Here is a 57,671-nt window from a genome sequence, read left to right as displayed (position 1 = left end):
TTTCAAACATAAATAATATATATCAATTAACTATTATTACATATTTTTGCTAATTCTGTCTACTATTTTTCTTGTTAAGACATTCTTGCTGGCAAGCTCCCCTTTTTCATTAACGCATACTCTGCCTCTGTTTCCGGTAACATCCGCATATATCTCAAGTCTGTCGCCATTAATCTTTGCATATACATCACATGTCTTCACATACACATTCTGCATTACTTTATTAATTATATCGTCTTCTATCTCAAAACATACCACTGTGCTTTTATGTGATATATCTCTTGCTGTACGTACTGCTTCCTTTCTTTCTTTAGTCAGCATAGCGTATATTCCCTGCCCATGGACAGGAACACATTCTCCATAATCCATGATTGTATATCTGTACAACAGCCTGTTATGAAGCTTTGATGCCTTGATATTCTCCAACGTTGTAAATACTGCATCGCATTCTTCTGAATCAAGTTTCTCAAAACATTTTCTTATATCAGGTTCAACTATGCAGCTTATACCGTCATACATATGCACTATCTTTTCTATACACTTTTCTGAATCAATAACAACAACTGCATTCTCTACTATGTCTTTAGTTCTTCTCTTTCTAACCATAACAAGTCTTGGATCTTCTCTTTTTAAGACTCCTGATATTACCACTCCATCCGGCAGGTCATCATCATTCTTTTCCATACGGATAAGCTCTGTCATGCTGACAACAGCCATATCAACCGAGCCAAGCTCAAGTGCTTCACATGCCGCCTCAAAACCTTCATGTCCGATATCTACAATCTTAGCCTGCGAACCTGGCATTCTTGCTATCGTCTGTATTGCTTTTTTTAATTTGATTCTTTCTATTCCGCTTCCATACAGTCCAAGCCTGTACATTGCATCTGTATCTTTTCTCATCTATATTCTGTAACCTTTTAAGTTTTTTGTTTTTTATTATAACATATCCGTCTGAATTGTTGAAAGTATATGTGCATTATGTTTATAATAGTAAGGAAAAAAATTAATATTAAGGAATGGTATGAATCAATGACCTATACTAAATCAAAAAGTATCTTTCTAAAGCTCGCTGCTTTAGTTTTCATCGCATTGTTCTGCATTATGGTTTTCTCTTCACCTGTCAGGGCAGAAGAAACATCAGCTGCAGAGCTCACTCCTGACATAACACTTTCCAACCAGGGAAGCGTAAGCAGGATGACTGATGGCTCTTACAACACCAAGACCTCATTTTCAGCTGGAGATACAATTCATGTGACTTCTTCTGAAAAAATGTATTCTCTGTACATCAAATGGGATTTAATACCTGATGAGTGGACACTGACATACAATGGAAAAACTGAAACTTTCGGAACTAACGATTTCCTCCACGAATATATAGATATTCCTGAAGGAACATCCGAGATGACCATAACATTTGCATCAAGCGAAGCTATCTGTGATATGCATGTATACTCACAGGGGCAGGCTCCCGCAGACGTACAGACATGGAAAACCCCATGCGATAAGGCAGACATTCTTGTATTTGCCACACACGCAGATGACGAAATCCTTTTCCTTGGTGGTGTACTTGCAACATATGGTGGAGAACAGAACCTGGCTGTACAGGTAGCATATATGTGTGAATTCACTTCATCAGCCAAGATAAGAGAACACGAAAAGCTTGACGGTTTGTGGGAATCAGGCATAAAGCATTATCCGGTATGTGGAGATTTTCCTGACCTTTACAGTCAGACATTAGAAGCTGCAAAGAAGCAGTATGTATATGATGATGTTAAAGCTTATACTACATCATGCATAAGACGATTTAAACCTCTTGTTGTAGTAACACAGGATCTTAATGGTGAATATGGTCACGGCGGTCATATGCTATTCTCTCATGCTGTTGCAGAATCAGTAGAGACAAGCAATGATTCCTCTGTATTTCCAGACTCTGCAGCCACTTATGGTACATGGGATGTTCCTAAAACTTATCTTCATCTGTACACAGAGAATAAGATTACCATGAACTTAAGGCTTCCTCTTTCCCGTATGGGAAACCGCACTTCAATTGAAGTACAGACAGCAGCTTATAAAAAGCATGTATCACAGCAGTGGTGCTGGTTCTATGTATCAGATGATTATGAATACAGCTGTGCTGATTTTGGATTATACAGGACTACCGTTGGTAATGATACCGGCAATGATATGTTAGAAAATATTACTACATATGAAGAGCAGGAAAGACTCGCTAAAGAAGCTGCCGAAAAGGAATCCATAGAAAGTTCCAAAGCTGCTGAAGAAGCAAGCATTGCTAAAGAACAGCAGGAAATAAAAGCAGCACACAAAGAAACTTCTAAAAGAAAAGTATCAGTGGCAGTGATTGTTATAATTGTTGTAATTATTATTGGTGCTGCCGCATTCGGATATGTCAGATTACAGCAGTCAAGAAGAAAGCATTCCCGTAGGAGAAGATAAATAAGGAGGTTTTGCCATGAAACTGCTTATTAACATAATAGCAATTATTGTAGTTGCTGTTGTAATTGGATTTCAGTTCAACAGAACAAAGAATCTTTATAATAAAAAATACGATGAGAACAAAGACGAATTCAAAAAAGATCAGGAACAATAAAACAAAATCAATCTTATCAAAAAGGGCTGCCATAATGGCAGCCCTTAAATATTATCAATTACTGATTATTAGTTATTGATAAGCATATCGCTTTCATTGTTCCAGCTGTAAAGCTTTCTGATTTCTGCTCCAACCTTCTCTGATGGATGCTCAGAAGCAAGCTTTCTCATAGCCTTGAAGTGAACCTGTCCACCAGCATCGCTCATGTCAAGTAAGAATTCCTTAGCAAATGAACCATCCTGAATATCAGAAAGGATCTTCTTCATAGCCTTCTTAGTATCCTCTGTGATAATCTTAGGACCTGTTATGTAATCACCATACTCAGCTGTATTAGAGATTGAGTATCTCATTCCAGCGAATCCTGACTGGTAAATAAGGTCAACGATAAGCTTCATCTCATGAATACACTCGAAGTAAGCATTACGTGGATCATATCCAGCTTCGCAAAGAGTTTCGAAACCAGCCTGCATAAGTGCACAAACACCACCACAAAGAACTGCCTGCTCACCAAAGAGGTCTGTCTCTGTTTCTGTTCTGAATGTTGTCTCAAGAAGACCAGCTCTTGCTCCACCGATACCAAGACCATAAGCAAGTGCCATGTCAAGAGCCTTTCCTGTCTCATCCTGCTCTACAGCTACAAGACAAGGAGTTCCCTTACCTGCCTGATATTCTGAACGTACTGTATGTCCAGGAGCCTTAGGGGCAATCATTGTTACATCAACGCCCTTAGGTGCCTTAATTAAACCAAAATGAATGTTGAAACCATGGGCGAACATAAGCATGTTACCTGGCTCAAGATTTGGCTCGATATCTTCCTTATAAAGCTTAGCCTGCTTCTCATCATTGATAAGAATCATGATGATGTCCGCTCTCTTAGCAGCTTCTGCAGCAGTAAATACTTCAAATCCCTGCTCCTCAGCTCTCTTCCATGACTTAGAACCCTCATAAAGTCCGATAATAACATGACAACCTGAATCCTTAAGATTTAATGCATGTGCATGTCCCTGGCTACCATAACCGATAATAGCGATTGTCTTACCGTCAAGTAATGATAAATTACAATCTGACTGATAATAGATCTTAGCTTCTGCCATTTTAAACTACCTCCATATAAATGTGTTATATATTGTAAAAGTTCTCCGGATACACCAAAGAATTATTACATCTTATTCAAATCTGCACTTCCTCTTGCGAGACCTGTAATTCCTGTTCTTGCAATCTCCGTAATGTTGAAATCTTCCAGAAGTTCCACAAACGCATTCATCTTACTTAAACTTCCTGTAAGTGCAATTATCATGGACTCCTTAGATACATCTACAATATTAGCTCTGAATATATCTGCAATAGAAGATACCTGCTGTCTCTTCTCTGGTCCACATTCAACTTTAATCATAACAAGTTCTCTGCATACTGATTCATGTGCAGGTAGCTCCACAATTTCCTTAACATCTATAAGCTTATTAAGCTGTTTCTCAATCTGTTCAAGTACATCATCTTCACCTGTTACAGCTATTGTCATACGTGACAATTCAGGATTGAGAGTTTCACCAACCGTAAGGCTGTCTATATTATATCCTCTACGGCTGAACATTCCAGCGACACGGCTAAGTACACCAGATGAATTACCCACGAGAATAGAAAAAACTGCTCGTCTCATAACCTAATCTCCTAAATTCTGATATTAAAATGCATAAAAATGCATTTATTGTCAATTATTATAACACAGAACATCAATCTGTCAATTGCCCACTTATAGCATTTACTACTCCAAGAACTACCATTCTGAGCACGGTTACATCTGTATCACTCCACTTTCTTCTGTTAATGCCAAATATATCGAATTCCACCATATATTCTTTGCCATCAACACCTTCAGCCTTCATCTGAAGAAACGAGCAAATATTGTTGTCTCTGAGTTTTCTAAAAACTTCCGGGAATTCTATAGTAAGTGACGCTATATTATTCACCATGTTAACGCCATATTCATCAAAATGATTCAAAAATTTATCATCATTAACATATGCTGCCTCAATGACATTATTCTTATAATGACCTGTACTGTATATGCATTCCATATCATTACCACAGAAAATACTTATTCCATGAATATTAAGCTTATCTGTAAGCTCTGAAAGTACTTCCTTTACTGTCATCTTTCCAAGTGATACTTTCATTACAATATTGGTTGCAAGTTCGTATTTTGCCATAGGCTTCATAAAACCGCTTCCAAATGCAATTTCATGCTTCATATCAGCCAGAATATCTCCATGCTTATTATAATCATATATAATATATCTGTCCTTGCCTTTTTCCTTGGCTATATAAAGAGCTGCATCAGCTATCTTAAACAATGTCTCAAAATCACTGCCATCCTTGCCAAACTGTGCAATACCAATTGATGTTGAGAACATATACTCTGGCTGCTTCTGGGCAAGCGATACCTTAAGTCCCTTTCTCATAGCCTTAAGCATAATGCGAAGTTCTTCAACTGTAACATCTTTTATAAGTACTATAAATTCATCTCCGCCTATGCGTCCAACTATTCCACGTCCGCCAACTGATAATTTTAATGAATCTGCAAATGCTTTAATAACCTCATCACCAAAATAATGTCCATAACTGTCATTAACACTCTTGAAGTTATCAATATCAAGAATCATCAGGAACATCTGGCGGTTTCTGTCTGAAACCGCTGTTTTATTGATATCATCAGTTATCATATCTGTTACAGTCTTCTTGTTATATATGCCCGTCGCTAAATCAAGTTTTGCCTCATCTACTCCGACATACTCCTGAACAGTTCTGGTTCTTCTATCTGGTTCAGATATTACGCCTACTGTAATTCTGTTTTCTCCATCAGCCAGAAGTGACTGTCCTCTGAAGATAAGATTGTCAACTCTTTCTCCTTTAGACATAACAGATGACGACAGCTTAACAATAAAGTTATTCATTCCACTTGCAATTGCTGTACATAATGCTTCAAACTGAACAACATCATCACCTGTTACAAAGCCCTTAGTGTACATGCTTCTTTCCATTCATTAAGACTGGTTCTCTCAAATATCTCAGATTTATTATTACGATAACAATATATTGTAATCATTCCAGAAACAGGATCATATTCAAATAGCTTCTCATCAATAGTATTGATTATTGCCCTGTATTTTCTTACACGGTGATAATACATGTCAAAATCATTCGAAATAACAATTATATCCTGTGCCACAAGCTCAACCATACGGTCTGTACCAACTTCATATATGCGCTTCTTTACAAGAAGCATCCATCTATATGAACCATTCTTAATAAGACACCGCACTATACAATATCTGACAGACATATCCGAATTAATAAACTGCTCAAAACTCATGACATCATCCGGATGCACCAGTCCGTTAAATGCAGAAAGCATAGTCTCGCCCATGAGATTGTAAAATCTTTCATCACCTATTTTAACTACATATCTGTTATCAAGTGTAAATTCCACTTCATTAGGCATATTGCCTTGATATGAAGTATCTAATTCGTATCTTCGCATAAAAAGACACCCCCCCATTCTAAGGAGCAGGACCATTATTCTCTAAGCATGCTGTCCCTGACTGGTTTTCTCAACCTTAACTTTGAGTATCATTCTTCCTCGTACATCAAGAGTTCTGAATATATAACCTTTGTATTCCACCTCAAAGTTCTCCCCGTCATCAGGTATCTTTCCAAGCTTATAAATCATAAAGCCGCTCAAAGTATCAATATCTTCGCATTCAAACTCTATTCCTAACTTGGCTTCTACATCCTCAAGATCTGCCTGACCTTCTATTATATATGAACCGTCTGCGTCGGTTACAATCTGTTCTTCTTCTTCATCATATTCGTCAAGGATATTACCTACGATTTCTTCAAGTATATCCTCCATAGTGACAATTCCTGCTGTCTGTCCATATTCATCAACAACAATAGCCATATGAATCTTTTCTGACTGCATCTGTCTGAATAACGGACTTATATTTCTTGTTTCAGGTATACAGTATGGCTTAAAAAGCATTGTATCTTCTACATCTTTAAGCTTCCTTCCCTGATTATCTTTATCAACATATATCTTAAGAAGATCGCGGATATGTAAAATACCTGTAATATTATCAATGTCTCCATTATAAACAGGATATCTTGAATAATTCTCTTCCATTACCCTGTCAAATGCTTCTCTTACAGTGATATCATCATCAAGTGCCACGATATTGTTTCTGTGCGTCATTACATCAGATGCCTGTTTCTCGCCGAATTCAAAGATATTACCTATCATCTCTGCTTCATTTTCTTCAAGAACACCCTGTTCATGGCTCTCATTAACCATATCCATTATCTCTTCTGTTACATCTTCATCTCGTTTTCCCCTGCCAAATAATTTAAGCAGAGATGAAAACCTCTTTTCTTTCCCATCCGCGGGATGGCCGTCATTCATAGTTTTCCTCCATATTTATAAGTCGTTCTTTAATAAATAATTATCATTTTAATAATAACACATTATTGTGCTGATAGTCAATTCATCTCAAGACTTACAGATAATGCTTTATTGACCTGACCTATAATATCATTGTCAAGATGACACACCTTATCCTTAAGTCTTCTTTTATCTATAGTTCTAAGCTGTTCCAACAATATAACAGAATCTTTCACCATGTCATAACGTGCAGAATCAAGTTCAACATGCGTTGGCAGCTTGCTCTTATGCATCTGGCTTGTTATCGCTGCACATATAACTGTCGGGCTATGTTTATTACCTGTATCATTCTGAATTATAAGTACTGGTCTTATTCCTCCCTGTTCTGAACCTACAACTGGTCTTAGATCTGCATAAAAAATATCTCCTCTTTTTATTACCACAACTGTCACACTCCTAAAGCTATATTTAATCCCCTTGGCTTTAGTATTGCCCGCTTTTAAGTGTGTATTCAGTTATCTTTTATCTTTTCAGGACATATGCAATTGCTTCTGATATATCTGCTGCCGTCATTCCGGCCCTGCCTTTGCCTGCCGCCGCATAATCTCCCGCTTTGCCATGAACATATACTGACAGACATGCTGCTTCAAATGCATCTAACCCCATAGCTGTCATTCCGGCAATAAGTCCCGTAAGCACATCTCCGCAGCCACCTGTGGACATTCCATCATTTCCGGTACAGTTAATATATACTTTCTGTCCGTCAGTAACTACTGTTCTTGCATCCTTTAATATGCATATACATGAATGTTGTATTGCATATTCTTTAGCAGACTCGATCATATGCTCTTTAATATCAGCAGCTGTCTTTCCTGTAAGCCTTGACATTTCCATAATATGGGGCGTAATTATAATCTTCCCTTCACTGCTGCCTTTATAATCAATATGTTCAGCAGCAATAATATTAAGTGCATCTGCATCAAGTATTCTTACTTTATCTTCTCTTTCAAGAACACATCTGGTAAGTTCTGCTGCTACCCCGTTCATAGATAATCCCGGACCCACAGCTATACTTTTTGCCCATTCAAAATCTGCTTTAAGTTCTGCTGCCAGCGGCATATTATCAAGATATGTTGATATCAGACATTCTGGCATTCTGCACAGCAGTGCTGTCTTATTAACCTCATGTGTAAGTACTTTAACAAGTCCTGTTCCACTTCTGTATGCGGCTGATGCACTAAGAATTGCAGCTCCTCCCATATTCTTAGAGCCTGCTATAATAAGTGTCCTGCCATATGTTCCTTTATTAGAATCTGGTTTTCTTACAAGAAGTCTGCCTGCATCTTTATCGTCATATGTAAAAATACTGCCGAAACCTTCGACTTTACTATGTAAAATATCATCTGTTACAAAACCTGCATTAATGACTTCTACACTACCACTGTATGAAGCTCCCGGGTAAAACATGATACCTGTCTTATTATATCCAAATGTAACTGTATAATCAGCACGTACTGCCACACCCTGAATCTGACCATTATCAGCGCTTATTCCAGATGCTATATCGACTGCAACCACTTTGGATGTACCTTTATCTCTGGCATTATTAACAGCCTGTATTATCTGTGCATATCTTCCTTCAATCTTTCTTGAAAGACCTATACCAAATATTGCGTCTACAATATAATCATATTCACCAAAATCAGTATTGCTATCATATTCATCACAATGTATTCCAAGTTTTTCAGCTATACTTTTCTGTAATCTGTATTCATCTGTCCCTGCAGATGTTCCTACAAGCACAATATCTGCATATATTCCATTCTCATTAAGCTGTCTTGAGACAGCAATTCCATCTGCGCCATTATTACCACTGCCACAGACACAGACAACTTTAATGCTGCTTTCTTGTCTTGTATTCTCAGCAATAATCTTTCTTAAAAACGCTGAAACCCCCAGTGCTGCTCTTTCCATGAGCACCACTGAGGGAATTCCGAACTCCTGTATTGAACAGGCATCAACTGATTTCATTGTATGTGAGTCTGTTAAATATCTCATATCTTTACTTCCTGTTAGCAATAGTATATGAAAGTCTCATAAGGCTTTCTGACAAATGTACATTCTCAACAATAACATCATCCGGAAGATTAAGGTCGGTATGGGCAAAATTCCATATTGCCTTAACTCCGGCATCAACAACAACTTTAGCAATCTGTCTAGCAGCTTCCTTAGGTATTGTAAGTGCTACTATCTCAATATCATTATTCTTAATGAAATCTGTAAGTTCATTCATCATCCTTACTTCAATTCCACGAATCTTAGTTCCTTTAATCTTAGGATTATTATCAAATATTCCCTTAATAACGAAACCTCTCTTCTCGAAATCACTATAGTTAACAATAGCCTTTCCTAAATTACCGGCTCCGATAATAACCATATTGTGATTACGGTCTATGCCAAGAATCTTTCCAATCTCTTCATACAGATACTGAACATTATAGCCATATCCCTGCTGTCCAAATCCTCCAAAGTTATTAAGATCCTGTCTTATCTGTGAGGCTGTTACCTTCATTCTGGCACTCAGCTCTTTAGATGATATTCTCTGTACACCAGACTCTATCAGCTCTCCCAGATATCTGTAATATCTTGGCAGTCTTCTTATTACCGCCGACGAAATCTTTTTCTCTTCCATTACACCAAACCTCCAGACTACGATTGCTCATTTTACCAAGATATAAACGAGTATATAAATAAACTATAACAAGCTATACATAGTATAACCATTTTTCTTTAATATGTCAAAATTTTAACCAAGAACTCTTTTAGCAATATCAACAGATTCTTTTGCATCTTTTGCATAGAAATCTGCATCTATCTCTTTAGCGTATTCCGGAGTAAGTACTGCACCTCCAACCATAACCTTACAATCAAGATTATTTTCTCTTATAAGTGCAATTGTTTCTTTCATAGATACAAGTGTTGTTGTCATAAGTGCAGAAAGTCCACACAGTTTAACATCATTATCTCTTATTGCATCAACAACTGCCTGGTACTCAACATCCTTTCCAAGATCAATAACATCATATCCATAATTCTCAAGAAGAACTTTGACAATATTCTTTCCTATATCATGAACATCACCCTTGACTGTAGCTATAACTATCTTTCCTTTGCTTACAGGGGCATTATCAGACATAACCATATGCTTTCTTATAACTTCAAATGCTGCCTGTGCAACACCTGCTGACATAATAAGCTGTGGAAGGAACAATGTACCCTTCTCGAATTCAGCACCTATCTTATCAAGTGCAGGAATAAGCACCTGATTAACAATCTCCATTGAATCCATAATCTTAAGAAGAGCCTCTGTTATCTCAGCGCCTTCATTCTTAAGTCCTTTTTCAACAGCATAGAAAAGATCATCTCCTGTATAGTTTCCATCTTTCTTTTCCTTCTTGACAGGATCAATCTTAGAAACATTTGGCATAGCACCATAGTTTTTTATGTAATCAACTGAATTCTTATCAATATTGGCAAGAAGCTTATACGCCCTTACCGCACCTGTCATCTCTGGGATATTAGGATTGATAATTGCAAGGTCAAGTCCGTTAGTAAGTGCCATTGTAAGGAAAATGTGGTTTACAAGCACTCTGTTTGGAAGTCCGAATGAAATATTAGAAACGCCAAGAACTGTCTTTAAACCAAGCTCATGCTTAACTGTATGAAGTGCATTAAGAGTTTCCATTACGCCCTCCTGCTCAGCAGAAGCTGTAAGTGTAAGACAATCAATATAAATGTCTTCTTTAGGGATTCCCATTGCAACAGCCCGGTCCATAATCTTCTTTGCTATCGCAACTCTGTCCTCTGCCTTCTTAGGAATGCCATCTTTATCAAGTGCAAGTCCGATAACTCCTGCACCATATTTCTTAACAAGAGGAAGAACATTGTTAAGAGACTCCTCCTCACCATTAACTGAGTTAACAAGCGGCTTACCATTGTATACACGGAGTGCTGCCTCAAGTACTTCAGGTATTGTAGAATCAATCTGAAGTGGGACATCTACAACTGCCTGTAATGACTTTATTGTATCAATCATCATTTCACGCTCATCAATCCCCGGAAGGCCTACATTGACATCAAGAATATCTGCGCCACCTGATATCTGCTCTAAAGCCTGTCCAAGAATATAATCCATATCGTGTCTTAACAAAGCTTCCTTAAAAAGCTTCTTACCTGTAGGATTGATTCTTTCACCTATAATTCTTGGTTCATCAACAACAACAGTGCTTGTAGCTGAACACACTGCACCTGGAATATATTTGTGTGGTGCTGCCGGATTGCCTTCTCTTTTTAACATCTCTGATAATTCTTTAATGAACTCAGGATTAGTTCCACAGCAGCCGCCGAATATCTTGATGCCATATTTTCTTAAATCCTTCATGAAATCTGCAAACTGGGCTGCAGTAACATTGTAAAGGTTAGTTTCAGGGTCAGGAAGTCCTGCATTAGGCTTTACTACTATTGGAAGATTAGTCCATTTTACAAGTTCTTCAATAACCGGTTCTAATTCCTTAGGTCCTAAAGAACAGTTTACACCGAGTGCATCAACGCCAAGTCCTGTAAGTGTAAGAGCCATTGCCGATATAGAGCAGCCTGTGAAGGTTCTCATATTCTGTTCAAATGTCATCGTGGCAACAATAGGAAGGTCGCTGTTTTCCTTAGCTGCAAGTACAGCAGCCTTAACATCTAAAAGGTCAGTCATTGTCTCAAATACAACAAGGTCTGCTCCCGCAGCCGCTCCTGCCTTTACTATCTCGGCATACATATCATATGCTTCTTCAAAGCTTAATACACCTGTTGGCTCGAGAAGCTGTCCGATTGGTCCTACATCAAGTGCAACAAGTCCGTCAGGCTTTACTGCATCTCTTGCCTTCTTTGCATTGACAATTCCGGCAGTTACAAGCTCCTCAACACTTTTTCCGCATTCTTCAAGCTTATATCTGTTTGCGCCAAATGTATTGGCATATACCACATCTGAACCCGCATTGTAATACTGCTCTGCAATTGATACAAGAAGATCCGGTCTTGTAATATTAAGTACTTCCGGCGTCTCTCCCATCTTCATTCCAGCTGCCTGAAGCATTGTACCCATAGCACCATCAAATATTATATAATCTCTTGTCTTTAAGAGTTCTCTGAATCTGTCATCCACTGCAATGTCCTCCCATTCCTCTGTATGCGCAGGTTTTATTAAGATTGCAGGTTGCGCAACCTCTGTTACCGGTACTTACCTGTTCCTTAGTAAGTCCGATAACCGCAGTTACCGACTTTACTGGAGCCAGCATATATGATTTATTAAGATTAAGTCCAATCTTTTTACTGGCGTCTAACACCTTTAAGAAAGGCTCCTGCATGCTTATTGGCAGGTCGCCATAACCAATCCCAAACCTGAATGTCTGGTAATAATCAGGGTATTCCTCTCTTAAAAGTTCTTCCACCTTATCGCATGCCTGTTCAACAGCTACACTTGCAAGGCTATCAAACACCAGTGCCTTTGCCATATCTGTAAGCTGCAACACTCTTAATTGTCTGTCAATACCTTCCGATATCGTTACAGCCATACATATTGCACTGTCACATTTATACAGATGCTTCTTAATGGACTCGCCCGGAAGCACCATGCTTGTATTCTTAAATGCCACACCGTCTTCATTAACTGTAAAATCAAGCTTCTTATAAATAAATCTTGGAACTGCGGTCTTTAATACAAGCTCCTCACATTCATCCATAAGCTCTTCCACCCGTTCATCAGGTGCATTTTTCTTATAACCCAGATATCTTAACGCTTCTTTTCTGTTAAGACTGGTAAGCCTAATACTTTTCTCCATTTCTTCTTACCTTGCCGCTTTTACTTCTGCGTTCTTTAAGTTTGTCATGTTTTCCACGGGACTCGTCTTTTCTTCTTCTTGTATCTGGCTTTGACTTGGATTTTCTTGCCGGCTTGGCAGATACATTTGCTTTCTCTACATTAACCTTTCTGCCCTTGATAAGTACATTGTCATTCATTGCTGCAAGTACTGCTTCCGCATGCTTTGCAGGTACATCAACAAATGTATAATTATCCATCATATCAATTGCACCGACAAGTCTTCCCGGCATTCCTGATTCTCCTGCAATAGCACCAAGAATATTGGCTGGTGTAATCTTGTCCTTCTTACCAACATTAATAAAGAGTCTTACCATTCTTGATGTATAAGCATTTTCATCAAAATGGAAATTCTCAACCTCATCAACTCTGTCTAATGTATCTCCGACTATCATCTTAAGAAGTGCTGCTGCCATATCCATTGATGTGTAATCTTCCTGGTTAACATGCTCCTCAACCATATCGAGCATAGCTCTGTGCTCATCAGCCTCAATCATCTCTTTAATTTTGTCAAATATACCGTCCATCTTAGTATTCTTGACATCATCAAGTGATGGGATTGGCTTTGCAAGAATCTTAGTCTTACAATATCTCTCGATATCCTTTAACTTGTATACCTCTCTTCCTGAGATAAATGAAAGTGCAAGTCCTGACTTTCCAGCTCTTCCTGTTCTTCCAATTCTGTGTACATAATACTCTTCATCCTGTGGAAGGTCATAGTTAAATACAATATCAACTCCGTCAACATCAATTCCTCTTGCCGCAACATCAGTTGCAATAAGAATTTCTGTCTTTCCACTTCTGAAATCATCCATTACACGGTCTCTCTGCTGCTGCTTCATATCTCCATGGATTCCATCAGCAAAATATCCTCTTCCCTTAAGCTCTGATATAAGCTCGTCCACCTGTCTCTTAGTGTTACAGAACACAACTGACAGCTTAGGATTGTATATATCAATAAGACGGCTTAAGATTTCTGTTTTATTCTTAGGCCTTACTTCATAATAGAACTGATCAATATTGGAAACTGTAAGTTCTTTTCTTACAACCTTGATAATCTTGGCGTCTTTCTGGAATTTTCTTGCAATCTCCATAATAGGCTTAGGCATTGTAGCTGAAAAAAGAACTGTCTGTCTTTCCTCTGGTGTCTCTGTAAGAATTGTTTCCATATCCTCACGGAATCCCATATCAAGCATCTCATCAGCTTCATCTAATATAACCATAGATACCGAATCAAACTTAACAGTCTTTCTTCTCATATGGTCCATAACTCGTCCCGGAGTTCCAACAATAATCTGTACGCCGGATTTTAAAGACTTAATCTGTCTTACAATCTCCTGTCCGCCATACACCGGTAACACCTTAATGTCACTCATGTACTTGGCAAGCTTTCTTATCTCTTCTGCAACCTGTACTGCAAGCTCTCTTGTAGGGCAGAGTACAATTGCCTGTGGTTTCTTAACATCTGGATTAATCTTCTGTAACATAGGGATAGAGTACGCAGCAGTCTTACCTGTTCCGGTCTGTGCCTGTCCGATAACATCAATTCCTTCCAATACTGCAGGAATGGCCTGTGTCTGTATAGGAGATGTCTCCTCAAAGCCCATATCCTCTACCGCTCTTAAAATTCTTTCATCAATATTTAATTCATCAAATTTCATTCTTTAATCTCCATTTCTATAACTTGTTAATTTTACATTACAGAAGTCCATAAGTCAAAGTAATAATTGCATTTTATTTCTTGTACATATATAATCGTTTTAAATATCAATTCAGCCTTCACCAGAGGAGTGAATTGTATATCGTCTGTCATTGTGCAGGGCATGCTTCGTAAAACCCGCCAGGATTGCTAATTTGCTGCACCCAGTCTGGGGCTTCTTTGATTGTTTATGTTCATTCGACATCTGGACACTGCCGCGATACTGTCCGTATAGGGCATACGCCCGATATATTGCGAACTGTGTGGGAGTTAATGCCGCTATATACATAAGAGCGGTGTGCTAAAGCTCGTTCAAGCGAAGCGCGTTTGCTGATGCACACCGCAATAAACTTTGTAGATAGCGGCATTTACTCCCACTAAGTGCAGCAATCCTTGAGGGCGTATGCCCTATACGGACAGTATCGCGGCAGTGTTCATCTGGCGAATGTACACAAACTTTAAGCCCCAGACTGGATGCAGCAAATTCACACAATCCTGACGAAGGTTTTACGAAGCATGCCTGCACAATGACAGACTAAGTACACATATCCCCCTCTGGTGAAGGCTGGATACATATAATAAAGGAGTATCTATGATTTTATCTTGTAATAATATTAGTAAATCTTTTGGAACGGACATTATTATTAAGTCCTGTTCTTTTAATATAGAAGATCATGAGAAGGCTGCCATTGTTGGAATCAATGGTGCCGGTAAATCTACTCTGTTAAAGATTATTACCGGTGAAGAGCCTGCTGATACAGGCATTGTCACTCTTGCTAAGGATAAGACTCTTGGTTATCTTGCTCAGCAGCAGGACCTTCAGTCTGACAGAAGCATTTATGATGAACTTCTTTCTGTAAAGCAGTATATCCTTGATATAGAGAGTGAATTAAGAAGAATTGAGGCTGCCATGAACAGTGCTTCAGGTGATGAGCTTGAAGCTCTTATGAACAGATACACTAATCTTAATCATGAATTTGAAATGAATAATGGTTACGCATATAAAAGCGAGATTACAGGCGTACTTAAAGGTCTTGGTTTTACTGAAGAGGATTTCTCTTTACATGTAAATACCTTATCCGGTGGCCAGAAAACCCGTGTATCTCTAGGTAAGCTATTACTTTCCAAGCCTGATATTATTATGCTTGATGAGCCTACCAACCACCTTGATATGGAATCTATAAGCTGGTTAGAGAATTACCTTCTTAATTACAATGGTGCGGTTCTTATCGTTGCGCACGACAGATATTTCCTTGATAAGATTGTAAGCAAGATTATCGAGATTGATAACGGTGACTGTACTGTATTTTCCGGGAATTACACAGACTATGCTTCCAAGAAAGCAATTCTTCGTAATATGAAGTTAAAGGAATACTTAAATCAGCAGCGTGATATCAAGCATCAGGAAGAGGTTATTGCCAAGTTAAAGCAGTTTAACCGTGAAAAATCTATCAAACGTGCAGAAAGCCGTGAAAAAATGCTTGATAAGATGGAGGTTGTTGACAAACCTGTTGAACTTAATGCCAGGATGAACATTCAGCTTGAACCATCTGTTGTAAGTGGTAATGATGTCCTTACTGTTACTGACCTTACCAAATCGTTTGACGGCAATACTCTTTTTAATAATATTAATTTCGATATTAAGCGTGGTGAGCGTGTCGCTTTAATAGGTAACAACGGAACCGGTAAGACAACTATATTAAAGCTTATTAACGGCATTATCCAGCCGGACAGTGGAAGCATTTATCTTGGTGCTAAGGTTGCTATTGGTTATTATGATCAGGAACATCATGTGCTTGATCCTGACAAGACTCTTTTTCAGGAGATTCAGGATGCATATCCTGACCTTAACAATACACAGATAAGAAATACTCTCGCAGCATTTCTTTTTACTGATGATGATGTATTCAAATACATCCGCGACTTAAGTGGTGGTGAACGTGGACGAGTTTCTCTGGCAAAGCTTATGCTTTCTAATGCCAACCTGCTTATTCTCGATGAGCCTACTAACCACCTTGATATTGTATCCAAGGAAATTCTTGAGAACGCCCTTAACAACTACACAGGCACTGTTCTTTATGTCTCCCACGACAGATACTTTATCAACGCTACTGCAACCAGAATTATTGAGCTCACTAACAAGAATATTGTTAATTATATTGGTAATTATGATTATTATCTTGAAAAAAGGGATATACTGACAACAAAGACTTTCCCTGCTACAACAGGCAGTTCTTCCGCTGATACTACAGTCAAAGACTCTAAAATTTCATGGCAGCAGTCACGAGAAGAACAGAACAGACTTAAGAAAAGAAAGAATGAAATCAAACGCACCGAAGAAAGAATATCCGTGGTTGAAGAAAGGCTTGCCGCTATTGATGCTGAATATTCTGACCCTTCAATAGGAAGCAATACCGCCCGTTTAATGGAACTGCATACTGAGTCTGCCGGACTGCAGAAAGAATTAGACGAGTTGTATGAACACTGGGATTCACTCATGGAAGAAGAATAGTACCATGATTCGTCAAAAAGTGCTAAAAATCCCCATTTTAAGCCACTTTTTATTGACAAATTACTTGGTATGGAGTATAAATATTTTAGACTTTTATTACTTAATTTTTTAAGGAGGACAATTAAATCATGAATAAGACAGAATTAGTTGCTGCTATCGCAGAAAAGACTGGACTTACTAAAAAAGACGCTGAAGGTGCTGTTAAGGCTTTCACAGATACTGTTGCTGAACAGTTAAAGGCTGGTGACAAGATTCAGTTAGTTGGTTTCGGTACATTTGAAGTTGCTGAAAGAGCTGCTAGAACAGGAAAGAATCCTCAGACAGGTGAAGCTATTAATATCCCTGCTTCTAAGGCGCCTAAGTTCAAGGCTGGTAAGGCTTTAAAGGATGTTGTTAACACACCTGCAGCGCCAGCTAAGAAGTCTAAGAAGAAGTAATTAATTATGACTTTTAAAGGCTGTCACTTATGTGGCAGCCTTTTTTCTCTTTATTTAATTAAATTCACGGAATTGAGGTTTATTAATTATGGAAATCGAACGCAAATATCTGGTATCAGGCATCCCTGACAATTTAGATTTTTATCCTTGCCGCTTAATTGAACAGGGGTATCTTAACACTGCTCCTGTTGTCCGTGTAAGACGCGACAATGATAATTACTATCTCACTTATAAGGGTGGCGGAATGATGGCTAGGGAAGAATACAATCTTCCGCTTAACAAGGAAGCCTATGAACATCTGATCAAGAAAGCTGATGGCAATATCATCACCAAGAAGCGTTATGAAATTCCTGATGGCAATGGCTATACTATTGAACTTGACATATTTGAAGGACTCTTTGCTGGCACTATCCTTGCAGAAGTTGAATTTCCAACTATCGAAGCTGCCAATTCATACATTGCCCCTTCATGGTTTATTAAAGATGTTACTAATGATTCTGCTTATCATAACAGTAATATGAGCAGAAAAGTTTTCTAATATATGAGGTCTGGGATATGGATAAAGAAACTTTGTTTGAATACATTCAGCGGCTTAAGCTGGCAGTAATAACTCTTTTCAAATGGTTGTTCTGCTCGGTTGTATGTGGCTGTTTTATTGGTTCAGTCGGTGCTATATTTCACCTGATGCTTGGCTATGTAGGCAGCCTGCGGGTTGAATACCCATTTTTACTATTCGGTCTGCCAGTTGCCGGTATCATCATTGTATTCATGTACAATATAGTACACGAAGCGGGAAACCGTGGGACCAACCTTGTAATAACTGCGATACAGTCTAATGATGAAGTACCAGGAAGAGTTGCTCCTCTTATAATTGTATCAACTCTCCTTACCCATCTGTGCGGTGGTTCCGCCGGACGAGAAGGTGCTGCACTTCAGGTCGGAGGTGCATTAGGTAATACATTTGCAAAGCTGTTTAAGTTCGATGAGAAGGATACACGAATTATGATTATGTGCGGCATGAGTGCCTGCTTCTCAGCACTATTTGGAACACCTATTGCAGCAGCCGTTTTCTCTATGGAAGTAATAAGCGTCGGTGTTATGTATTATGCTGCTTTAGTACCATGCGTACTCGCTGCATTTATAGCACAGGGAATAGCCTCTGCACTGGGCCTTGAATCTACGCATTTTGTAGTTGATGAAATCGCTTCTTTCTCTTTTATTAATGGCGGCAAATTCATCATCATGTCCGTGCTTTTTGCTCTTGCTAGCATTCTGCTGTGTGTTGTTTTACATGGTACTTCAAAGCTCTACACTAATTACATAAACAATCCATATATAAGAATAATTATTGCAGGAGTCCTTGTTATTGTCATGCGATATATCTTTGGCACAACTGATTATCTCGGTGCAGGCTCAGATATTATTGCAAGAAGCTTTGTAACAAGTTGTGCATGGTATGTATTCCTTTTAAAAATGCTGTTTACAGCCGTAACTTTGGGCGGTGGATTCAAAGGTGGCGAAATTGTTCCTACTCTTTTCGTGGGTGCAACGCTTGGAAGCTTCTTAGCACCTATATTCGGACTCCCTGTCGGATTATGTGCAGCATGTGGTATGGTAAGTGTGTTCTGCGGAGTAACTAACTGCCCCCTCACATCATTTATTCTATCTATTGAGATGTTTGGTGCATCAACTATGAAATTCACGATTCTGTGTATTGCATTAAGTTATCTGTTATCCGGATATTACAGCCTGTATAACAGCCAGAAAATCGTCTATTCCAAGTATAAGACAGAATATATAAACCGCCGGTCCCATTGACCTGATTAAATTCAGGTCAAAAGAACCGACGGTTCTTTTTATGTATGTCTATGCATATCTCCAGTCCTCAATTCTGAACTGGACTGAAACAATTCCATTGTATTCATTGATATCAGGATAATAAACCATTGAAATCTTTCTTCCAGCCTCAGGTATTTCCTGACCATCCAGCTTGAATTTAATCGCAGTTACAAGTTTTCCATGTTCACTTTCCAGCTGGCATCTTAATACATTTTTATTCTTTCCAATTACAGCTGACTGTCTTACTGTAAGATTCCGGTCTGCAAATACCGGCTTTTCATTGCCCTTTCCGAAAGGCTGTAATTTGTCAAATTGTTTTATCAATTTGATATCTACATAATCAACCGGCATAGGAACATCTATCCACACAGTAGGTGTAAGGTCTTTTTCTGTCATTGTCTGATTATCATTAAGAGCTTTTCTGAACTCATCAATCTTATCAATATCAAGCGATATTCCGGCAGCCATTGGATGTCCGCCATATTTGTTAAGGAGTTTACCACATTTGCTTATCTCCTCAAACATGTTATAGCCTTCTATTGAACGCCCTGAGCCCTTTGCACCATCTTCTGCCTTAGTGATTACTATTGAAGGCCTGTAGAATTTTTCTCTTACCCTTCCTGCAATTATCCCTGCAACACTTTCATGGCAGTCAGGAAGATACACAACTAACACCTTGTCGTCTTTTAGTTCAGTGTTCTCAACCTGTTCAATTGCAATAGCGGCATATTCTTCTGTTATATCTTTTCTTTCAACATTAAGTGTGCGAAGCTCTAAAGCCTTATTTCTCGCGTCCTCCATATCTGTAGTAAGAAGCAGTTCAATGGCTCTTCTTGCTGAATCAAGTCTTCCTGTTGCATTAAGACATGGACCTATAACAAATCCTATGTGATATGAGCTTATCTTGTCTATCTCAAGCTCACACGCCTCTACAAGTGCTCTTATACCAATATTAGTAGTTACTGCCAGATGCTTTAAACCATATTTAACAATTACCCTATTCTCATCTGATAAATCAACTACATCCCCTATTGTTGCAATTGCCATAAGCTCTGCATATTCTTCAAGCCCTGTAGGATTAAGCCCGCATTTTTCATAAAGTATCTTAATTACTTTAAATGCAACTCCTGCTCCACACAGCTTATCAAATGGATATGGGCAGTCCTCCTGTTTAGGATTAACGATTGCATCTGCCTGCGGTACTTTATGTATCTTTTCACCATCAACATAGTCAAACGGAATATCATGATGGTCAGTAACAATTACTGTCATGCCCTTTTCTTTAGCATATTTAATCTGCTCAATCGCAGCAATCCCATTATCACATGTAATAATCGTATCAGTTCCATTATTATATGCTTCATCTATTAAGTGCTCATTAATACCGTATCCGTCAATAATTCTGTCTGGTACTGCAAATGTAACATCTGCTCCCGCTGCCTTTAGCCCTTTGTAAAGAATTGTTGTTGAACATATCCCATCTATATCATAATCACCGATAATATGTATTTTCTTTCCAGCATGTATCTTGTCTGTCAGAATATCAACACATTTGTCTGCATCCTTTAATAAATGTGGTGAATGCATGTCATCCACCGTTCCATTAAGATACATATTTATCTGCTCATACGTTTCTAACCCTCTGTTACGGATAATTCTCGCCATAACCTGGTCAATGCCAAATCTTTCCCCAATTGCTTTGAAATCAGCTTTCTTGGTGTATACTCTCCAGTTGCTTTTCACGCTCTTCTCCCTGTTTCATTATTAAACCAATTATGGCGGGAACTGATATACAATCCCCGCCATGTCATAAACTTATTGTATCTGTTAATTAAACCTGAGAACCGTCTTCAAAAACCTCTTTCTTAGAAGCTGCTTTTTTATTATTCTCTTCTACAACGCCTCTCTTCTTACCGCCCATTATATACCACATAGCACTTGTTAAGCATACTGATGAGTAAGCACCAACAACAATACCTACGATAAGTGGAAGTGTGAACTCCTTAACAGAAGTTACACCCATAATGAAAAGAACTATAAGCATTATAAGTGTTGTTATAGATGTATATACTGTTCTTGACATTGTACTTGTAATTGATGAGTTAACAAGCTCTGTAATGTTAGTCTTTGAATTGGCTGTCTTTAACTGCTCTCTTATTCTGTCAAAGATAATAATTGTACCGTTGATAGAGTAACCTACTATTGTAAGCATACATGCAATAAATGTTGTTCCAACCGGAATTCTTGCAAATGCATAGAATGCAATAACAACAAGTACATCATGAAGAAGTGCTAATACAGCAGCTAATGCAAATCTGATATCACGGAATCTTACAAAGATGTATATAAGCATACAGATTGTAGCAAGTATAACCGAAAGAATAGCATCTCTCTTAACTGTTGCAGAAACCGATGAACTGATTGTATCTGTCTCAACGATTGTTCCATCCTTGATTGGGTACTTAGCAGTAACCGCATTTTCAATAGCTTCTCTCTGGTCAAGTGAAAGATCAGATGTCTTGAAAGAAACCTGTGTTGAATCTGCAACCTTCTGCTGCTGAACCTCTGTAATACCTGCAGCATCTCTGATTACAGGAATGATGTTATCCTCAATCTCTTCTGCTGTATACTCTTTATCAAATGTAAATGTTGTTGTTGAACCACCAACGAACTCAAGGCTGAAGTTTAATGCTCTGTTTCCAAGACCAGCCTGAACTGCCATAGTTATGATTCCAGCAGCAATAACTACTGCTGAACCAATTGCAGCCCATTTCTTAATACTAAGAACATTAAGAGTCTTTCTGTATACATTCTTACCATACCACTTGGCATCCCTTATACCAAAGTTATATAACAGCTTCATAATAACCTTAGTAATAACAAGTGATGTAAAGATTGATACGATATTACCAACTGCAAGAGTTGTAGCAAAGCCCTTAACTGGACCTGTACCGAATATGTACAATACTAAAGCTGCGATAAGTGTTGTTACGTTACCATCAACGATAGATGATGTTGCCTTGTTATAACCTGAAAGGATAGCATTCTCTACAGACTTTCCGGCACCAATCTCTTCTCTTATTCTTGTGTAGATAATAACATTACCATCTACCGCCATACCAATACCAAGAATAATACCTGCAATACCTGGAAGTGTAAGAGTAAGATCATATACACTTACAAGGAATAAAACAAGTGATGTATAGATAATAAGTGATAATGTTGCAACAAGTCCAGGAATTCTGAACATTACAATCATGAATAAGCAGAGTAATGCAAGACCAATAGCTGCAGCAATTAAACTTGATTTGATAGCAGCATGTCCAAGCTGTGCACCAACTATGTTAGAGCTTACTTCTTCAAGTGTAAGAGGAATTGAACCAACTCTTATATATGTTGCAAGGTTATCTGCCTCATCAAATGATTCCATACCTGTGATAGTTGCTGTACCACCTGATATAGCTGTCTTAACGTTAGGTGCACTTACAACTTCTCCATCATATACAATATATATTCTTTTACCGATATTAGCTGATGTTGCATCATAGAACTTAGTTGATCCCTCATCTGTAAATGTAAGCTGCACTCCATAAGGAGTATCTTCCTGACTATTAGTATCTGTGTAAGCCTGTGCAGCTTTTACATCAGAACCTGTAAGTAGTGGTGTGTAGTCATTCCCCTGTGAAAATGCTGTATATCCTGTGGAATCAAGGAATTCCAATGAACCTGGTGTACCAAGTTCCTTAAGAATCTCATTAGCATCTGTTACTCCAGGAATCTCAACTGTGATTCTGTTGTCACCTTCCTTATAAACCTGTGACTCTGTACTCTTTCCTTCTACTCGCTTCTGAAGCTTATAGATAGTATCCTCTACATCCTGTGATGTAAAGTTATCTTCCTTAATCTGGTATGTGATACTTACACCACCGGCAAGATCAAGACCAAGATCTATGTCGTATGTGCTTCCGTATCCCTTTCCATTAAGTCCGAAAAATGCTGTTAATACAAGTCCAACAAGTAAAACAGCAACGATTATTGAATAAATAATCTTCTTAGGTAAACTGTACTTCATGTTAAAAACTCTCCCTTTTACTTATTCTTCCTCAGCCATGGCTGCACGAATCATTATTGCACATTCTATGCGCTTTTTCTGAAGTTCACATCCAACATCATACGCATCATTGATATTACCATGGAAGTTATATGAGTTAGCTGCACAACCACCACTACAATAGAATTTTGCAAAACAATTCTTACATTTTTCCTTTGAATAGACGTTACTATTCTTAAACATGTCTCTGATGTCTGGTCTTACTATTCCATCATCAACATTACCCATAAGGAAATCTTCATTACCAACAAACTGATGACATGGGTAGAAATCTCCCCACGGTGTAACTGCAAGATACTCACAGCCTGAACCACATCCTGACAATCTCTTGGCAACACATGGACCACCATTAATATCTATCATAAAGTGGAAGAAATTAAAGCCTTTACCAGCTTTCTTTCGCTTAATGATCTCTTTTGCAAGGATATCATACTGTTCACAAAGAACCGGGATATCCTCTTCTCTTATCGCATATGAATCTGTTGGCTGTGCAACAACAGGCTCAACAGATATCTGCTCAAATCCCTCATCAGCAAGATGAAGAACATCCTTAGAAAAGTCCAGATTATTATGTGTAAATGTTCCTCTGACATAATAATTCATCTGGTTTCTGCTCTCTGCCACCTTCTTAAACTTAGGCATTATAATGTCATATGAGCTTCCGTGGTTATTCCTTGTAGGACGCATAAGGTCATTAATCTCCTTACGTCCATCAATACTAAGAACAATATTGCCCATCTCCTTATTGGCAAAATCAAGAATCTCGTCATTAAGAAGTATGCCATTAGTTGTAAGTGTAAATCTGAATTTCTTGTTATTAGCCTCTTCTATACTTCTTCCGTATTCTACAAGCTGCTTGACAACCTCGAAATTCATTGTTGGCTCACCGCCAAAGAAATCAACCTCAAGATTCTTTCTTGAACCTGAATTGGCAACAAGAAAATCAAGAGCTTTCTTTCCGACCTCAAAGCTCATAAGAGCACGTCTTCCATGATATTCGCCTTCTTCTGCGAAGCAGTACTTACATGCAAGATTACAGTCATGTGCTATATGAAGACATAAAGCCTTAACAACTGTAGGTCTGTCTTTAAAATTGTCTATATATGGTTCATATATATCTTCTGTAAAGAGCTGGCCTGCTTCCTTAAGCTCGCCAATCTCTTCATATGCTTCTTTAATATCCTGAACAGAATACTTATCTTTAAGTTCTTCTGTAATCTGCTCAAGCGTATTATTCTCGTAAAGTCCTATAATATCGTATACCATGTCATCAACAACATGTACTGAGCCGCTGTTGACATCCAATACGATGTTATAGCCGTTATTCTTATACTGATGTATCATTTAAAAATAGCCTCCAAACCGCAAGCATCTTATATACGCTTACGAAAAATAAGAGAGTGCAGAATAGTTCGACACTCTCTTACTAAAAATACTAGTTATTCTTATTCTCACAGCTCTGGTTACCAACTGTGCAAGATGTCTTACATGCTGACTGGCATGATGTCTGGCACTCGCCACATCCGCCGTGCTTCATTGTATCCTTTAATACGCGGTTGCTGATTGTCTTAATATGTTTCACGACAATACCTCCTTCATATATTCAAATTATATCGTATTATATCATGTACAAGTGTTATTTTCAATCATTTATTCTAAAGATTTGTTCAAATAATCATTCTTCTTTAAATGTCTTTTTGCAATTTTTATGTATTTTGCATTAAATGCAGCTACTTTTCTTATATTTTTACATAAATTATTGTTTTATATTATTAGGATATGCTATGTATTAATATAGGAGATTATTATGTTTACATCTAAAGATTTAAAGAAACTTATTATTCCATTGATATTTGAGCAGTTACTTGCTGTCAGTGTCGGCTTTGTTGATACATTTATGGTATCTATTGCAGGTGAAGCTGCAGTTTCCGGTGTCGCTCTTGTTGATAACATAAGCAACCTGCTTATCCAGATATTATCAGCCCTTGCCACTGGCGGTGCTGTTGTATGCAGTCAGTATCTTGGAAGTAAGAATATAGATATGTCAAAGAAATCTGCCGGACAGCTTATATTTATCATGAGTACACTGTCGGCTTTGCTGATGGTCATATCGCTTATTGGAAATCATGGGATTATTAATTTTATATTTGGTAAGATTGAAAGAGATGTTTTTGAAAGTGCAAGTATTTATTTTTACATAACAGCAGTTTCTTACCCATTCTTAGGCGTATATAATGCTGGTGCTGCTCTTTTCAGAAGCATAGGAAACAGCAAGATAAGCATGAACACAAGTCTTATTATGAACATAATTAATATATGTGGAAATGCTTTATTTATATTTGTGTTCAATATGGGCGTTGCAGGTGTAGCTTTAGCAACTCTTATATCCAGAATTATATCTGCAATAATTATTATTTCTCTTATGTTTAAAGCTGAATCTGCAATAAGAATAAAGTCTGGCAGGGATTTCCTGCCATGCCCTTCTATTATCAGGAAGATTCTTTCAATTGGTCTTCCGAGCGGATTGGAAAACGGCATGTTCCAGATAGGAAAGCTCTCTGTTTCAAGCCTTGTTTCAACATTTGGTACTGCTGCCATCGCTGCCAACTCTGTTGCCAATTCTGTTACAATGTTTGCCAATATTCCGGGTAACGCAATTGGCATGGCAATGATTACTGTTATTGGCCAGTGCATTGGTGCCAAGAAACCTGATGAAGCCAAAAGATATGGCAAGAAGCTTATGTTTATTGCATACGCAGGTATTCTTGCAACCAACATTATAATGACAATAGTTGCCGTTCCTGTGGTAGGACTTTTCCATCTGTCACCGGAAGCAACTAAAACAGGATTAAGTCTTATCCATTGCTTCTCTCTCGTTGCAATATTTATATGGCCACTAAGCTTTACTATGCCTAACGCACTCCGTGCAGCCGGTGATGCCAAGTACACAATGATGGTAAGCATCTTCTCCATGTGGGCGTTCCGCGTAGGAAGCAGTTATCTCCTCGGTGGCACACTTGGTCTTGGCGTGCTTGGTGTATGGTTCGGTATGTTTATCGACTGGGGATTCCGCTCACTTGCATTCCTGATAAGGTTTCTTCGTGGAAAATGGACTCAGAAGGCGGTTATATGATAGTTAGGATGTCTATAACGCTCTGACTTGCTTGTTTTGGACTTTTTCGTGGATTTTTTCCACTTTAAAGTCCAATCCGGCACGCGTTGGCTTCTCTTTTGGACTTTTTCTTGCCTTCCCGTAACTCTAACGTCCAATTCACCTCGCTTCGGCTTCCTTTTTGGACTTCCTCCGTGCCTCGCACTACTCTAGCGTCCAATTCACCTCGCGTTGGCTTCTCTTTTGGACTTCCTATGTGCCTCACACTACTCTAGCGTCCAATCTGCCTTGCTCCGGCTTCCTTTTTGGACTTTTTCTTGCTTCCCACAGTTCTAACGTCCAATCTGACTCACTTCGACTTTCCTTTTGGACTTTCTCCTTGCCTCACACTACTCTAACGTCCAATCCACCTCGCGTTGACTTCTCTTTTGGACTTCTTCTTGCCTCCCGCAGCTCTAACGTCCAGCCCGATGTGTCCCCGACACAAGGGCGCACCTCTGTCCGACACGAACGCACCCCTAAGGGCACCACGACAATAAAATAAGTTCCTGCCAATCAGGTGCTTTGAGCCCGCCGGTACTTAATGAGCGTGTAACGCGAATTTAGTACCGCTGCGAGGCGAGAGCAGCGAAAGCGTGCCTGATTGGCAGGAACTTATTTTATTCTTTACCAGCTTATTACTTCATGTCCGTCCTCTGTTACAAGAACCTGAATTTCCCACTGTGCTGAAGGAAGTCCGTCTGCTGTAGATACTTCCCAGCCGTTCTTTTCATCTGTAACAACATTTACCTTACCCATATTAACCATAGGCTCTATTGTAAACATCATTCCCGGAGCCATAACCATGTCTGTTCCTTTTCTGGTGTTGTACCCAACCCATGGATCTTCGTGGAACTCAAGTCCTACTCCGTGACCACCGATTTCTCTTACAACAGTATATCCATTAGCATATGCATGGTCATGTACTGCCTGTCCCATATCACCTAAGAAGCCCCAAGGCTTAACCTGCTCCAGTCCTAATTCAACACATTCCTTAGTAACATCAACAAGCTTCTTAACCTCTGGTTTAACATCTCCTATACAGAACATTCTTGATGAGTCTGAGAAATATCCGTGAAGAATTGTGGAACAGTCAACATTTATTATATCGCCTGACTTAAGGATAACGTCTTTAGACGGAAATCCATGGCATACCTGTTCATTAACAGAAGTACACACACTGAAAGGATATCCTTCATAATTAAGTGGTGCAGGAATTCCTCCCATATCAGTAGTTACATCATATACAATCTTATCAATCTCAGCAGTATTCATGCCCTCATGAATTGCCGCTGCAACCGCATCAAGGCATGCAACATTTATCCTGGCACTCTCTTTAATCTTCTCAATCTGTTCAGGTGTCTTGATTAACTTGTGTGATGGTACAATATGTCCCATATCCTCAAGATATCTTAACTTATCGTCAAATGCTTCATGACACGCTTTGTATTTCTTACCACTGCCGCACCAGCAATGGTCGTTTCTTCCTAATTTCTTAATCATTGTTCTGCCTTCCTGTTACATATATTATAATCATACACAACTATAAGGCTTTCTTAATATTTTTTCAACATCTGTTTCAAATGATTAATTATTATTAACATTAAAAGCCTTAATTCCCGGATATAATGCGCTGGCACCAAGCTGTTCCTCAATTCTTAAGAGCTGGTTATACTTAGCAACTCGCTCTGACCTTGAAGGAGCACCCGTCTTAATCTGGCAAGTGTTAAGAGCTACAGCAAGGTCCGCAATTGTTGTATCTACTGTCTCACCTGATCTGTGTGAGCTGATTGCTGTATATCCTGCTTTATGAGCCATCTTGATAGCTTCAAGTGTCTCTGAAACAGAGCCAATCTGATTAAGTTTGATAAGGATTGCATTACCTGCTCCAAGTTCAATTCCCTTTGAAAGTCTCTCCGTATTAGTAACAAAAAGATCATCACCTACAAGCTGAACCTTGTCTCCAAGTCTGTCCGTAAGCTTCTTCCAGCCTTCCCAGTCCTCTTCATCAAGACCATCCTCAATTGATATGATAGGGTATTTCTCACACAACGCAGCCCAGTGTTCAATAAGTTCCTCTGCTGTATACTCTGTTCCTGCCTTAGGAAGTCTGTAATAACCCTTTCCTTTTTCGCTCTTCCACTCAGATGATGCTGCATCCATGGCAATCCTGAAATCCTTACCCGGCTTATATCCTGCCTTTTCTACTGCCTGCAATATAGTTTCAATCGCTTCTTCATCAGACTTAAGTGCCGGAGCAAATCCACCCTCATCGCCTACAGAAGTTGCAAGACCTCTCTCTTTAAGTATAGCTGCAAGTGCATGGAATACTTCTGCACACCATCTTAAGCACTCCTTAAAGCTTGGTGCACCAACAGGCATAATCATGAATTCCTGGACATCAAGCCCGCTTGATAATGCATGGCAGCCTCCATTAATAATATTCATCATAGGAACAGGAAGTCTGTTTCCTGATACTCCGCCTAAGAATCTGTAAAGAGGAATATCAAGCGATATTGATGCTGCTCTTGCTGCTGCTATAGATACCGCAAGGATAGCATTTGCACCAAGTTTAGACTTATCCTTAGTTCCATCAGCTTTAATCATTGCCGCATCAACTGCATATATATCAGATGCATCTATCCCAAATAGACAGTCATTAATAACTGTATTAATATTCTCTACTGCTTTAGTAACGCCCTTTCCCAAATATCTTGACTTATCCTTATCTCTTAACTCAAGTGCCTCAAATTCACCTGTAGAAGCTCCTGAAGGTGCTGCACCTCTTCCAACAGTTCCATCTGCAAGATAAACCTCTGCCTCAACTGTAGGATTGCCTCTTGAATCAAGAATCTCTCTGCCTATAACCTTTTCAATCTCTAAATACGCTGCCATATAATCCTCCTTTTTTATGCTTTGCAATTTCAAGTTAGTGTTTTCTAACTTAAGCAATGCAATTTTAACACCATGCAGGCAAATCCACAATGCAAGAAAATGGGAAGTTTTCTCATTAAAAAACTTCCCATTCATAATTATATCCAGCTATTCAGTTAGTATACACAAGATAAATCCTACTTTTCCATCTTCTGTAAAAATGCTTTGGTTCTTTCATTACTTGGATTGTCAATAACATCTTCCGGCTTACCCTGCTCAACAATAACTCCGCCATCCATGAATATTACCCTGTCTGCAACTTTTCTTGCAAACTCAATCTCATGTGTAACAATAATCATTGTCATCTTTTCATCAGCAAGCTGTCTTAAAACCTTAAGAATTCCTGCAGTAATCTCAGGATCAAGCGCTGATGTAGGCTCATCGAAGAAAAGCATTTCAGGATTCATTGCAAGTGCCCTTGCTATTGCAACCCTCTGCTGCTGTCCTCCTGACAACTGGCATGGATAACTGTCCTCCTTGCCGTCAAGTCCTACTTTCTTTAAAAGCTCTTTGGCTTCTTTCTCTACTTCATTCTTGTCCCTTTTCTGAACAGAAACAGGTGCATCAGTAACATTTTTCATAACTGTATAATGTGGAAAAAGATTAAAATTCTGGAATACAAGTCCATATGTATTCTTGATTTCTCTTAACTCTTTCTTTCCAACATACACTGAGGCTCCATCCTTGTCCTCACATGCAGTTTCGCCACCTAACTTAAGAGTTCCAGAATCCATTGTCTCAAGAAGTGTTGCACAGCGAAGCAGTGTTGATTTACCTGAACCGGAAGGTCCAAGAATTGCAACAACCTCGCCCTCATTAACTTCCATTGATATATCCTTAAGCACCTCAGTATCGCCGAAGGATTTTTTCAAATGTGTTATCTCTAATAATTTCTTCATTATAAAATCCTCCTTAATCAAAATACTGCATACGCTTTTCTAATTTTTCCATAACCATAGCAACAAGGAAATTGAAAATGTAATAGAACAATCCTGCTATGAATAATGGCATGATACTTGCTGTTGAAGCCGCTACCTGCTTGGCAAGAGTAAACATTTCTGTATAAGCAAGTGCAAATGCAAGTGATGTATCCTTAACAAGTGTTATAACCTCGTTAGTAACCGGAGGAAGCACTCTCTTTACCATCTGAGGAAATATAATCTTCCAGAAGGTCTGTACCTTGGAATATCCAAGCACCTCTGCTGCTTCATACTGTCCCTTAGGTATGCTCTCAATTCCACCTCTGTATATTTCCGCAAAATATGCTGCATAATTAAGCGCAAATCCGATAATTACAGCATAGAATCTGTATGTTGCCGTAACCTTCATTCCAAACAGATAATATGGTCCGAAGAACACAACAAGAAGCTGTAACATAAGAGGAGTTCCTCTCATTATAGATATGTATATTCTTGCAATCCATCTTACAATACCTATTCTTGACTTTCTTATTTCACATACAAGAAGTCCTAAAGGCATCGAGAATATAAGTGTTAAGAAGAATATTGCAAGAGTTGCTAACATTCCTGATGAAAGCTGCTTAACTATATCCACAAGTCTTTCACCAAATGAAGCCTTAGTTGTACTGGTGCTGTCAAGAAGATATGCACTGTCTGTTCCTTCTTCTCCAAGACATACGCTGTCTGTAAGTCCCCATTTCTCAGCAATCTTGTCAAATGTGCCATCAGCAAGCATATCATTAAGGCTTGTCTGAACCTCATCTCTTAATGCTGTATTACCTAACTTAAAACCAATACCATACTGTTCTGATGAAACAGTCTCATCAAGCATTGTGAACTTATTACCTCTCTGTTCAAGCTGGTACTTTGCAACGCCCATATCCATACATACAGCATCTGCTGAACCTGATTCAAGATTCATAAATGCTGAGTTATAATCAGACACCTGCTGAAGTGTTTTAAACTGTGCCGCAAGTGCAAGATTCTCTTCTGTCGCATCCTCTCCGGTAAATGCTGCAAGAGCTGATGAATCAGCCTGTACAATGACAACCTTACCCTTAAGGTCTTCTAACTTCTTTATTCCTGAACCGGATTTAACTATAACAACCTGTGAATTATCAATATATGCCTTAGACCATGTATACTCACGTTCTCTTCCATTAAGCGTGAATCCGTTCCATATACAGTCAATAGAACCTGAACTAAGCTCCATATCTTTAGAATCCCAGTCAATAGGCTGCTTAACCAGATTCCAGCCATTTCTTTCACATACCTCCTGTGCAAGATCCAGGTCAAAACCTACATACTCTCCACTATCATCCTTGTAACCATAAGGTGGGAATTCCGCATCAAATCCTACTGTAAATGTAGTTCGTCCATCATCACTTTTTTTATTACCACACGCTGTGAACATTCCCACAATCACAGACAACATTGCCAGTAACAGGACGGCTTTTCTGATATTCTTAGCCATATAAAAATCCATGCCTTTCTCGCTTTAATATGCTTTCACTTTACCACAGTAAATCAAGCTTGTCTATTATAACATGAATTACCAGATAAAAACACTATAAATATTCTAAATCAACCCAAAATTTCTTAATATAAATATCCATGCTGTAAGAGTCACACTTGAAAGTAATGTTGTAAGTACAACTATGCTTGATGACAGCACCTCATCATTATCCATCCCTTTAGCCATAACAAAGCAGGTAACTGTAGATGGTGAAGCAAGCATAATAAGAATTGCCATAAGTTCCTGATTACGAAATCCCATTTTTACTGCTATAGGAAGAAATATTGCTGCTAGACCCACGAGTTTTAAAAATGTAGCAATAACCGTAGGTTTAATCTTCTTAATTACCTTTTTCCCTTCAAATGACGCACCAATACATATAAGTGCAACAGGTGTAGCTGTCTGCGCAATATTATTAATTGTCTTATTGATAATTACCGGATATCTTAATCCTGCAAGCGAAGATAACAACCCCAGCACAATTCCTATAATTATCGGATTAGTTACAATATTAAAGCACGCTTTTTTAATGTTTTCTTTCTTATCCGTAGATTGTTCTTCTGTGCTGCCATGACACTCAGGATGTGCCTTAAAGGTAAGCACTATTACCGAAAATATATTAAACAACGGAACTGCAGCAACTATCATAAGTGGTGCCATTCCAGTGCTCTGGTACATATTCTGTATGAATGCCATTCCAAGTATCGCTGCACTGCTTCTGAATGATGCCTGCACAAATGCACCCTTCTGCGTATCATCCTTCATGAATATCTCTGTACATATCCATATTCCGCTAAACATTATAGTAGTAACAATCATGCAGTACAGTACAAACTTAACATCAAACTGCGATTTAAAATCTGCTGCTGCTAAATCCCTGAATAACAGTACTGGAAGTGCCACCTTAAATACATATTTATTAGCCACATTTGCAAAATGGTCATCTATAACGCCAATCTGCTTTATTACCCAGCCAACTATCATAACTAAAAATATTGGTACCGTTGCATTTATACTATATAAGAAGCTGTCCATCTCTCTCTCCTTCTACTACTTATTAATATCAAGCCAGTATGTATGGTCAAGCGGGCCGCTCCCGCTTCCGAGATTAAGTCCTGCTTTCAATGCACTTGTAAGGTACTCTTTAGCCGCCTTCACACTTTCTTCTATTGATAATCCCTGTGCAAGATTAGCTGCAATAGCTGATGACAATGTACAGCCAGTTCCATGTGTGTTAGGGTTATCAATCCTTTCTCCATTAAGCCACACTATACTGCCATCTACGCACAGACAGTCATTAGCTGTATGAACTGCATGTCCACCTTTTACTAAGACAGCCGCATTACCGCCTTTTGTCTTCAGATGTTCATATATCTTTATCGCTGCTTTCTCCATTGAATCTGCACTCTCCACTGTCATTCCTGTAAGAACCTCTGTCTCCGGAATATTAGGTGTAATAACATCTGCAAGCACCATCAGGCGTTCTTTAAGAACCTCTGCTGCATCTTCCTTAATAAGTCTGCTTCCACTCGTTGATACCATAACCGGGTCAAGAACGATATTTTTTGCCTTATATGTAATTAACGCATCTGCTATTGTTTCTATAAGTTCCTTTGACGCAACCATTCCTATCTTAACTGCATCAGGATATATATCTGTAAATATTGCATCAAGCTGTGCCTTAAGAAATTCAGGTGAAGATTCCGATATTCCTGTAACCCCTAAAGTATTCTGTGCTGTAAGTGCAGTGATTGCTGACATTCCATACACCTTATGTGCTGCAAATGTTTTTAAATCTGCCTGTATTCCTGCTCCTCCGCTGCAATCACTTCCTGCTATTGTTAATGCTGTATTCATGTGCACCTCCTGTTGTTGCGGTATCTGTATATTCTTTGCTGCCTGTGTGCCACTATATGAGCGGTTCTCATACGCCATAACGAAGTTTGGCGTTGTCGCACAAAAAAAGCACCGAGGTTACCTCGGTGCTTTTAGTGCAGTCGGCGGGACTTGAACCCGCACCCAAGCAATATGGACTAGATCCTTAGTCTAGCGCGTATGCCAATTCCGCCACGACTGCTTGTTTTGTTTTCTTGTCGCTTGCTGTTCGCTGACGACTTGATTATAATATCACTACATCAATATAATGTCAACAGCTTTTTTTAACTTTTTTCAACTTTTTTTGAATTTTCTGTTTTTTCATGCTTCAACTTCCTTTTTGGACTTCATCGTGCCTTCCCTCCGCTTCAACGTCCAATCCAACAAGCCTCGGCTCCCTTTCAGATAAGAATTTTTCAAAAATAGCATCTATTCATATTGACACTTTTTCAAATCTCCTATAAAATATCAATGTTATGTAACTTATCAAGTTCGTTATACATCATATATGCAGAAGTGTCGGAATGGCAGACGAGCAAGATTCAGATTCTTGTGCGGGTTACCGCGTGTGGGTTCAAGTCCCATCTTCTGCACTCATTAAAAGAACCGTGTGATTTTATGTCACACGGTTCTTTTTGGGTTCAATTATATAACTTTCCTTTTCAATATCTCCTGCATAACAAAAGCCTTGCGCATCTCATTCTTATCAAACTTCAGGTCATTAAGAATACCCTTACTTGCTGTCTGACTCTGTGGAACAATCTCATCATTATATTCATGTCCGCAGTCATACTGTGTAAATGTATGTCCGCCTGTCATATCAGAATATGTTCCAGTGCTTCCTGCCTGCATAACCGGTGAATGAAACTCTGCTTTATCAAGTGTCTTCATTGCAGGTGCTGCATTATCCGCTGCTGGCGGTGGAGTAACATATTGCGGAACTGGTGCCTCTGCTCTATGCGAAGTAACATTCTTGCCATTAAAATTATTTCTCTCACGAATCTCCTGCTTGAGTCTTTCAGCTTCTGCACTTGTCATCTTCTGAGTACCTGAATATGTCTGTTGTTCCCTGTTAAGATTAGCTCCATGGCTTAATGCGCCCTGTTTTAACGGGCCATTAACAGAATAAACATCCTGTGCCTGCTGCGCATTCTGGTTATGATCCTGCATATTACGCTGGTGTTCCTGCATGCGCTCATTCTGCATTTTCTTAGCTTTCTTAATATTCGATATAATTATCAAAGCAAACACTGCCCAAACAATTAATATTTCCATAAAACCCGCTTTCCCTTTTAATTCACAAGTCCATTATATAGTTGCCGGCTTCTCTGTTTCTCCTGCTATCGACTGTCTCATCTTAGTATCAGCCTTCAGATTCTGAAGATCATAATAATCCTTAAAGCCCATTCTGCCTGTTCTTAAAGCTTCAGCCAAAGCCTTAGGTACTTCTGCCTCAGCAGCTACAACGCTTGCTTTCATCTCCTGTTCAAGAGCAACAGCGGCTGCTCTTCTCTCCTCTGCCTTAGCCTGTGCAATATTCTTATCAGCCTCAGCCTGAAGACTCTGTAGATGAGCACCTATATTTCTTCCGATATCAACATCCGCAATATCAATAGAAAGAATCTGGAATGCTGTTCCAATATCAAGACCTTTCTGTAATATAGCCTTAGAGATAGAATCAGGATTCTCAAGCACGCTCTTGTGCGAATCTGCTGAACCTACTGTTGTTACAATACCCTCACCAACTCTGGCAATTACGGTAGCCTCACCTGCACCACCAACTAACTGGTTAATATTAGTTCTTACAGTAACTCTTGCCTTAACCAACAGTTCAATACCATCCTTGGCAACTGCTGAAATATTAGGTGTCTCAATAACCTTAGGGTTAACACTCATTCTGACAGCCTCTAAAACATCACGGCCTGCAAGGTCGATAGCTGCAGCCATCTCAAATGGTATGTTCATACCAGCTCTGCTTGATGCAATAAGTGCATTTACAACAGCGTCTACATGACCACCTGCCATATAATGTGACTCAAGCTGATTAGTGTTAAGCTGTAATCCGGCTTTTCTTGCCTGAATATGTGGAAGCACGATTCTTGCTGGCGGAACCTTCCTCAGTCTCATACCGATAAGAGTTCCTATACCGACATGGCTTCCTGATGCTAATGCTGTAATCCATAATCTCATTGGTACAAATGCGAATAACAATATAAGCAGTACCACAATGATAATTGGAATAATTGGAATGTAAGGCATAATTAATCCCCCTTTATATATTTTGATTTCCAAAAATATTATTACATATAATGATAAAAAATGCCACATTTATATAGAATCATTTTAAAAAATCTGCTATAGTAATTAGTAATCGATAATTTTTTGTCAATCATTACAAAGGAGGTTTCATTATGTTATCTAATGATGCTACTATTCAGAATATCAAGCATGAAATCCTGTATGAAGTTGCCAAGCTCGCATATGCAGGAAGATTTGAAGAAGAAAAGGACGAACTTGTGTACAAGATGTTCCCCGGTCCTAAAGCAAGATTCCGCTGTTGTGTATATAAAGAAAGAGAAATTGCAAGACAACGAATCCGCCTTGCAGAAGGCAAATGTCCAACAGAAAGTGACCATCCGGGTGCCAACAACATAATTCAGGTAATTGAAGCCGCCTGTGCCGACTGTCCGCTTTCTCACTATATCGTAACTGATAATTGCAGAAAATGTATGATGAAAGCCTGCCAGCAGGCATGTAAGTTTGGTGCTGTAAGTATGACAAGAGACAGAGCCTACATAGACCCTGACAAATGCAAGGAATGCGGCATGTGTGCCAAAGCCTGTCCATACAATGCAATCGCAGACCTCATAAGACCATGTAAGAAAATCTGTCCAGCCAATGCCATTACAATGGACGAGAACGGCATCTGTGAAATAGATGAAAACAAATGTATCCAGTGTGGACAATGCATCCATGCCTGTCCATTCGGTGCTATCGGTTCTAAAACTGATATAGTTGACGTAATAAAAGCAATCGTAGACGGAAAGAAAGTCGTTGCCATGGTAGCACCTGCTGTTGAAGGACAGTTTGGAGACACAATAACAATGAGCAGCATCCGCACAGCATGCAAAAAGCTGGGCTTTAATGATATGTATGAGGTAGGTCTTGGCGGAGACCTTACTGCACAGGCAGAAGCTGAAGAATGGCTTGAAGCAGCTAAAGAAGGAAAGAAGCTTACAACCTCATGCTGTCCTGCATTTGTTAATCTGATTAAGAAACAGTATCCTGAGCTTGCTGAACATATATCAACAACTATATCCCCTATGTTTGCGCTTTCAAGACTTCTTAAATCAGAAGAGCCTGATACAATAACAGTATTCATTGGACCATGTATTGCCAAGAAGAATGAAAAGCAGGAATATAAGGGTCAGGGAAATGCTGATTTCGTACTTACAATTGGTGAATTCAGAGCAATGATGCGGGCTAAAGAGGTAGTTCTTGAACCTGAGGAAAACAGCGACCAGCAGGCAAGTATATATGGTAAAAGATTCGGTAACGGAGGCGGTGTTTCCGCTGCTGTTGCGCAGTGTATGCGTGAAGCAGGTGCTGACCCTGATAAATTCAATATAGAAAAATGTTCAGGTGCTGCTGAATGCAAGAAAGCTCTTACTCTTCTTAAGGTAGGAAAGCTCCCTGCAGATTTCATTGAGGGAATGGTATGTGAAGGTGGCTGTGTTGGCGGACCAAGCCGTCACAGAAGCGGAAAGAATCCTGTTCTTGCTGCCAAAGACCGTGACAAGCTGCTTGCCGAGGCAGATAACCGTAATGTTTCAGACAATTTAAGCAAATATGACTTAACAGCATTTTCAATGCACAAATAGAATTAACGTAAAAATAGCGTTGGCAATATTCACATTGTCAACGCTATTTTTTTAGTACTGCTTTTAAAGCGAATACAACAAATTTTTCAAATATCACACTCAATACAACAATTATAACCGTCCACGCCAGCAAATCATCCGTATCAAGATATATTTTCGACATATAAAGCATCTGCCCTACAGAACCTTTTGGCATTCCGATAATCTCTGCTGCCACCCCTGCTTTCCAAGCCATACCAGCAGTAACTCTTCCTGCTGATATAAGATAAGGTGAAAGCTGTGGCATGATAATATAGCGTATCCTGCGAATCCAAGGAATATTAAATACATCTGCCATTTCCCTGATGCCTTTATCAGCGCTTCTAAGACCTGTCAGCGTATTCTGGTATATAACAGGTACAACTATTAAAAATGCAATGAACACCGACAGGTTCTTTGCCGTAAACCATATAAGACATATAACCACAAAAGATGCAACCGGCACTGCCTTGATTGTAACCATCCACGGCCACAGGATATATTCAACAGGCTTACATATATATGCAAGTACTGCACATATAATTCCGCACAATGCCCCTGCCAGAAATCCCACGACGATATGATACATTGTAAACCACACAGTTCCTGCAAAATCCGGCTCTTTCCATATTGTAAGTAATCTGCCAAGCACCTGTACCGGTGTCACTAATAATATCGGTGAATCAATCTTTAACGCAGCTATTTCCCATAAAATAAGTGCCAGCATCACCGCCAGCACTTTATATATTACATTCAGTATCTTCTTATTAATATTCATAATAGAAATCATCTTTCGGCATACTGCCACCAACTGACTTAGGATTCTGGTCGTATAACACCTGTAAGAATCCCTTAAGCGCATTCTTCATGTTGCCATTAACATAACATACAATATGACACTTAGGAAGCGCTTTCTTAGCTATTGCTGCTGATGCAACAACACCATACTCAGCAATAAGCTGTGCTGTCTCATCAACATTTCTTGAAGTATAGGCAACACTTTCGTTGTATTCATCAATAAACTTCTTCAGCTGTTCAGGATATTTTTCAGCAAATTCTTTTCTTACAACGATTACACCTGTAACAATCTTAGAATTATCATTAATCTTTTCCCATGCTTCATTAAGATCCATAACAACTCTTAAATCACTTATCTGTGCGCTTGCTGCTGTAACAAAAGGCTGTGGCAGAACAGCAATTGCACCATCTTCTGACTTTAACTTAGAAAGTGCTTCTGTTGTATCTGAACACCACACAATATTAACATCTTTGTCGGCATCAAGTCCGTTACCTGAAAGAATATATCTTATGGTATATTCCGGCACAGCCCCCATTCCTGTAGCATATATAGTCTTACCCTTAAGGTCGCTGATACTGTTAACAGTGTTGCCTCTTTCTACAAGATTAAGGACGCCCAGTGTATTAACAGCAACAACCTGGACCCCGCCTTCTGTCTTGTTGTATATATTTGCTGCAAGATTAGATGGTACAGCCGCAATATCAATCTCTCCGGTTGCAAGTGGTGTTACAAATGCAGATGCATCTGTAGCAAAATCTTCAAATGCATATGTGTTCTTAGTATTGCCATTCTCTGAATCTTTACGCAGCTTAACCATTCCCATTGCTGTAGGTCCTGCCATAGCTCCGATTCTTATTGTTGTTGTATCTTCTGTCTGACTCTCGCCTTCGTTATTGACTGATTTCCCTGCACATGCCGCAAATGAAAATACCATAATAACCGAAAGTGTAACTGCTAGTAATTTCTTCAACTTATTATTCTCCTGATATATTTAATTAGTATTCCATGAACTCCTGTATATCCCTTAATACATCCTCAATCTCGCCTTCTCCGTCATTAATTGTAAGCTGTAATGGTTTACTGATATCCAGACTGAACAAACCAACTAATGATTTGCCATCAACACAGCTATATCCTGATTCAACATCAAACCCACATGAATACTTACTAATTGTACTTACAAACCTTTGAACCTTCTCCACAGAATCCAAAAGAATCATCACTGTCAGCATATTATCTCCTCCGCTTCCTCATATTGTAATTCCCATATCAGAGACTAATATACACCATAAAACTTATAAAAACAACCATTAACTAAGACTAAAATATGGCACAGATGCCACAGAAAACGCATATCTCAGCCGTTTTCATATCATCCATGCCATATTTGATAATCATAAATTAGAGATTAGTATATCCCATAAGGTAGTAATCAACTGCTCTTGCACAGTCTCTTCCCTGTCTTATAGCTTTCACAACGAGTGACTGTCCTGTATGCATATCTCCTGCTGTAAATACACCCGGTACACTTGTTTCAAATCCGTCTGCTGCTGTCTTTACATTAGTTCTTTCTGTAAGCTCAACTCCAAATGCGTCTGTGACATATTTCTGTGAACCCAGGAAACCTGCTGCTATCAGTACAAGTTCACATGGAAGCTCTGCTTCTGTTCCCTCCACAGGAACCATCATTCTTCTTCCTGTCTTTTCATCAGTCTTAGACTCAAGCTTAACTGTAACAACGCTTGTAAGATTGCCCTTCTTATCCTTCTTGAATTCCTTAACTGTAGTTGTATATATTCTTGGATCATGCCCGAACACTGCAATTGCTTCTTCCTGACCGTAATCTGTCTTGCAGACTAAAGGCCACTGTGGCCAAGGATTGCTCTCTGCACGCTCATCTGGTGCTTTTGGCATCATCTCAAGCTGTGTTACCGACTTGCAGCCATGTCTTATACATGTTCCTACACAGTCATTACCTGTGTCACCGCCACCGATAACAATAACATTTTTATCCTTTGCAGAAATATATCTGCCATCCTTAAGTCCTGAATCAAGAAGACTCTTTGTAGTTGCTGTAAGGAAATCTACCGCAAAGTATATTCCATTTGCATCTCTTCCAGGAGCATTGATATCTCTTGGATTAGCAGCACCACATGCAAGTACTACAGCATCATAATCTGCCATAAGCTTCTTAGCCTTAATGTTCTCACCAACATTTGCATTAGTTACAAACTCAATGCCTTCTTCCTTCATAATATCAAGCTTTCTGTCAATTATATGCTTTTCAAACTTCATATTAGGAATTCCATATCTTAAAAGTCCACCAATGCGGTCAGCTCTTTCATATACAGTAACACTGTGTCCTCTCTGGTTTAACTGGTCTGCTACAGCAAGTCCGGCAGGCCCCGAACCTACTACAGCAATTCTCTTCTTAGTTCTTACCTTAGGAGGATTTGCTTTTGCATAGCCTTTGGCATACGCATGTTCAATAATTGCCATTTCATTCTCTTTGGTACATACTGCCTTGCCATTAAGTCCGCATGTACATGCCTTCTCACAGAGTGCAGGACACACACGGCTTGTAAATTCAGGGAAGTTACTTGTCTTGTGTAACCTGTGATATGCCTGTTCCCAGTTTCCTGTGTAAAGAAGATCATTCCATTCTGGAATAAGGTTGTTAAGAGGACATCCGCTAGTCATTCCCTTTATTGTCATACCAGACTGGCAGAATGGCACGCCACAGTCCATGCAGCGTGAACTCTGCTTTCTCTGCTCATCTTCTGACAGAGGTGTATGAAATTCATTAAAATTCTTTATTCTTTCCTTAGGTGAAACCGCTGCGGCTTCAACTCTTTCATAGTCTAAAAATCCTGTTGGCTTTCCCATGGTGTGCTCCTTTCTACTTTGTTGCAGCGTAGAATGCTTCTATCTGAGCCTGTTCGCTGCTAAGTCCTTTTTCTTCCATCTGTACTATCATGTTAAGCATCTTCTTATAATCATGTGGCATGATTTTCTTGAACTTAGGAAGATATTCTCCGAAGTTGTCAAGTATTTCCTTGCCCTTCTTAGAATTAGTATAAGCAACATGTTCTGTTATAAGCTGCTTTAACTCAAGGACATCGTATTTATTAGAAACTGCTTCCATTGAAACGAGCTGCTTATTAACTCTCTTGTAAAGACTTGTGTCTTCATCAAGAACATAAGCAATTCCACCGCTCATACCAGCAGCAAAGTTCTTGCCAGTCTTACCTAATACTACTACTGTACCACCTGTCATATATTCACAGCCGTGGTCACCAGTTCCCTCAACAACTGCTGTTGCGCCTGAATTTCTTACACAGAATCTTTCTCCGGCAACACCATTGATGAATGCCTTACCACTTGTAGCGCCATACAAAGCAACATTACCGATGATAATATTCTCATCTTCCTTATAAGTACTTCCTGTTGGAGGATATACAATAAGCTTTCCACCTGAAAGTCCCTTACCAAAGTAATCGTTACTATCACCGACAAGCTCAAGTGTAAGTCCCTTAGGAATAAATGCACCAAAGCTCTGTCCGCCAGCACCATTACATTTTACTGTATATGTATCATCATCAAGCTTATCATCAAATCTTCTTGTAATCTCCGCACCAAGAAGTGTTCCTAATGCACGGTCTGTATTGGCAACATCAATTTCAAGACTTCTCTTGCTTCCTGTCTCCATAGCAGGCTCAAACTTCTTAAGTAAAATCTTTTCATCAACTGTCTTCTCAAGTTCGAAATCAAATACATTTTTCTTATCATAATGTATCTTCGTCTGCTTAACATATGGATTATCAAGAATCTGTGATAAATCAATCTCTGCTGAACGTCCGCTCTTGGCAACATCCTTCTGCTCAAGCAAATCTGTTCTTCCTACCAGGTCATCAAGTGTCTTAATTCCTAAGTCAGCCATTATCTCACGAAGCTCCTGTGCAATGAATCTCATGAAATTAACAACGTATTCAGGCTTACCTGCGAATCTCTTACGAAGCTCAGGATTCTGTGTTGCAACACCAACAGGACATGTATCAAGGTTACATACTCTCATCATTACGCAGCCCATAGTTACAAGTGGAGCTGTTGCAAATCCGAATTCCTCTGCGCCAAGCATTGCTGCAATAGCAACATCCCTACCGCTCATCAGCTTACCATCAGTCTCAATAATAACCTTATTACGCAGTCCGTTCATTGTAAGAGTCTGATGTGCCTCTGCAAGGCCTAATTCCCATGGAAGTCCGGCATTATGTATAGAGCTTCTTGGAGCTGCACCAGTACCTCCGTCATAACCAGAGATAAGAATTACCTGTGCGCCCGCCTTGGCAACACCGGAAGCAACTGTACCAACACCAGCTTCTGAAACAAGCTTGACTGATATTCTTGCATTCTTGTTAGCATTCTTAAGGTCGTATATAAGCTGTGCCAGATCCTCGATTGAATATATATCATGATGTGGTGGTGGTGAAATAAGTGCAACACCCGGAGTTGAAAGACGAGTCTTTGCAATCCAAGGATACACCTTCTTTCCTGGAAGATGTCCACCTTCACCCGGCTTAGCGCCCTGTGCCATCTTAATCTGAATCTCCTGTGCGCTTACAAGGTATCTTGAAGTAACACCGAATCTTCCTGAGGCAACCTGCTTGATTGCAGAGCATCTGTTAAGCCCATCCGGACCTACCTTTAATCTGTCAATGTCCTCTCCACCTTCACCTGAGTTAGACTTACCATGAAGCATGTTCATGGCAATAGCCATAGTTTCATGCGCCTCTCTTGATATTGAACCATATGACATAGCACCAGTCTTGAATCTTCTTACGATAGAATCAACACTTTCAACCTCATCAATGCTGATTCCCTTCTTAGGGAACTTAATGTTCATAAGACCTCTTAAGTTCTTAACGCCCTCTTCCTTATTAACAAGAGCTGTATATTCCTTAAATGTCTTGTAATCTCCTGTTCTTGTAGCAAGCTGTAACAAATGTATTGTCTGTGGGTTATACAGATGTTCTTCCTTGCCGCTTCTCATCTTATGAGCGCCTGAGCTGTCAAGAGTAGTATCTGTAGAAAGTCCAAGCGGATCAAATGCCTTAGAGTGAAGTGTCTCAACATCTTCCTGAATATCCTTTAATGACACACCTTCAATTCTTGAAACTGTACCCTTAAAGTATTTATCTATAACATCTGAGTTAATACCAATTGCCTCAAATATCTTAGCGCCCTGATATGACTGGATTGTTGAAATACCCATCTTGGCAGCAATCTTAACAATACCTGTGATAATTGCCTTATTGTAATCATCAACTGCTGCATAATAATCCTTGTCAAGCATGTTAAGGTCGATAAGCTCCTGAATACTCTCCTGTGCAAGATATGGATTGATTGCAGAAGCACCATATCCAAGAAGCGCTGCAAAATGATGGACATCTCTTGGCTCACCACTCTCTAAGATTACAGCCATGCTTGTTCTCTTCTTAGTCTGTACAAGATACTGCTGTAATGCAGCAACCGCAAGTAATGAAGGAATAGCAACATGGTTCTCATCAACACCTCTGTCTGAAAGAATAATAATATTAGCACCTTCTCTGTGCGCTCTGTCAACCTCAACAAATAAGTGGTCGATAGCTCTCTCAAGTGAAGTGTTCTTATAATATATAATAGGAATAGTCTCTACCTTAAATCCTTCAACGTTCATATTCTTAATCTTAAGAAGGTCTGTGTTAGTAAGGATTGGATCATTAATTCTTAACTGTTTGCAGTTCTCAGCCTTTTCCTCAAGAATATTACCCTCTGTTCCAAGATAAACAGTTGTTGATGTAACAACCTTCTCTCTTATTGAGTCAATTGGCGGATTAGTAACCTGTGCAAATAACTGTTTGAAATAATTAAACAGTGGCTGATGCTTGTTAGAAAGTACCGCAAGTGGAGTATCAATACCCATAGCACCTGTCTGCTCTGTTCCGTTAAGAGCCATAGGAAGTATTGATGTCTTAAAATCCTCGTATGTATAACCAAATGCTTTCTGGAGTCTTGCTCTTTCTTCCTTAGTATGAACAGGAACTTTCTTGTTAGGAATCTTTAAATCCTTAAGCTGGATAAGATTGCTGTCAAGCCATTCTCCATAAGGATTCTTAGTTGCATATTCTTCCTTAAGCTTATCATCCTCTATAAGCTCGCCCTTAACCGTATCAATAAGAAGCATTTTACCAGGTCTTAATCTGTCCTTTAACTTAATTCTGCTCTCTGGGATTGGAAGTGCACCAACCTCTGAAGAAAGAATAAGATAACCATCGTTAGTAATATAATATCTTGAAGGACGAAGACCATTACGGTCAAGCACTGCTCCGAAGTAATCTCCATCTGTAAATGCGATAGAAGCCGGACCATCCCAAGGCTCCATCATTGTTGCATAATACTGGTAGAAGTCCTTCTTTTCCTGTGCCATTGCACCATTGTTAATCCAAGGCTCAGGAATTGTAATCATAACAGCAAGTGGAAGCGGCATGCCGTTCATAACAAAGAACTCAAGTGTGTTATCTAACATTGCTGAATCCGAACCGTTAGTATTAACAACCGGTGTAATCTTTGACATCTCATCTTCAAGATATGGAGAAGTCATTGTCTCTTCTCTTGCTAACATTCTGTCTGCATTACCCTTGATAGTATTAATCTCACCGTTATGTACCATGAATCTGTTAGGATGAGCTCTCTCCCAGCTTGGATTAGTGTTAGTTGAGAATCTTGAATGAACAAGTGCAATAGCTGACTCATAATCAGGATTCTCAAGGTCGCCAAAGAACTGGCGAAGCTGTCCTACAAGGAACATACCCTTGTATACAATCGTTCTGCTTGATAATGAACATACGTAAGTTGTGTCTTCTGCTGTCTGCTCAAATACTCGTCTTGCAACATAAAGTCTTCTGTCGAACTCAATTCCTTTAGCTGCATTGGCAGGTCTTTTTACAAATCCCTGCATGATATATGGCATACAGTCAACCGCCTTTTTACCAAGAACATTAGGAAATGTTGGAACATCTCTCCAACCTAAGAATTCAAGCCCTTCCTTTTCAACAATGATTTCGAACATCTTCTTGGCTCTGTTTCTTGCCAGTTCGTCCTGTGGGAAGAAAAACATACCGACACCATAGTCTCGTTCTTCTCCAAGTTCTATTCCTAAAGGCTTTACGGCTTTCTTAAAGAATTTGTGTGATATCTGAAGAAGGATACCAACACCATCACCAGTTTTTCCTTCTGCATCTTTACCGGCTCTGTGCTCAAGATTCTCTACAATGCTTAAAGCATCAGATACTGTCTGATGTGTCTTAATTCCGTTAATACTTACGATAGCTCCGATACCACAGGCATCATGCTCAAGTTCAGATCTGTAAAGACCAGGCTGTTTGATTTCATTTTCCATAAGTCTAATCATCCTTTCGTATATTCTAAAGCTTTGCTTGCACATAATATACTCCTGTTTTATGGATTTTGTAAATATTTTTTTGCCACAATTGTCTGATAATTTGAATATTGCTATTGTTTATTGTAATTATCAGACAATTACAGAATTTGTCACAATATTATCTCTTAAAATGTAATATTATCTTTATTTATCATTATATGTTTTACACTTAATCCCTGCCTGTTTTTAAACATAAAAGTTGAATTGTTTCTAAATTGTGTCTGATTTTTACCTGTCGGCGTAAAATTAGTAAAAAAATAAAGTGACAAAACCAAACATACTAATTTGCAAGGTTTTATCACTTTATATTATTAATAATTATCTATTAGTTATTAGCAGGTACTCCTCCTATCAGGAAATCAACCGCTTTCTCCTTAACAGAAAACTTTATTTCTGTATGTTCTCCACCATATTCACCATCAAGTGTCCATGATACAGGCTGTGGTGATTCGAATCTTACAGAGCTGGTCTTCCATGTGCATACCCAGTCACATTTACTAAGGTCTTTAGTTATAAAAGCATTAATAAGCGACTGGACTGCTATAGGATTATTAAGCTCTCTTATCAGGGTAACTTCAAATAATCCATCCTGCAGATTAACATCATTACCTGTAAGATTCTTTATTCCTCCAACCGAATCTGTATTACTTATCATTCCATATACAAAATTTCCCTCAACATTCATCTCCTCAGAATATACACGCATATACTGTGGTTTAATCGTTGATAAGCTTCTGACCGCTTCAATTACATAAGCCTGATGTCCCAGTACATTCTTAAGATTCTGTGGAGTTCCATAAGAAACCCTTGTAAACGCCCCAAATGCAGCAACATAATTAAATGAGCGTTCTCCATTTACAATTCCTACATCGCAAGGAAAACGTTTACCCTTTGCTATATTAACAGCGGCCTTCGTCATATTTCTTGGAATTCCCAGACTCGCAGCAAAATCATTCGTTGTTCCACTAGGATATACCCTATCGGCGGCTTCTCTCCTTTATACTTAAGAACAGCAGCTACCGTTTCATTCAGAGTACCATCTCCACCACTACATGTTATAACATCATACCTGCCTTCACTATCTAAAATGTGCTGATAGCCATCAAGCGGTGCCTTAGTCGGATATACAGTAATCTCATATCCAGCCTTAGAAAACACCTGTATTATCTTCATCAGCTGATTCTTAATCTGAGCTTTTCCTGAGTTTGGATTAAAAACAAACAGCATCTTCATCATAATCACCTGTCCCATTTATCACATAATGCATTAATCTGATCTGTAAACTTAGCCAGATCTTTATTCGTACCACCCTCATTGTGTGTAATAACTGTCATGAGGCGCTTTCCAGCAGCAACAAGTCTGTCAAATACAGTTTTACCACGCTGTGTACTCGTCGTTCTTCTAGTCTTTCTTTCCTTAACACCTTCAGAGATAACTCTGTCTGCAATAAGGTCATAACTTCCGCCTGTATATGGCGCCATGGCATCATAACCGTATTCTTCTTTAAGACACTCCGTAAACTCGTCACACACACTGTCTTCGCCATGCACAACAAACACCTTTTTAGGCTTTCTGTCAAATGCATTAATCCAACAAAGAAGCCCATCCTTATCAGCATGGCCACTCGAACCCTGAAGCTGTACAATCTCAGCCTTTATCTGTATCGGTTCACCGAAAAGCTTAATTTCCTCTGCGCCATCAACTATTATACGGCCTGTTGTTCCAACAGCCTGATAACCAACAAATACAATCGTACACTCTGGTCTCCATAAGTTATGCTTGAGGTGATGCCTTATTCTTCCGGCTTCACACATACCTGATGATGAAATAATAACCTTAGGATTAGGATCAAAGTTAATCTGCTTTGATTCATCTCCCGTAGTTGCATACTTAAGCCCTGGAAATGTAAGCGGATTAATCCCCTTTCTTACAAGTTCTACTGCCTCATCATCAAAGCAGCTCTCCACATTCTTAATAAATATGTTCGTCGCTTCAATAGCAAGTGGACTATCCATATATACATCAAAATCTCTGCCAACGAGATTATCTTCTTTAATCTTTCTTATGATATAAAGCAGTTCCTGAGTTCTTCCTACTGCAAAGGACGGAATAACAACATTACCGCCTCTTTCAAATGTTCTCTTAAATATATCAGTTAAATCTTCCACATAATTAGGAGTTCCTCCGTGGCTTCTGTTACCATAAGTTGACTCCATAACTACATAGTCGGCATCCCTGACATGCTTCGGGTCTTTAATTATCGGCTTGTTAATATTACCTATATCACCCGAAAACACAATCTTCTCTGTTACATCACCATTCTCAGTTTTCTCGGTAGCCCATACTTCAATACTTGCTGAACCAAGCAGATGTCCTACATCTGTGAATCTTATCTTAATTCCGTCAGCAATATCGTATACCTTATCATACTCACAGCCAACAAACTGCTTGCAGACATTAACGGCTGCATCCATATCATACAATGGAACGAATTCCTTAAGCTTTCCACCTGATCTTGCAGCCTTTCTGTTTCTCCATTCAGCTTCAAACATCTGGATATGTGCACTGTCTCTTAACATTATCTCACACAACTGTGCTGTAGCCGATGTTGAATACACCTGCCCCCTGAATCCATTCACATACATAAGTGGAATAAGACCTGAATGGTCAATGTGTGCATGTGTCAGCAATATGCAATCCACATCAGATGCTGCAACAGGAAGTTCCTGGTTTTCATATACATCATTGCCCTGTTCCATACCGCAGTCTACAAGAATATTAAGACCTGCCGCCTGTAAGAAATGACAGCTTCCTGTTACCTCATGATCCGCGCCTAAAAATGTTAGTTTCATAATATGCCTCATTTCCGCGTCAACGCTATTTTTTCACGATATTTCTGATGTAATTGTAACATTTTCCTATGTAAAATTAAATACAATCATATATAAAAATTGTATTAATTCTCTGTATATTCTATATCCGTAAATGTAACATCCGCATTTCTCGAAACGAAGAATCCTGCGTATACATGCTTAGGGTCTACGGCTGTCAGCTTAAAATCAAATCCGCCTGTTAAGAACTCCTCATCGCCTAATTTTACTGCATATCCGTCCGGATTAGACTTTATACATACTTCTACTGTATCCCCCGGCTTAAGTTCTCTTCCTGTCACGCTTCCCTGCATAAGTTCGCTGTTCTTTCTTGCAAAACAGCTCCATGCCTGGTCTTTATAAGTAAGATTAAGTGGTGCTGCCGCTACATAATCGCCAAGTACATCTGGCATTTTCTTATCAATATACATGTCATCTCTTACCATAAGCCCAAATGACACCTGATTGTTATAGAAATAATCATTAATTGTCATCTTAGCCTTAAGGGTAAAGTTCACATTTACAGGAATCTTCTTATAGTACATTGCAATTCCGTCTGTAACAGCAGATATCTTGCCATCATTATTCTTAACCGCGATGTGTATTCCCCCTGGAACTTCTTCAAGTATATAATTATCAGATTCCGTTGGCAGAGTTGTAACATCACCGAATACTGTGCCTTTGAATCCATATGCATCTTTAAAGTTCTTACTGTCAGCAAGCTCATCGCTGAACACTACCGGCTTGTATGAAGCATTTTTTTCAAGATATCTGTTCTTATCAGGAAGCGGTTCGTCTGCCCTAATATTAACTATATTCTCTGAAAGCCCTGATATTCCAGCCTTTTCAAGCTCCTGCATCACAAGAAAAGCATTCACCCTGCCTCCCCATATGTTAGTGTGCGTATTATCAACACTTACCTCTTTATTAGATGGCCATGCATGAAGATATATTGTCTCTTCTGGTCCCAACTCATCATATAAAGCCTTTGTTTTCTCAGTCATGTCAACACAGACGATTCCAAGGTCTCTTGCAAGGTCGCGGACTGCCTGTGAATAGTCCCCTCCCTTAAACTGTGCTGCATCATCAGTTATGTGAAGCTCCTGTCTTGTCCACTCTCCTGTCGCAGTTCTTCTTACAATAGGAGTACAAAGTATTGGTGTACATGAAACATCCAGCGCCGGCTTGATATAATTGTCATATAATGACGCTGCAAATGTGCCTTCCTTATCCCTGCCGCCTATCGGGCTTGTATATCTTCCTGCCTCTGTTTTCTCATCATTATGTCCAAATCCTATTATAAGAAAATCTCCTGCTTTCATGCCCGCAATAAGCTTCTTATAATTCTCTTCCTTAGTAAAGCTTAAGCTGCTTCTTCCTGAAAGTGCAAGATTATTAACCTGCACCTTGCTGTTAAGATAACAACCAAGCTTGGTTCCGTATCCATATCTTGGATAATAGTATTTGTCATCAAAAGAGCTTAATGTTGAATCACCAACAACCCATAATGTACTCATCGTATGTCACCTCGTTTTAAATATATGTGTTATCATCAATATGTCCTATTAAGGTAGTTTTCGCGGAGGTGTTCCTCCATCGCAGCTATCTCTTTCTCGAACTCTCTGGCAGATATAAGCAGGCATCCCTGTCCTCTTATAATTACCTGTTCTACACCATCTGATGTTGCCACCGTTACATTATATTTCTTTCCATTCTCATGTGCAAATTTTTCTATATAATGGTCAGCAGTCTCTGCTGTCTTCGTAAATACCACATGAATATTATGAAAATCTATAAACTCCTCATCATGTCCAGGCACTCTGTATGCATCAAATACCGCAATCAGTTCGCATCCCTTCATCGCCTGATAATTACACAGTATATCAAGCAGCCTGCCTCTTGCACTGTCAAGATTGACCTGTGCAAGCTCTGATAGCTCCTTAAATGCATGTATTATATTATATCCGTCAACAAGAAGAAAACTCTTCTTATCTGGATTATATTCAGGTGCTTTAGGAGGGTTTTTAACATTGGCTTTACCGCCTGTAACATATCTTCCAACTGCTGTGTCAGCTTTTCTTTTCGATAACTTTCTTCTTTCATTATCGCCTCTGCTGTTAGAAAAATATGTTTCATTCAAGATTCTGTCTACCTCGTCTGTTCCAATCCACTCGTCAGACACTGTTCTTGAAGCCTGCTTTGCCGTAAGCTTGACCTCCCTGTCAGACTGTCCACCGGCAACCCCGGAATCCGTCACGGCTATCTCGACATGTGCATGCTCTCTTACTTCATTCCACGGCACAACATATCCCGAACCGCCTGCACAGAATACTGAATCTACCGGGTTTCTTGTATCACGCTCAGGCTCATATCCGAATCGTTCAATAACCTCTTCTGTATTATGGCATGGTCTGTAGCCTGCCATCTTAAGTGCAAGCCTGCCTGTTCCTTTTGTGTAGGCATTGACCTCTGCCTGATAGTTGCCAATCACTGAAACCGGACCTTCACCTGTGATAACAACATTATCACCATCAGCCTCCTGCATGTTAAATGCTGCCCCCATTCTCTCGAAGTCGGTCATTGCCCTGCCGACATAATCTCTCTTTACCTCAAGTGAAAATGCATAGAATGGCTCTAACAATACTGATTCTGCCTGCATAAGCCCCTGCCTTACAGCTCTGTAGGTTGCCTGCCTGAAATCTCCGCCTTCCGTATGCTTTGGATGCGCTCTTCCTGCAACCAGTGTAATCTTCATGTCTGTGAGTTCAGAACCTGTAAGCACTCCTCTATGCATTTTTTCACACAAATGTGTATACACAAGCCTCTGCCAGTTCTTATCAAGAATATCCTCACTGCAATGACATTCGTATCTCATGCCGCTTCCCGGCTCACCCGGTTCAAGCAGCAGATGAACCTCCGCATAATGTCTTAAAGGCTCAAAATGTCCGATTCCATACGCCTTATTCTTAATTGTCTCTTTATATACAATGCTTCCTTCACCAAATGTTACATCTATGCCAAATCTTGTCTTAATAATATTAGTAAGAACCTCAATAAGAACCGGACCCATTACGCTTACATGTATCTCTTTAAAATTCTGATCCCATTCAATGTGAAGCTCAGGTTCTTCCTCCTCAAGTGTACGAAGCTTTGAAAGAAGTGCCACCGGATCTGCCCCTGCCGGAAGATTAAGCTTGTAATTAAGTACCGGCTCAAGCACAGGTATATTATCCTCTCCGCCTGCTCCAATAAACTGACCTGCCTTAGTCTCTGAAAGTCCTGTCACAGCACACACCGTTCCGGCAAATGCTTCATTAATGCTTGTAAACTTATCTCCTGCATAGACTCTTATCTGGTTGACCTTCTCATTGCCAATAAGCATTTTTGATTTTAAAGAACCACCGCATACTTTAAGATGTGTAAGTCTTTCTCCTCTGTCATCTCTTGTAATCTTATACACCTTTGCCGAAAACTCTTCGCCATAATTAGGACAGCTTACATATGTATCAATTCCATTTATAAGTTCCTCAACTCCGTTCATTCTGAGTGCCGAACCAAAATATACAGGAAACATTTTTCGTTCCATAATCATGCGGCTCATAAGGGCATCATCAACATGTGCAGATTCAAGAAACTGCTCAAGTGCCTCTTCATGGCACATTGCAACTTCTTCGTAATCTATATTATTAAAATCCACGCATGACTCTGACAGCCTGTTCTTTAGCTGCTCCATAATTCTTGCCCTGTTCGTTCCCTGCTGGTCCATCTTATTGACAAATATAAATACCGGAATTCCAAGTCTTTTAAGCAGACTCCACAGCGTCTCGGTATGTCCCTGCACTCCATCCATTCCGCTTATTACAAGAACCGCTGCGTCAAGCACCCACAATGTTCTCTCCGTCTCTGCCGAAAAATCAACATGTCCAGGTGTATCAAGTAGCGTATATGAACTGCCATTGTAATTATAAGCTGCCTGCTTTGAAAATATGGTTATTCCTCTTGATCTCTCCATATCCCCTGTGTCAAGAAATGTATCCTGATTATCAACTCTTCCAAGCTTTCTTATACTTCCCGCACTATATAGAATCGCCTCTGACAGAGTCGTCTTTCCTGCATCAACATGTGCCAGCATGCCGATAGTTATCGGATTACTATGTGCCATATCATTTCCTTTCTCCAAGTTTTATTCCATGCCTTCCTTAAGCCATCTCGCAATATTGGTAAAATCAATCTTAAGTTCTCCATTATATATATTCACCGGAACCGGCTTATCAAAGCCATATATCACCGGATACACATCACTTTCAAAGAAATACACAAGAACCTTCTCCTGCACAAAATCCAGTATCCAGTATTCACGCACTCCAGCCTCCATATACTTGGATAGCTTCAATGCATAATCCTTCTTCTTGGTAGAAGGAGAAATAACCTCCACAACAAAGTCCGGTGCACCATATATACCAAATCTCTTAATCTTAGATGTATCGCATACTATTCCTACGTCCGGCTGAACCATAGTCCTTTCATCACAATCAAGCTGTACATCTACAGGTGCTATAAATGGGCGGCAGCTTCCACCATGTTCCATAATATAATTAGCAATCTGCCTGTAAATCTCCCCGCCAATTGACTGATGTCCGAAAGTTGGCGAAGCCATATCATAAAAGTATCCGTCAATCAGCTCCACTCTCTGATCATCAGGCAATGCCCTGTAATCATCAATAGTGTATTCACCATTCTTTCTTGCCTTATATAATCCACCTGACTCCCTTACTTCCAACTGTTCATTAAAGACCTGTTCCAGTGCTGTAAGAGTGTCATATCGCGGACTCTCTGTTTCCCCAGAAAAAATCTTCTGCACTGTTCCCAGAGGCACCCCAGACAATTCAGCTATCTTGGCATATGAATATCCTTTTTCCTTCTTCTTCTCTTTCATCTCATTAATTGTCATATAACCCTCTCCAATCAAAACATAAGTATCCGTACATGATTAAATATAATTTCTATACTCATTATAATAGTTGTATATTCATTAGTCAACCAAAATATAGTAAATAAATATCCGTTTTATAACCGTTTTATTTCCAAACTCACTGGTTGTAACTTAAATGTTGATAAATATCGCACTTGAACCTGTCTCACTCACCCCATGATTATTAAACAACCTACTAGATTTCCCTATCATCATAATTTCGTAGGTGATTTTTGCACTAAAAAAGAGTTTTATATTCTAAAAAACATACTAAATGACTCAAGTTCCATTAAATAGTAGGTTATTTCTTGGATTTTTCGTTGCGAATTGCTTGAAAAGCAGAAAAAACACCTACTAATCATGCGTAAAACGCAGTTATAGTAGGTGTTGGTATAGAAATTATTAAAGGTTATTCAACCAAAGATTGTGTTTTATAAAGTGATGTTATTATATTTATTACTAATGCACTTGGCTACATAAAGGAATACAACGACATCAAGAAACAACATAAGCTGAATAAAGATTCTTTCAGTTCTCATGAAGAATTTCTTTCTGGAATTAACAAGTCTGACCGTTTCCACCCTATAATAACGCTCGTTCTTTACTATTGTGAGTCGTTATGGGATGGTCCTACCTGCCTGTCTGACATGATGATTTCCATGCCTGATAATATCAAGGCTTACTTCTCCGACTATAAGTTAAATCTGGTTCAGATACTTGATTCTGATAAATATACATTTTATAATGAAGATGTAAGAGATGTGTTTAATATTATAAGGAACATATATAATGATGATTTCGATTTAATATATCGTGAATATGAATCCCGCAATGTAGATATTGATGTAATGGAACTGATATGTAACATAACCTCAGTTCCAAAGCTTATGGATTTATGTACAGATACTGAACAAGGAGGGACTGTCAATATGTGTGAAGCAATGAAACGATTTCAGGCTGAATGTGAAAGCAAAGGTATGAAAGAAGGTATCGATTCCGAAAAAGTCAACTCTATCATCTCCATGCTAGAATTCGGCATAACCAAAGAACAGATATTAACCAAGTACACTAAAGAGGATTTAGAAAGAGCAGAAGCTGCTATCGCTAATGAGAACTAACACCATACTAATAATATTAAAGCCAGTTAATCTAGCAATTAAGATTAACTGGCTTATTTTATCTGATACTTTTATACATTTCTGGTCTTCTGTCCCTGAACAATCCCCAGCTCACGCGAAGGTCGGCATCTGCGTCAAGGTCGGATTCCCCATAGACAATTTCTTCCTTGTCTCTTGATGCCTGTGTCACTATCTCGCCTGTTGCATCTGTTACAAATGAAGAACCATAGAATATAAGTGATGACTCCTGATGTCCGTTGGCTTCAGACGGTGCAACCTTCTCCTCACCGATACGGTTGGCAGCTACAACAGGAACTATATTGCACGCTGAATGTCCCTGCATACATCTTCTCCAGTGCGGCATGCTGTCAACCTCAAGAATCGGCTCTGAGCCAATCGCTGTCGGATAGAAAAGGATTTCTGCCCCCTGAACCGCCATTCCTCTGGCTGTCTCTGGAAACCACTGATCCCAGCATATTCCTACTCCAATTTTCGCATATCTTGTATCCCACACCTTAAAGCCTGTATCTCCTGGTGTGAAATAGAACTTTTCCTGATAATAATGGTCATCAGGAATATGTGTTTTTCTGTATATTCCAAGAACACTTCCATCTGCGTCAATAACTGCAACAGTGTTATAGAACACATTTATATCTCTTTCATAAAAGCTTATTGGAAGCACAACTTTAAGTTCGGCTGCCACCTTCTGAAAATGCTTCACCGCCGGATTCTCATCAACAGGTGTTGCAAATGCGTAATAATCATAATTTCTCTCCTGACAGAAATACTGTCTTTCAAAAAGCTCAGGAAGCAGTATTATCTGTGCACCGTTAGCTGCCGCTTCACGAACCATCTTATCAGCTTTTGCAATGTTCTCTTCTACCGACCGTGAACACTGCATCTGTATGCCTGCATACTTTACATTTCTCACACTATTTTACCTCCGGAATCTGTTGTGTAATACAGTGGATATTGCCTCCACCGACTATTATATCTCTTGCATATATCCCGACTATCTTTCTGTCAGGAAATGCTTCTTTAAGCACATTTATTGCAAGGCTGTCCGCCTCGTCATCAAACTGCGGCACTATGACTGAGTCATTGGCAATATAGAAATTAACATAAGACGCAGCAAGACGCTCGCCTGCTTCTCTCATGTCCTCGCCTTCCTCAAATTCAAAGCCATTAAGTTCTTCCTCAGTTATGCACACAGGTTTCTTAGGAATAAGCATTTTTCTTACTTTAATGTGTCTTCCTTTGGCGTCAGTTACATTCTCAAGAACAGAAAGACAAGCCTTGCTCATCTCATACTGCGGGTCATTCTCATCATCCGTCCACGCAAGCACAACTTCTCCCGGTGCTGTGAATGCACACACATTATCCACATGCTCGTTAGTCTCGTCATTATATATTCCACATGGAAGCCAGATTATCTTGCTTACATTGCAGTACTGCTTTAATTTATCCTCAATCTGTTCCCTGCTAAGCTGTGGATTTCTTCCCTTACTCAACAGACAGCTTTCAGTAACAAGCATTGTTCCTTCGCCATCTGTATGTATTGAACCACCTTCAAGAACAAATGGTGCTGCATTATATCCCTGACAGCCAAGATAAGACATAAACTGTCCGGCTACAAGGTTGTCATTGTCCCAGTCCGCGTACAGTCCGTCATATGTTCCGCCCCACGCATTAAATTCCCAGTTAATTCCACGCAAATCACGCGCTTCATATGGTGTATCCACATTTCCACTCACAACGAATGTAGGACCTGTATCTCTTGCCCATGCATCGTCTGTATCCATGACTACAAGCCTGACCGTTTCTGGGAGCATCTTTGCTGCTTCCTCTTTTCTACCTTCTGATACAATCATGTATACCTGCTCGCTTTCACTGATTACAGACGCTATCTGTGCAAATGCTTTCTTAGCCGCCTTTGCTCCATAAGCCCAGGAACCCGGTCTTTCTGGCCATATCATAATGCAGCCTGATGTCTTTCAAATTCAGCAGGCATGCGAAAACCATCTGCTGCCGGAGTACTGTTTATATAATCCATATCTATAATCTCCCTTTGAAATCTTCATAGCCAAAATGCTTCCACACCTTACATTCCCCATCACTATCCATAATTACAATATCCGGCAGCGGGATTCCGTTAAATGTGTTGTTCTTAACCATTGAATATATAGCCATATCTTCAAATACGAGTCTGTCCCCGACATTGATTTCCCTGCCGAATTGATAATCACCTATGATATCTCCTGCAAGGCATGTATAAGATGACAGTCTGTATCTGTATCTTCCATTCTTCGCCGGTTTCCATATGCCTTCTTTTACGTCCATATCAAAATCAATCTCTATGTCCTTATCAATTCCATACTCATCTTCCATGTCCGATATTTTCAATCCACCACGAAGAGGCGGTGTGTATGGCATTTCCAGTACATCTGGCATATGACACGCTGCAGATGCATCAAGTATAAGAGTTGTTATTCCATTTTCAACCTTATCAAGCACTGTAGTCACAAGATATC

46 protein-coding genes, 2 tRNA genes and 2 pseudogenes (1 of these 50 cut by a window edge) are annotated in these 57,671 nt (G+C 39.3%); 10 read left to right on the top strand and 40 right to left on the bottom strand.

Going from position 1 to position 57,671, the window contains the following annotated elements:
* Positions 1-36 precede the first annotated feature (36 nt).
* Positions 37-900: a hypothetical protein gene (locus DW963_RS02225; protein ID WP_117913677.1), complete on the bottom strand. Its 864-nt coding sequence runs from the start codon at positions 898-900 to the stop codon at positions 37-39.
* A gap of 129 nt (positions 901-1,029) precedes the next feature.
* On the opposite strand from DW963_RS02225, the gene DW963_RS02220 reads away from it, so the two are divergent.
* Together DW963_RS02220 and DW963_RS13240 are read left to right on the top strand one after the other, a co-directional pair.
* The gene (locus tag DW963_RS02220; protein ID WP_117913711.1) at positions 1,030-2,454 is read left to right on the top strand and encodes a PIG-L deacetylase family protein; all 1,425 of its coding nucleotides are present in this window, start codon (positions 1,030-1,032) and stop codon (positions 2,452-2,454) included.
* Positions 2,455-2,470: 16 nt separating this feature from the next.
* Positions 2,471-2,608, top strand: a complete 138-nt coding sequence (locus DW963_RS13240; RefSeq protein WP_154300426.1) for a hypothetical protein — start codon at positions 2,471-2,473, stop codon at positions 2,606-2,608.
* Between the two features lie 68 nt (positions 2,609-2,676).
* On the opposite strand, the gene ilvC is transcribed toward DW963_RS13240, so the two are convergent.
* The 11 genes from ilvC to DW963_RS02165 form a co-directional block, all read right to left on the bottom strand.
* Positions 2,677-3,702 (bottom strand): ketol-acid reductoisomerase, encoded by a 1,026-nt coding sequence (gene ilvC, locus DW963_RS02215; protein WP_117913676.1) that lies wholly within the window; start codon positions 3,700-3,702, stop codon positions 2,677-2,679.
* Between the two features lie 65 nt (positions 3,703-3,767).
* Positions 3,768-4,265, bottom strand: coding sequence for an acetolactate synthase small subunit (gene ilvN, locus DW963_RS02210; RefSeq protein WP_022099123.1), 498 nt, complete (start codon positions 4,263-4,265; stop codon positions 3,768-3,770).
* 73 nt (positions 4,266-4,338) lie between these two features.
* On the bottom strand, positions 4,339-5,646 hold the full coding sequence (locus DW963_RS02205; RefSeq protein ID WP_117913675.1) for a GGDEF domain-containing protein: 1,308 nt from the start codon (positions 5,644-5,646) through the stop codon (positions 4,339-4,341).
* On the bottom strand, positions 5,613-6,146 hold the full coding sequence (locus DW963_RS02200) for a PAS domain-containing protein (protein ID WP_117913674.1): 534 nt from the start codon (positions 6,144-6,146) through the stop codon (positions 5,613-5,615). The genes DW963_RS02205 and DW963_RS02200 overlap by 34 nt, the downstream gene beginning before the upstream one ends.
* Positions 6,147-6,188: 42 nt before the next feature.
* On the bottom strand, positions 6,189-7,064 hold the full coding sequence (locus DW963_RS02195) for a hemolysin family protein (protein ID WP_117913673.1): 876 nt from the start codon (positions 7,062-7,064) through the stop codon (positions 6,189-6,191).
* A 77-nt stretch (positions 7,065-7,141) separates the two neighbouring features.
* Complete coding sequence (locus tag DW963_RS02190) at positions 7,142-7,486, bottom strand: type II toxin-antitoxin system PemK/MazF family toxin (RefSeq protein WP_022099126.1); 345 nt, start codon at positions 7,484-7,486, stop codon at positions 7,142-7,144.
* Positions 7,487-7,565: 79 nt separating this feature from the next.
* On the bottom strand, positions 7,566-9,101 hold the full coding sequence (locus DW963_RS02185; RefSeq protein ID WP_117913672.1) for an NAD(P)H-hydrate dehydratase: 1,536 nt from the start codon (positions 9,099-9,101) through the stop codon (positions 7,566-7,568).
* Between the two features lie 4 nt (positions 9,102-9,105).
* Positions 9,106-9,735 (bottom strand): redox-sensing transcriptional repressor Rex, encoded by a 630-nt coding sequence (locus DW963_RS02180; protein ID WP_117913671.1) that lies wholly within the window; start codon positions 9,733-9,735, stop codon positions 9,106-9,108.
* Between the two features lie 114 nt (positions 9,736-9,849).
* Positions 9,850-12,255 carry a homocysteine S-methyltransferase family protein gene (locus DW963_RS02175; RefSeq protein WP_117913670.1) on the bottom strand — a complete coding sequence of 802 codons (2,406 nt, stop codon included), beginning with the start codon at positions 12,253-12,255 and terminating at the stop codon, positions 9,850-9,852.
* Positions 12,248-12,931 carry a vitamin B12 dependent-methionine synthase activation domain-containing protein gene (locus tag DW963_RS02170; RefSeq protein WP_117913669.1) on the bottom strand — a complete coding sequence of 228 codons (684 nt, stop codon included), beginning with the start codon at positions 12,929-12,931 and terminating at the stop codon, positions 12,248-12,250. Before DW963_RS02170 ends, DW963_RS02175 begins: the two co-directional genes overlap by 8 nt.
* Positions 12,915-14,630 (bottom strand): DEAD/DEAH box helicase, encoded by a 1,716-nt coding sequence (locus DW963_RS02165; RefSeq protein WP_117913668.1) that lies wholly within the window; start codon positions 14,628-14,630, stop codon positions 12,915-12,917. The genes DW963_RS02170 and DW963_RS02165 overlap by 17 nt, the downstream gene beginning before the upstream one ends.
* Positions 14,631-15,260: 630 nt before the next feature.
* On the opposite strand from DW963_RS02165, the gene abc-f reads away from it, so the two are divergent.
* From abc-f to DW963_RS02145, 4 genes are all read left to right on the top strand, one after another.
* The gene (abc-f, locus tag DW963_RS02160; RefSeq protein ID WP_117913667.1) at positions 15,261-17,180 is read left to right on the top strand and encodes a ribosomal protection-like ABC-F family protein; all 1,920 of its coding nucleotides are present in this window, start codon (positions 15,261-15,263) and stop codon (positions 17,178-17,180) included.
* 128 nt (positions 17,181-17,308) lie between these two features.
* The gene (gene hbs / locus DW963_RS02155; protein WP_117913666.1) at positions 17,309-17,617 is read left to right on the top strand and encodes a non-specific DNA-binding protein Hbs; all 309 of its coding nucleotides are present in this window, start codon (positions 17,309-17,311) and stop codon (positions 17,615-17,617) included.
* Positions 17,618-17,705: 88 nt separating this feature from the next.
* The gene (locus DW963_RS02150) at positions 17,706-18,155 is read left to right on the top strand and encodes a CYTH domain-containing protein (protein ID WP_117913665.1); all 450 of its coding nucleotides are present in this window, start codon (positions 17,706-17,708) and stop codon (positions 18,153-18,155) included.
* A gap of 17 nt (positions 18,156-18,172) precedes the next feature.
* Positions 18,173-19,435 (top strand): chloride channel protein, encoded by a 1,263-nt coding sequence (locus DW963_RS02145; RefSeq protein WP_117913664.1) that lies wholly within the window; start codon positions 18,173-18,175, stop codon positions 19,433-19,435.
* A gap of 48 nt (positions 19,436-19,483) precedes the next feature.
* Here DW963_RS02145 and recJ read toward each other — a convergent pair whose 3' ends face one another.
* From recJ to scfA, 4 genes are all read right to left on the bottom strand, one after another.
* The gene (gene recJ, locus DW963_RS02140; protein WP_117913663.1) at positions 19,484-21,199 is read right to left on the bottom strand and encodes a single-stranded-DNA-specific exonuclease RecJ; all 1,716 of its coding nucleotides are present in this window, start codon (positions 21,197-21,199) and stop codon (positions 19,484-19,486) included.
* 88 nt (positions 21,200-21,287) lie between these two features.
* Entirely contained in the window at positions 21,288-23,528 is a 2,241-nt protein-coding gene (gene secD, locus DW963_RS02135; RefSeq protein ID WP_117913662.1) for a protein translocase subunit SecD, read from the bottom strand.
* Between the two features lie 21 nt (positions 23,529-23,549).
* Entirely contained in the window at positions 23,550-24,911 is a 1,362-nt protein-coding gene (gene scfB, locus DW963_RS02130) for a thioether cross-link-forming SCIFF peptide maturase (RefSeq protein WP_117913661.1), read from the bottom strand.
* A gap of 91 nt (positions 24,912-25,002) precedes the next feature.
* Entirely contained in the window at positions 25,003-25,149 is a 147-nt protein-coding gene (gene scfA, locus DW963_RS02125) for a six-cysteine ranthipeptide SCIFF (protein ID WP_012739622.1), read from the bottom strand.
* 225 nt (positions 25,150-25,374) lie between these two features.
* Between scfA and DW963_RS02120 the strand changes: the two genes are divergently transcribed.
* On the top strand, positions 25,375-26,700 hold the full coding sequence (locus DW963_RS02120; RefSeq protein WP_117913660.1) for an MATE family efflux transporter: 1,326 nt from the start codon (positions 25,375-25,377) through the stop codon (positions 26,698-26,700).
* Between the two features lie 645 nt (positions 26,701-27,345).
* Here the strand turns inward: DW963_RS02120 and DW963_RS02115 are convergent.
* The 8 genes and pseudogenes from DW963_RS02115 to DW963_RS02085 form a co-directional block, all read right to left on the bottom strand.
* Positions 27,346-28,218: a methionyl aminopeptidase gene (locus DW963_RS02115; RefSeq protein ID WP_502694395.1), complete on the bottom strand. Its 873-nt coding sequence runs from the start codon at positions 28,216-28,218 to the stop codon at positions 27,346-27,348.
* A gap of 87 nt (positions 28,219-28,305) precedes the next feature.
* Positions 28,306-29,613, bottom strand: coding sequence for a phosphopyruvate hydratase (gene eno / locus DW963_RS02110; protein ID WP_117913658.1), 1,308 nt, complete (start codon positions 29,611-29,613; stop codon positions 28,306-28,308).
* A 176-nt stretch (positions 29,614-29,789) separates the two neighbouring features.
* On the bottom strand, positions 29,790-30,551 hold the full coding sequence (locus tag DW963_RS02105; RefSeq protein ID WP_117913657.1) for an amino acid ABC transporter ATP-binding protein: 762 nt from the start codon (positions 30,549-30,551) through the stop codon (positions 29,790-29,792).
* A 13-nt stretch (positions 30,552-30,564) separates the two neighbouring features.
* Positions 30,565-31,200: an amino acid ABC transporter permease gene (locus DW963_RS13520; protein ID WP_353652530.1), complete on the bottom strand. Its 636-nt coding sequence runs from the start codon at positions 31,198-31,200 to the stop codon at positions 30,565-30,567.
* A gap of 162 nt (positions 31,201-31,362) precedes the next feature.
* Positions 31,363-32,025: pseudogene (locus DW963_RS13515) on the bottom strand (amino acid ABC transporter substrate-binding protein); the annotation flags it as partial.
* 165 nt (positions 32,026-32,190) lie between these two features.
* Positions 32,191-33,162: an AEC family transporter gene (locus DW963_RS02095; RefSeq protein WP_117913655.1), complete on the bottom strand. Its 972-nt coding sequence runs from the start codon at positions 33,160-33,162 to the stop codon at positions 32,191-32,193.
* Between the two features lie 15 nt (positions 33,163-33,177).
* Entirely contained in the window at positions 33,178-33,984 is an 807-nt protein-coding gene (gene thiD / locus DW963_RS02090; RefSeq protein ID WP_117913654.1) for a bifunctional hydroxymethylpyrimidine kinase/phosphomethylpyrimidine kinase, read from the bottom strand.
* A gap of 135 nt (positions 33,985-34,119) precedes the next feature.
* A tRNA-Leu gene (locus DW963_RS02085) sits at positions 34,120-34,204 on the bottom strand.
* Between the two features lie 308 nt (positions 34,205-34,512).
* Here DW963_RS02085 and DW963_RS02080 point away from each other — a divergent pair.
* Positions 34,513-34,595 (top strand) — tRNA-Leu (locus tag DW963_RS02080).
* A gap of 52 nt (positions 34,596-34,647) precedes the next feature.
* Here the strand turns inward: DW963_RS02080 and DW963_RS02075 are convergent.
* Both DW963_RS02075 and floA read right to left on the bottom strand, forming a co-directional pair.
* The gene (locus DW963_RS02075) at positions 34,648-35,277 is read right to left on the bottom strand and encodes a hypothetical protein (protein WP_117913653.1); all 630 of its coding nucleotides are present in this window, start codon (positions 35,275-35,277) and stop codon (positions 34,648-34,650) included.
* Positions 35,278-35,310: 33 nt separating this feature from the next.
* A complete protein-coding gene (gene floA / locus DW963_RS02070; protein WP_117913652.1) occupies positions 35,311-36,261 on the bottom strand; it encodes a flotillin-like protein FloA in 951 nt (316 codons plus the stop codon).
* Positions 36,262-36,413: 152 nt separating this feature from the next.
* Here floA and DW963_RS02065 point away from each other — a divergent pair, with 152 nt between their 5' ends.
* Positions 36,414-37,883: a 4Fe-4S dicluster domain-containing protein gene (locus DW963_RS02065; protein ID WP_117913651.1), complete on the top strand. Its 1,470-nt coding sequence runs from the start codon at positions 36,414-36,416 to the stop codon at positions 37,881-37,883.
* Positions 37,884-37,926: 43 nt separating this feature from the next.
* Here DW963_RS02065 and DW963_RS02060 read toward each other — a convergent pair whose 3' ends face one another.
* The 11 genes and pseudogenes from DW963_RS02060 to DW963_RS02015 form a co-directional block, all read right to left on the bottom strand.
* Positions 37,927-38,679: an ABC transporter permease gene (locus DW963_RS02060; protein WP_286168922.1), complete on the bottom strand. Its 753-nt coding sequence runs from the start codon at positions 38,677-38,679 to the stop codon at positions 37,927-37,929.
* The gene (locus DW963_RS02055; RefSeq protein WP_286168921.1) at positions 38,669-39,670 is read right to left on the bottom strand and encodes an ABC transporter substrate-binding protein; all 1,002 of its coding nucleotides are present in this window, start codon (positions 39,668-39,670) and stop codon (positions 38,669-38,671) included. The genes DW963_RS02060 and DW963_RS02055 overlap by 11 nt, the downstream gene beginning before the upstream one ends.
* Positions 39,671-39,695: 25 nt before the next feature.
* Positions 39,696-39,932 (bottom strand): HPr family phosphocarrier protein, encoded by a 237-nt coding sequence (locus DW963_RS02050; protein ID WP_022099156.1) that lies wholly within the window; start codon positions 39,930-39,932, stop codon positions 39,696-39,698.
* 169 nt (positions 39,933-40,101) lie between these two features.
* A complete protein-coding gene (locus DW963_RS02045; protein WP_117913649.1) occupies positions 40,102-41,586 on the bottom strand; it encodes a glutamate synthase subunit beta in 1,485 nt (494 codons plus the stop codon).
* Between the two features lie 13 nt (positions 41,587-41,599).
* Positions 41,600-46,138, bottom strand: coding sequence for a glutamate synthase large subunit (gltB, locus tag DW963_RS02040; RefSeq protein ID WP_286168919.1), 4,539 nt, complete (start codon positions 46,136-46,138; stop codon positions 41,600-41,602).
* 367 nt (positions 46,139-46,505) lie between these two features.
* Positions 46,506-47,099 carry a diacylglycerol/lipid kinase family protein gene (locus tag DW963_RS13510; RefSeq protein ID WP_286168939.1) on the bottom strand — a complete coding sequence of 198 codons (594 nt, stop codon included), beginning with the start codon at positions 47,097-47,099 and terminating at the stop codon, positions 46,506-46,508.
* A gap of 3 nt (positions 47,100-47,102) precedes the next feature.
* Positions 47,103-47,353 (bottom strand): annotated as a pseudogene (locus DW963_RS13505) (diacylglycerol/lipid kinase family protein); the annotation flags it as partial.
* Positions 47,354-47,418: 65 nt separating this feature from the next.
* On the bottom strand, positions 47,419-49,032 hold the full coding sequence (locus tag DW963_RS02030) for an MBL fold metallo-hydrolase RNA specificity domain-containing protein (protein ID WP_117913648.1): 1,614 nt from the start codon (positions 49,030-49,032) through the stop codon (positions 47,419-47,421).
* Positions 49,033-49,136: 104 nt separating this feature from the next.
* Positions 49,137-50,567, bottom strand: a complete 1,431-nt coding sequence (locus DW963_RS02025) for an SGNH/GDSL hydrolase family protein (RefSeq protein ID WP_117913647.1) — start codon at positions 50,565-50,567, stop codon at positions 49,137-49,139.
* Between the two features lie 35 nt (positions 50,568-50,602).
* Entirely contained in the window at positions 50,603-53,212 is a 2,610-nt protein-coding gene (locus DW963_RS02020) for a translation factor GTPase family protein (RefSeq protein WP_286168917.1), read from the bottom strand.
* 21 nt (positions 53,213-53,233) lie between these two features.
* Positions 53,234-54,001, bottom strand: coding sequence for a Uma2 family endonuclease (locus DW963_RS02015; protein ID WP_117913645.1), 768 nt, complete (start codon positions 53,999-54,001; stop codon positions 53,234-53,236).
* 680 nt (positions 54,002-54,681) lie between these two features.
* Between DW963_RS02015 and DW963_RS02010 the strand changes: the two genes are divergently transcribed.
* Positions 54,682-55,140, top strand: a complete 459-nt coding sequence (locus tag DW963_RS02010; protein ID WP_117913644.1) for a hypothetical protein — start codon at positions 54,682-54,684, stop codon at positions 55,138-55,140.
* Positions 55,141-55,198: 58 nt separating this feature from the next.
* Here DW963_RS02010 and aguB read toward each other — a convergent pair whose 3' ends face one another.
* The 3 genes from aguB to nspC all read right to left on the bottom strand — a co-directional run.
* Entirely contained in the window at positions 55,199-56,071 is an 873-nt protein-coding gene (gene aguB, locus DW963_RS02005; protein WP_117913643.1) for an N-carbamoylputrescine amidase, read from the bottom strand.
* Position 56,072: 1 nt separating this feature from the next.
* Positions 56,073-57,116, bottom strand: coding sequence for an agmatine deiminase (aguA, locus tag DW963_RS02000; protein ID WP_353652749.1), 1,044 nt, complete (start codon positions 57,114-57,116; stop codon positions 56,073-56,075).
* Between the two features lie 79 nt (positions 57,117-57,195).
* Positions 57,196-57,671: the 3' end of a carboxynorspermidine decarboxylase gene (gene nspC / locus DW963_RS01995; protein ID WP_117913642.1), read on the bottom strand. It continues 754 nt past the right edge of the window; only the last 476 of its 1,230 coding nucleotides appear in the window; the start codon falls outside the window, past its right edge; the stop codon is at positions 57,196-57,198.

The organism is Eubacterium sp. AM46-8, assembly GCF_003466705.1.
GTDB lineage: Bacteria > Bacillota > Clostridia > Lachnospirales > Lachnospiraceae > Lachnospira.
This window is presented reverse-complemented; position numbering and strand designations above follow the sequence as displayed.

Coding starts and splice junctions, on each gene's coding strand:
- DW963_RS02075 (WP_117913653.1), bottom strand. CDS start 35,277: ATGGAAATATTAATTGTTTGGGCAGTGTTTGCTTTGATAATTATATCG.
- secD (WP_117913662.1), bottom strand. CDS start 23,528: ATGAAGTACAGTTTACCTAAGAAGATTATTTATTCAATAATCGTTGCT.
- scfB (WP_117913661.1), bottom strand. CDS start 24,911: ATGATACATCAGTATAAGAATAACGGCTATAACATCGTATTGGATGTC.
- DW963_RS02205 (WP_117913675.1), bottom strand. CDS start 5,646: ATGGAAAGAAGCATGTACACTAAGGGCTTTGTAACAGGTGATGATGTT.
- DW963_RS13240 (WP_154300426.1), top strand. CDS start 2,471: ATGAAACTGCTTATTAACATAATAGCAATTATTGTAGTTGCTGTTGTA.
- DW963_RS02165 (WP_117913668.1), bottom strand. CDS start 14,630: ATGAAATTTGATGAATTAAATATTGATGAAAGAATTTTAAGAGCGGTA.
- DW963_RS02170 (WP_117913669.1), bottom strand. CDS start 12,931: ATGGAGAAAAGTATTAGGCTTACCAGTCTTAACAGAAAAGAAGCGTTA.
- eno (WP_117913658.1), bottom strand. CDS start 29,613: ATGGCAGCGTATTTAGAGATTGAAAAGGTTATAGGCAGAGAGATTCTT.
- thiD (WP_117913654.1), bottom strand. CDS start 33,984: ATGAATACAGCATTAACAATAGCAGGAAGTGATTGCAGCGGAGGAGCA.
- DW963_RS02180 (WP_117913671.1), bottom strand. CDS start 9,735: ATGGAAGAGAAAAAGATTTCGTCGGCGGTAATAAGAAGACTGCCAAGA.
- aguA (WP_353652749.1), bottom strand. CDS start 57,116: ATGATATGGCCAGAAAGACCGGGTTCCTGGGCTTATGGAGCAAAGGCG.
- DW963_RS02200 (WP_117913674.1), bottom strand. CDS start 6,146: ATGCGAAGATACGAATTAGATACTTCATATCAAGGCAATATGCCTAAT.
- DW963_RS02120 (WP_117913660.1), top strand. CDS start 25,375: ATGTTTACATCTAAAGATTTAAAGAAACTTATTATTCCATTGATATTT.
- floA (WP_117913652.1), bottom strand. CDS start 36,261: ATGCCTTACATTCCAATTATTCCAATTATCATTGTGGTACTGCTTATA.
- DW963_RS02150 (WP_117913665.1), top strand. CDS start 17,706: ATGGAAATCGAACGCAAATATCTGGTATCAGGCATCCCTGACAATTTA.
- DW963_RS02015 (WP_117913645.1), bottom strand. CDS start 54,001: ATGACAATTAATGAGATGAAAGAGAAGAAGAAGGAAAAAGGATATTCA.
- ilvC (WP_117913676.1), bottom strand. CDS start 3,702: ATGGCAGAAGCTAAGATCTATTATCAGTCAGATTGTAATTTATCATTA.
- DW963_RS02105 (WP_117913657.1), bottom strand. CDS start 30,551: ATGAAGAAATTATTAGAGATAACACATTTGAAAAAATCCTTCGGCGAT.
- DW963_RS02185 (WP_117913672.1), bottom strand. CDS start 9,101: ATGAGATATTTAACAGACTCACATACAATGAAATCAGTTGATGCCTGT.
- hbs (WP_117913666.1), top strand. CDS start 17,309: ATGAATAAGACAGAATTAGTTGCTGCTATCGCAGAAAAGACTGGACTT.
- DW963_RS02145 (WP_117913664.1), top strand. CDS start 18,173: ATGGATAAAGAAACTTTGTTTGAATACATTCAGCGGCTTAAGCTGGCA.
- DW963_RS02095 (WP_117913655.1), bottom strand. CDS start 33,162: ATGGACAGCTTCTTATATAGTATAAATGCAACGGTACCAATATTTTTA.
- DW963_RS02010 (WP_117913644.1), top strand. CDS start 54,682: ATGCCTGATAATATCAAGGCTTACTTCTCCGACTATAAGTTAAATCTG.
- DW963_RS02220 (WP_117913711.1), top strand. CDS start 1,030: ATGACCTATACTAAATCAAAAAGTATCTTTCTAAAGCTCGCTGCTTTA.
- abc-f (WP_117913667.1), top strand. CDS start 15,261: ATGATTTTATCTTGTAATAATATTAGTAAATCTTTTGGAACGGACATT.
- DW963_RS02060 (WP_286168922.1), bottom strand. CDS start 38,679: ATGAATATTAATAAGAAGATACTGAATGTAATATATAAAGTGCTGGCG.
- DW963_RS02050 (WP_022099156.1), bottom strand. CDS start 39,932: ATGCTGACAGTGATGATTCTTTTGGATTCTGTGGAGAAGGTTCAAAGG.
- DW963_RS02030 (WP_117913648.1), bottom strand. CDS start 49,032: ATGAAACTAACATTTTTAGGCGCGGATCATGAGGTAACAGGAAGCTGT.
- gltB (WP_286168919.1), bottom strand. CDS start 46,138: ATGGAAAATGAAATCAAACAGCCTGGTCTTTACAGATCTGAACTTGAG.
- DW963_RS02225 (WP_117913677.1), bottom strand. CDS start 900: ATGAGAAAAGATACAGATGCAATGTACAGGCTTGGACTGTATGGAAGC.
- DW963_RS02020 (WP_286168917.1), bottom strand. CDS start 53,212: ATGGCACATAGTAATCCGATAACTATCGGCATGCTGGCACATGTTGAT.
- DW963_RS13510 (WP_286168939.1), bottom strand. CDS start 47,099: ATGACGAAGGCCGCTGTTAATATAGCAAAGGGTAAACGTTTTCCTTGC.
- DW963_RS02065 (WP_117913651.1), top strand. CDS start 36,414: ATGTTATCTAATGATGCTACTATTCAGAATATCAAGCATGAAATCCTG.
- DW963_RS02025 (WP_117913647.1), bottom strand. CDS start 50,567: ATGAGTACATTATGGGTTGTTGGTGATTCAACATTAAGCTCTTTTGAT.
- DW963_RS02045 (WP_117913649.1), bottom strand. CDS start 41,586: ATGGGAAAGCCAACAGGATTTTTAGACTATGAAAGAGTTGAAGCCGCA.
- ilvN (WP_022099123.1), bottom strand. CDS start 4,265: ATGAGACGAGCAGTTTTTTCTATTCTCGTGGGTAATTCATCTGGTGTA.
- DW963_RS02195 (WP_117913673.1), bottom strand. CDS start 7,064: ATGAATGACGGCCATCCCGCGGATGGGAAAGAAAAGAGGTTTTCATCT.